Origin of the sequence: Exiguobacterium sp. E4787, from assembly GCF_018618375.1 — a bacterium.
GTDB classification, from domain to species: Bacteria; Bacillota; Bacilli; order Exiguobacteriales; family Exiguobacteriaceae; genus Exiguobacterium; species Exiguobacterium chiriqhucha.
On the sequence record NZ_JACSLY010000004.1, the window covers coordinates 115,344 to 171,124 of the forward strand.

61 protein-coding genes (2 of these 61 cut by a window edge) are annotated in these 55,781 nt (G+C 52.0%); 37 read left to right on the forward strand and 24 right to left on the reverse strand.

Going from position 1 to position 55,781, the window contains the following annotated elements; translation table 11 throughout:
* The 16 genes from KNP80_RS06615 to KNP80_RS06690 all read left to right on the forward strand — a co-directional run.
* Window positions 1-82: the end of a PQQ-dependent sugar dehydrogenase gene (locus KNP80_RS06615; protein WP_251132350.1), read on the forward strand. Its footprint begins 1,025 nt before the window's first position; only the last 82 of its 1,107 coding nucleotides appear in the window; its start codon lies off the left edge, out of view; the stop codon is at window positions 80-82.
* A 94-nt stretch (window positions 83-176) separates the two neighbouring features.
* The gene (locus KNP80_RS06620) at window positions 177-1,376 is read left to right on the forward strand and encodes a M48 family metallopeptidase (RefSeq protein WP_214834312.1); all 1,200 of its coding nucleotides are present in this window, start codon (window positions 177-179) and stop codon (window positions 1,374-1,376) included.
* Between the two features lie 107 nt (window positions 1,377-1,483).
* Window positions 1,484-3,232, forward strand: a complete 1,749-nt coding sequence (locus KNP80_RS06625) for a sensor histidine kinase (protein WP_214834315.1) — start codon at window positions 1,484-1,486, stop codon at window positions 3,230-3,232.
* Window positions 3,229-3,936, forward strand: a complete 708-nt coding sequence (locus KNP80_RS06630; protein WP_214833220.1) for a response regulator transcription factor — start codon at window positions 3,229-3,231, stop codon at window positions 3,934-3,936. The genes KNP80_RS06625 and KNP80_RS06630 overlap by 4 nt, the downstream gene beginning before the upstream one ends.
* 15 nt (window positions 3,937-3,951) lie before the next feature.
* Window positions 3,952-4,665, forward strand: a complete 714-nt coding sequence (gene deoD, locus KNP80_RS06635; protein ID WP_029596056.1) for a purine-nucleoside phosphorylase — start codon at window positions 3,952-3,954, stop codon at window positions 4,663-4,665.
* A 141-nt stretch (window positions 4,666-4,806) separates the two neighbouring features.
* Window positions 4,807-5,964, forward strand: coding sequence for an MFS transporter (locus KNP80_RS06640; protein WP_214834318.1), 1,158 nt, complete (start codon window positions 4,807-4,809; stop codon window positions 5,962-5,964).
* Window positions 5,965-6,054: 90 nt separating this feature from the next.
* Complete coding sequence (locus tag KNP80_RS06645) at window positions 6,055-7,440, forward strand: aldehyde dehydrogenase (RefSeq protein ID WP_214834321.1); 1,386 nt, start codon at window positions 6,055-6,057, stop codon at window positions 7,438-7,440.
* A 174-nt stretch (window positions 7,441-7,614) separates the two neighbouring features.
* Window positions 7,615-8,325 (forward strand): Crp/Fnr family transcriptional regulator, encoded by a 711-nt coding sequence (locus KNP80_RS06650; protein WP_214719859.1) that lies wholly within the window; start codon window positions 7,615-7,617, stop codon window positions 8,323-8,325.
* Window positions 8,326-8,567: 242 nt separating this feature from the next.
* Window positions 8,568-8,687, forward strand: coding sequence for a hypothetical protein (locus KNP80_RS06655; protein ID WP_021067817.1), 120 nt, complete (start codon window positions 8,568-8,570; stop codon window positions 8,685-8,687).
* Between the two features lie 21 nt (window positions 8,688-8,708).
* Window positions 8,709-9,179 carry a cytochrome c oxidase subunit II gene (locus tag KNP80_RS06660; RefSeq protein WP_021067816.1) on the forward strand — a complete coding sequence of 157 codons (471 nt, stop codon included), beginning with the start codon at window positions 8,709-8,711 and terminating at the stop codon, window positions 9,177-9,179.
* Complete coding sequence (locus KNP80_RS06665; RefSeq protein WP_214833222.1) at window positions 9,180-10,865, forward strand: b(o/a)3-type cytochrome-c oxidase subunit 1; 1,686 nt, start codon at window positions 9,180-9,182, stop codon at window positions 10,863-10,865.
* A gap of 54 nt (window positions 10,866-10,919) precedes the next feature.
* Window positions 10,920-11,525, forward strand: coding sequence for a kinase (locus tag KNP80_RS06670; protein ID WP_214834324.1), 606 nt, complete (start codon window positions 10,920-10,922; stop codon window positions 11,523-11,525).
* 123 nt (window positions 11,526-11,648) lie between these two features.
* Window positions 11,649-12,041, forward strand: a complete 393-nt coding sequence (locus tag KNP80_RS06675) for a GntR family transcriptional regulator (protein ID WP_034808399.1) — start codon at window positions 11,649-11,651, stop codon at window positions 12,039-12,041.
* Window positions 12,019-12,699 (forward strand): ABC transporter ATP-binding protein, encoded by a 681-nt coding sequence (locus tag KNP80_RS06680; protein ID WP_214834327.1) that lies wholly within the window; start codon window positions 12,019-12,021, stop codon window positions 12,697-12,699. The genes KNP80_RS06675 and KNP80_RS06680 overlap by 23 nt, the downstream gene beginning before the upstream one ends.
* The gene (locus tag KNP80_RS06685) at window positions 12,696-13,502 is read left to right on the forward strand and encodes a hypothetical protein (protein WP_214834330.1); all 807 of its coding nucleotides are present in this window, start codon (window positions 12,696-12,698) and stop codon (window positions 13,500-13,502) included. Before KNP80_RS06680 ends, KNP80_RS06685 begins: the two co-directional genes overlap by 4 nt.
* A 9-nt stretch (window positions 13,503-13,511) precedes the next feature.
* Entirely contained in the window at window positions 13,512-14,612 is a 1,101-nt protein-coding gene (locus tag KNP80_RS06690; protein WP_214834333.1) for a hypothetical protein, read from the forward strand.
* Between the two features lie 29 nt (window positions 14,613-14,641).
* On the opposite strand, the gene KNP80_RS06695 is transcribed toward KNP80_RS06690, so the two are convergent.
* Genes KNP80_RS06695 through KNP80_RS06705 form a run of 3 tightly spaced genes read right to left on the reverse strand, consistent with a single transcriptional unit; the run spans window position 14,642 to window position 16,923 of the window.
* Window positions 14,642-15,283 carry a hypothetical protein gene (locus KNP80_RS06695; RefSeq protein WP_214719865.1) on the reverse strand — a complete coding sequence of 214 codons (642 nt, stop codon included), beginning with the start codon at window positions 15,281-15,283 and terminating at the stop codon, window positions 14,642-14,644.
* Window positions 15,280-16,446: a DEAD/DEAH box helicase gene (locus KNP80_RS06700; RefSeq protein ID WP_021067808.1), complete on the reverse strand. Its 1,167-nt coding sequence runs from the start codon at window positions 16,444-16,446 to the stop codon at window positions 15,280-15,282. Before KNP80_RS06700 ends, KNP80_RS06695 begins: the two co-directional genes overlap by 4 nt.
* A 54-nt stretch (window positions 16,447-16,500) precedes the next feature.
* On the reverse strand, window positions 16,501-16,923 hold the full coding sequence (locus KNP80_RS06705; RefSeq protein WP_214719866.1) for a hypothetical protein: 423 nt from the start codon (window positions 16,921-16,923) through the stop codon (window positions 16,501-16,503).
* Between the two features lie 360 nt (window positions 16,924-17,283).
* On the opposite strand from KNP80_RS06705, the gene pflB reads away from it, so the two are divergent.
* Window positions 17,284-19,530, forward strand: a complete 2,247-nt coding sequence (pflB, locus tag KNP80_RS06710; RefSeq protein ID WP_214834335.1) for a formate C-acetyltransferase — start codon at window positions 17,284-17,286, stop codon at window positions 19,528-19,530.
* 56 nt (window positions 19,531-19,586) lie between these two features.
* Entirely contained in the window at window positions 19,587-20,303 is a 717-nt protein-coding gene (gene pflA / locus KNP80_RS06715; RefSeq protein WP_021067805.1) for a pyruvate formate-lyase-activating protein, read from the forward strand.
* Between the two features lie 39 nt (window positions 20,304-20,342).
* On the opposite strand, the gene KNP80_RS06720 is transcribed toward pflA, so the two are convergent.
* Both KNP80_RS06720 and rsgA read right to left on the reverse strand, forming a co-directional pair.
* Window positions 20,343-21,569, reverse strand: a complete 1,227-nt coding sequence (locus KNP80_RS06720) for an NAD(P)-dependent malic enzyme (protein WP_021067804.1) — start codon at window positions 21,567-21,569, stop codon at window positions 20,343-20,345.
* A gap of 208 nt (window positions 21,570-21,777) precedes the next feature.
* Window positions 21,778-22,752, reverse strand: a complete 975-nt coding sequence (rsgA, locus tag KNP80_RS06725) for a ribosome small subunit-dependent GTPase A (RefSeq protein WP_214719869.1) — start codon at window positions 22,750-22,752, stop codon at window positions 21,778-21,780.
* 244 nt (window positions 22,753-22,996) lie between these two features.
* Here rsgA and KNP80_RS06730 point away from each other — a divergent pair, with 244 nt between their 5' ends.
* The 6 genes from KNP80_RS06730 (at window position 22,997) to KNP80_RS06755 (ending at window position 27,047) form a co-directional block, all read left to right on the forward strand.
* The gene (locus tag KNP80_RS06730; protein ID WP_214719870.1) at window positions 22,997-23,380 is read left to right on the forward strand and encodes a lmo0954 family membrane protein; all 384 of its coding nucleotides are present in this window, start codon (window positions 22,997-22,999) and stop codon (window positions 23,378-23,380) included.
* Window positions 23,381-23,402: 22 nt separating this feature from the next.
* Complete coding sequence (locus tag KNP80_RS06735; RefSeq protein ID WP_021067801.1) at window positions 23,403-24,059, forward strand: PspA/IM30 family protein; 657 nt, start codon at window positions 23,403-23,405, stop codon at window positions 24,057-24,059.
* A gap of 87 nt (window positions 24,060-24,146) precedes the next feature.
* Window positions 24,147-24,839 (forward strand): cell wall-active antibiotics response protein LiaF, encoded by a 693-nt coding sequence (liaF, locus tag KNP80_RS06740; RefSeq protein WP_021067800.1) that lies wholly within the window; start codon window positions 24,147-24,149, stop codon window positions 24,837-24,839.
* On the forward strand, window positions 24,836-25,864 hold the full coding sequence (locus KNP80_RS06745) for a sensor histidine kinase (RefSeq protein ID WP_021067799.1): 1,029 nt from the start codon (window positions 24,836-24,838) through the stop codon (window positions 25,862-25,864). The genes liaF and KNP80_RS06745 overlap by 4 nt, the downstream gene beginning before the upstream one ends.
* Window positions 25,861-26,496: a response regulator gene (locus KNP80_RS06750; protein WP_214719871.1), complete on the forward strand. Its 636-nt coding sequence runs from the start codon at window positions 25,861-25,863 to the stop codon at window positions 26,494-26,496. Before KNP80_RS06745 ends, KNP80_RS06750 begins: the two co-directional genes overlap by 4 nt.
* Window positions 26,497-26,501: 5 nt before the next feature.
* On the forward strand, window positions 26,502-27,047 hold the full coding sequence (locus KNP80_RS06755; RefSeq protein WP_214834338.1) for a GNAT family N-acetyltransferase: 546 nt from the start codon (window positions 26,502-26,504) through the stop codon (window positions 27,045-27,047).
* Window positions 27,048-27,056: 9 nt separating this feature from the next.
* Here KNP80_RS06755 and KNP80_RS06760 read toward each other — a convergent pair whose 3' ends face one another.
* The 5 genes from KNP80_RS06760 to KNP80_RS06780 all read right to left on the reverse strand — a co-directional run bounded on the left by KNP80_RS06760 (window position 27,057) and on the right by KNP80_RS06780 (window position 30,606).
* Window positions 27,057-28,949 (reverse strand): ABC-F family ATP-binding cassette domain-containing protein, encoded by a 1,893-nt coding sequence (locus KNP80_RS06760; RefSeq protein WP_214833230.1) that lies wholly within the window; start codon window positions 28,947-28,949, stop codon window positions 27,057-27,059.
* Window positions 28,946-29,647, reverse strand: a complete 702-nt coding sequence (locus KNP80_RS06765) for a lysophospholipid acyltransferase family protein (protein ID WP_021067795.1) — start codon at window positions 29,645-29,647, stop codon at window positions 28,946-28,948. The genes KNP80_RS06760 and KNP80_RS06765 overlap by 4 nt, the downstream gene beginning before the upstream one ends.
* 94 nt (window positions 29,648-29,741) lie before the next feature.
* Window positions 29,742-29,951: a hypothetical protein gene (locus tag KNP80_RS06770; RefSeq protein ID WP_251132351.1), complete on the reverse strand. Its 210-nt coding sequence runs from the start codon at window positions 29,949-29,951 to the stop codon at window positions 29,742-29,744.
* 134 nt (window positions 29,952-30,085) lie between these two features.
* Window positions 30,086-30,328 carry a hypothetical protein gene (locus KNP80_RS06775; protein WP_021067793.1) on the reverse strand — a complete coding sequence of 81 codons (243 nt, stop codon included), beginning with the start codon at window positions 30,326-30,328 and terminating at the stop codon, window positions 30,086-30,088.
* Between the two features lie 128 nt (window positions 30,329-30,456).
* A complete protein-coding gene (locus KNP80_RS06780) occupies window positions 30,457-30,606 on the reverse strand; it encodes a hypothetical protein (RefSeq protein WP_021067792.1) in 150 nt (49 codons plus the stop codon).
* Window positions 30,607-30,894: 288 nt separating this feature from the next.
* On the opposite strand from KNP80_RS06780, the gene KNP80_RS06785 reads away from it, so the two are divergent.
* From KNP80_RS06785 to map, 5 genes are all read left to right on the forward strand, one after another.
* Complete coding sequence (locus tag KNP80_RS06785; RefSeq protein WP_029596042.1) at window positions 30,895-31,746, forward strand: CvfB family protein; 852 nt, start codon at window positions 30,895-30,897, stop codon at window positions 31,744-31,746.
* A 163-nt stretch (window positions 31,747-31,909) separates the two neighbouring features.
* Window positions 31,910-33,418, forward strand: coding sequence for a degradosome RNA helicase CshA (gene cshA, locus KNP80_RS06790; RefSeq protein WP_131485905.1), 1,509 nt, complete (start codon window positions 31,910-31,912; stop codon window positions 33,416-33,418).
* A 100-nt stretch (window positions 33,419-33,518) separates the two neighbouring features.
* A complete protein-coding gene (locus tag KNP80_RS06795) occupies window positions 33,519-33,770 on the forward strand; it encodes a hypothetical protein (RefSeq protein ID WP_021067789.1) in 252 nt (83 codons plus the stop codon).
* A gap of 53 nt (window positions 33,771-33,823) precedes the next feature.
* Window positions 33,824-34,999, forward strand: coding sequence for an EAL-associated domain-containing protein (locus tag KNP80_RS06800; protein ID WP_353047978.1), 1,176 nt, complete (start codon window positions 33,824-33,826; stop codon window positions 34,997-34,999).
* Window positions 35,000-35,011: 12 nt separating this feature from the next.
* The gene (map, locus tag KNP80_RS06805; protein ID WP_214834345.1) at window positions 35,012-35,761 is read left to right on the forward strand and encodes a type I methionyl aminopeptidase; all 750 of its coding nucleotides are present in this window, start codon (window positions 35,012-35,014) and stop codon (window positions 35,759-35,761) included.
* 49 nt (window positions 35,762-35,810) lie between these two features.
* On the opposite strand, the gene menC is transcribed toward map, so the two are convergent.
* From menC to KNP80_RS06835, 6 genes are read right to left on the reverse strand one after another with little or no spacing between them, the layout of a single operon-like run.
* Window positions 35,811-36,878, reverse strand: coding sequence for an o-succinylbenzoate synthase (menC, locus tag KNP80_RS06810; protein WP_214834348.1), 1,068 nt, complete (start codon window positions 36,876-36,878; stop codon window positions 35,811-35,813).
* Window positions 36,862-38,232 (reverse strand): o-succinylbenzoate--CoA ligase, encoded by a 1,371-nt coding sequence (gene menE, locus KNP80_RS06815; protein ID WP_214834351.1) that lies wholly within the window; start codon window positions 38,230-38,232, stop codon window positions 36,862-36,864. Before menE ends, menC begins: the two co-directional genes overlap by 17 nt.
* Window positions 38,233-38,281: 49 nt before the next feature.
* A complete protein-coding gene (menB, locus tag KNP80_RS06820; protein WP_021067784.1) occupies window positions 38,282-39,106 on the reverse strand; it encodes a 1,4-dihydroxy-2-naphthoyl-CoA synthase in 825 nt (274 codons plus the stop codon).
* Entirely contained in the window at window positions 39,107-39,883 is a 777-nt protein-coding gene (locus KNP80_RS06825) for an alpha/beta fold hydrolase (RefSeq protein ID WP_214712443.1), read from the reverse strand.
* Window positions 39,883-41,532, reverse strand: a complete 1,650-nt coding sequence (menD, locus tag KNP80_RS06830; protein WP_214834354.1) for a 2-succinyl-5-enolpyruvyl-6-hydroxy-3-cyclohexene-1-carboxylic-acid synthase — start codon at window positions 41,530-41,532, stop codon at window positions 39,883-39,885. Before menD ends, KNP80_RS06825 begins: the two co-directional genes overlap by 1 nt.
* Window positions 41,529-42,914, reverse strand: coding sequence for an isochorismate synthase (locus KNP80_RS06835; protein ID WP_214834357.1), 1,386 nt, complete (start codon window positions 42,912-42,914; stop codon window positions 41,529-41,531). Before KNP80_RS06835 ends, menD begins: the two co-directional genes overlap by 4 nt.
* 166 nt (window positions 42,915-43,080) lie before the next feature.
* Here KNP80_RS06835 and KNP80_RS06840 point away from each other — a divergent pair, with 166 nt between their 5' ends.
* Together KNP80_RS06840 and KNP80_RS06845 are read left to right on the forward strand one after the other, a co-directional pair.
* Entirely contained in the window at window positions 43,081-43,980 is a 900-nt protein-coding gene (locus KNP80_RS06840) for a 1,4-dihydroxy-2-naphthoate polyprenyltransferase (RefSeq protein ID WP_214719881.1), read from the forward strand.
* 18 nt (window positions 43,981-43,998) lie between these two features.
* Window positions 43,999-44,550 carry a beta-class carbonic anhydrase gene (locus KNP80_RS06845; RefSeq protein ID WP_021067779.1) on the forward strand — a complete coding sequence of 184 codons (552 nt, stop codon included), beginning with the start codon at window positions 43,999-44,001 and terminating at the stop codon, window positions 44,548-44,550.
* Between the two features lie 40 nt (window positions 44,551-44,590).
* On the opposite strand, the gene KNP80_RS06850 is transcribed toward KNP80_RS06845, so the two are convergent.
* The 4 genes from KNP80_RS06850 to KNP80_RS06865 all read right to left on the reverse strand — a co-directional run bounded on the left by KNP80_RS06850 (window position 44,591) and on the right by KNP80_RS06865 (window position 49,065).
* Window positions 44,591-45,538 (reverse strand): YihY/virulence factor BrkB family protein, encoded by a 948-nt coding sequence (locus KNP80_RS06850; protein ID WP_214719882.1) that lies wholly within the window; start codon window positions 45,536-45,538, stop codon window positions 44,591-44,593.
* Between the two features lie 68 nt (window positions 45,539-45,606).
* Window positions 45,607-46,044, reverse strand: coding sequence for an NUDIX domain-containing protein (locus KNP80_RS06855; RefSeq protein WP_214719883.1), 438 nt, complete (start codon window positions 46,042-46,044; stop codon window positions 45,607-45,609).
* A gap of 66 nt (window positions 46,045-46,110) precedes the next feature.
* On the reverse strand, window positions 46,111-47,037 hold the full coding sequence (locus KNP80_RS06860) for a carbohydrate kinase family protein (protein ID WP_021067776.1): 927 nt from the start codon (window positions 47,035-47,037) through the stop codon (window positions 46,111-46,113).
* A 120-nt stretch (window positions 47,038-47,157) separates the two neighbouring features.
* Window positions 47,158-49,065, reverse strand: coding sequence for a heavy metal translocating P-type ATPase (locus tag KNP80_RS06865; RefSeq protein WP_214833237.1), 1,908 nt, complete (start codon window positions 49,063-49,065; stop codon window positions 47,158-47,160).
* A gap of 199 nt (window positions 49,066-49,264) precedes the next feature.
* Between KNP80_RS06865 and KNP80_RS06870 the strand changes: the two genes are divergently transcribed.
* Both KNP80_RS06870 and KNP80_RS06875 read left to right on the forward strand, forming a co-directional pair.
* Complete coding sequence (locus tag KNP80_RS06870) at window positions 49,265-50,200, forward strand: DMT family transporter (protein WP_214834361.1); 936 nt, start codon at window positions 49,265-49,267, stop codon at window positions 50,198-50,200.
* Window positions 50,201-50,337: 137 nt separating this feature from the next.
* A complete protein-coding gene (locus KNP80_RS06875) occupies window positions 50,338-50,640 on the forward strand; it encodes a hypothetical protein (protein WP_214719886.1) in 303 nt (100 codons plus the stop codon).
* 37 nt (window positions 50,641-50,677) lie between these two features.
* Here KNP80_RS06875 and KNP80_RS06880 read toward each other — a convergent pair whose 3' ends face one another.
* Genes KNP80_RS06880 through yfkAB form a run of 3 tightly spaced genes read right to left on the reverse strand, consistent with a single transcriptional unit; the run spans window position 50,678 to window position 53,220 of the window.
* Window positions 50,678-51,820 (reverse strand): MFS transporter, encoded by a 1,143-nt coding sequence (locus KNP80_RS06880; RefSeq protein ID WP_214834364.1) that lies wholly within the window; start codon window positions 51,818-51,820, stop codon window positions 50,678-50,680.
* Window positions 51,821-51,865: 45 nt separating this feature from the next.
* Window positions 51,866-52,060: a hypothetical protein gene (locus KNP80_RS06885; protein ID WP_021067771.1), complete on the reverse strand. Its 195-nt coding sequence runs from the start codon at window positions 52,058-52,060 to the stop codon at window positions 51,866-51,868.
* Between the two features lie 53 nt (window positions 52,061-52,113).
* Window positions 52,114-53,220, reverse strand: coding sequence for a radical SAM/CxCxxxxC motif protein YfkAB (yfkAB, locus tag KNP80_RS06890; RefSeq protein ID WP_214834367.1), 1,107 nt, complete (start codon window positions 53,218-53,220; stop codon window positions 52,114-52,116).
* 85 nt (window positions 53,221-53,305) lie between these two features.
* Here yfkAB and KNP80_RS06895 point away from each other — a divergent pair, with 85 nt between their 5' ends.
* The 3 genes from KNP80_RS06895 (at window position 53,306) to KNP80_RS06905 (ending at window position 55,392) form a co-directional block, all read left to right on the forward strand.
* Window positions 53,306-53,515: a hypothetical protein gene (locus KNP80_RS06895; protein WP_016510454.1), complete on the forward strand. Its 210-nt coding sequence runs from the start codon at window positions 53,306-53,308 to the stop codon at window positions 53,513-53,515.
* Window positions 53,512-54,888: a 23S rRNA (uracil(1939)-C(5))-methyltransferase RlmD gene (rlmD, locus tag KNP80_RS06900; RefSeq protein ID WP_214834370.1), complete on the forward strand. Its 1,377-nt coding sequence runs from the start codon at window positions 53,512-53,514 to the stop codon at window positions 54,886-54,888. Before KNP80_RS06895 ends, rlmD begins: the two co-directional genes overlap by 4 nt.
* A 96-nt stretch (window positions 54,889-54,984) precedes the next feature.
* The gene (locus tag KNP80_RS06905) at window positions 54,985-55,392 is read left to right on the forward strand and encodes a cytidine deaminase (RefSeq protein WP_021067768.1); all 408 of its coding nucleotides are present in this window, start codon (window positions 54,985-54,987) and stop codon (window positions 55,390-55,392) included.
* Between the two features lie 31 nt (window positions 55,393-55,423).
* Here KNP80_RS06905 and KNP80_RS06910 read toward each other — a convergent pair whose 3' ends face one another.
* A complete protein-coding gene (locus tag KNP80_RS06910; RefSeq protein WP_031200364.1) occupies window positions 55,424-55,639 on the reverse strand; it encodes a hypothetical protein in 216 nt (71 codons plus the stop codon).
* A 121-nt stretch (window positions 55,640-55,760) separates the two neighbouring features.
* Here KNP80_RS06910 and KNP80_RS06915 point away from each other — a divergent pair, with 121 nt between their 5' ends.
* Window positions 55,761-55,781, forward strand: the start of a protein-coding gene (locus tag KNP80_RS06915) for a hypothetical protein (protein WP_214719892.1). It continues 267 nt past the right edge of the window; only the first 21 of its 288 coding nucleotides appear in the window; it begins with the start codon at window positions 55,761-55,763; its stop codon lies beyond the right edge, outside the window.

The following is a 55,781-nucleotide window of genomic DNA, read 5'->3' on the forward strand; positions in this document are numbered from 1 at the left end:
TTACTTTATCACGAACAATACGGACGGACGTGGCAACCCTGGAAGTGGGGACGATCAGCTGTATCGCCTCACGATCGAATAGAAACTGACGTACGTGTCAGTTTCTATTTTTTTGTTGAATACATCCATTTATCCGGTATAATGGACTTCATATGGAAAATGAAGGGGATTTTTACATGAAACAATCGCAATTGGTACATAAGAACGAAACATTGTATTTTGGACTGCTCGTCGCCGCCAGCATGTTGACGGTGGTGCTAGGAATCGTCTTCACGATTGCCTCGCTCGGCATCTTTTTATGGGTGATCGGATCAATTTTAGCACTGTCTTTATTCACACACTGGCTCCAAATCGGATATATTCGCACGAACGGCGTTAAAGTCACAGAGCGTCAATTCGCCGACCTGTATCAGACGTATCAGCGTGTCGGACAAGAAATGGGAATTCGCTTACTCCCGGATGTGTACATTCTTCAAGCCGGAGGCGTCTTGAACGCTTTCGCGACCCGTTTCTTCCAAAAGAATATGGTCATCCTGTATTCGGATGTCGTCGAGTTGTCACGTGAAGGGTACGCCAAAGAAGTCGAGTTTGTGATCGCGCACGAGTTGGCACATATTCGCCGCAACCATGTCCAAAAACAATGGGCGATGATGCTCGGCGGCTGGATCCCGTTTTTAGGATCGGCTTATTCGCGTGCGTGCGAGTTCACGTGTGACCGCATGGCGGCCCATCATATTCAAGACGAGACGGCATCAAAACGCGCCCTCACGATTCTTGCGATTGGTGGGAAATTGGCAAAAGAAGTGAGCGAGTTTGACTACTTATATGAAGCGAGCCGTGAGAACGGATTTATTGCCAAGTTGAGCGAGTTGTTATCGACACATCCGCCACTCCCGAAACGAATTGCGGCCATCGCGACGAACGCCGGTGAGACGAACGTTCCGGTCTTTAAGACGGCAGGGTATGTCAAAGGGTCGATTATCGGGACGATTGTATTGAGCGTCATTGTCAACGTGGCCATTGTCGCCTGGTTGTTCACGAACGACGGATTGACTGGCTTCTCAGAAGGGTTCGGCTCGCTTGATGCGATGGCAGAAGAGCCGATTCAAGAACTTGCCTACAACGCCGCAACGTACGAAGAGTTTGAGGCCTTATTGGCAGACGGGGCTGACGTCAACACGCAAGACTTGTACGGCGACACGCCGCTTCATAACTTACTCTATAATGAAGGCGTGGACATCGATACGGTTGGATTGTTGCTTGAGAGCGGAGCCGACGTCTCGCTCGAGAACGAGGATGGCATGACGCCGGCCGAACTCGCAGCTGACTCCGGGCAACCGAGAGGCATTATCGAATTGATTCAATCATACGAATAAATTAAGAGGTTTATGACCGGAACAAAGGTCATAGACCTTTTTATTTTCAAGTGTTGCAAACGCTTGCATAAGCCGTGATATAATGACAGCGAGGAGGCGATACATGGATGAGCATTCGGACGAAGCTGACGGGAATGATTGCATTGACGATTATCGTTCCTGTCATTTTGGCGACGGTCATTTCCTTTTGGTACGTCAAAGACCGGGAGCGGGAACGGGGGCTTCAGCTCACCGAATGGTCGCTTGAACGTGGGACCCTACAAATGGAGCGATATGTCTCAGACTTGAGCCGCTTGCCGACAAGTCTGTATGCGAATCGGGATGTGCTCGATATTCTCGAGTACGGGCCGGGACTGTCGCTTGAACAGACTGAACTCGAGGTACGACGGGCGCTGCTTGGGATGTACCTATCCCGTGAAGATGTGGCCCAAATCCAACTGCTCATGCTCGAAGATATGGATTCGTTCGCCGCTTATAAAATGAAAGTATCCCCGCGCTCGAAACGGCAGCCGAGTGAGATTCAGCAACAGTTATTAAAGTATGAAGAGAGCCGCGTCCTGCTCGAGGCCTCGCATCCGCTCGTGCCCTATCATGATTTCGGTCCGCTCGTCTCGGAAGAGCAGGTCGTCACGCTTCATTTCCGACTCGATAAAATCGAGACGGATCAGCCGCTCGCGATTTTGTCGATTGATATTCCAGAGGACATCTTCATCGGGCAACTCGCCTCGCTACAGAACAATCCGAGCGAGAGCCTCTGGTTCGTAGGGGGCGGTAATCAGGTGTTCGCACAACTCGGTGATGGTGAAATCCCGCAAAACGTGTCGACGAACTCGCTGTCGAGCGATGGGAAGCATCATCGCATCGTCAAATCGTTCGAATTTGAGAACCAGACGTTCTACGTCGGGAAATCGATACCGGATCGACTGTTGACCGAACCGGCGTCACGGACGTCGTTCATCATCTTTGTCGTCGGGATGGTGTCACTCGTATTGGCATTGATTGGGGCGACCTATGCCTCGATGCGTTTGACGACGCCAATCAAGACGCTCACCTCGAACATTTGGCGCATTGAACAAGGGGACATGACGGTCTCATTCGATTCCCTCGGAAATGATGAGTTCGGTGTGCTCGGACGGCAATTCAAGCGGATGATTGAACGAATCGATGATTTGATTCAACGGGAATATCGGTTGGCGCTCGAGAATCGGACGAATGAGCTGAGGGCACTCCAAGCTCAGACGAACCCACACTTCCTGTTCAACGCCTTGCAGTCGATTGGGACGCTCGCATTGAAAGGCGATGGCAAGACGGTGTACCGTCTCATCACGCAGCTCTCCTCGATGATGCGCTATACGATGCATCCCGATGAGTCGCTCGTGACGCTCAAGCGAGAAGTCGATCACCTCACGTCCTACATTCGCTTGCAACAAGTCCGGTTCACGGATCAATTTGAGATTGAGGTCGATGTGCCGGACCCGCTCCTCGATTTAATTGTGCCGAAGATGATTTTGCAGCCGCTCGCCGAGAACTTTTTCAAGCATGGGTTTGAGCGCGACGGTGCGACAGCGGCCAACCGTTTCTCAGTGCGAATTCATCAATCGGGATCAAATCTTGTGATTCATTGTGAGAATAGCGGACGCGATCTCTCGGATGAAGAGTTGACGCTATTGAAAGAACGGATCGAGGTATCGACCGAGCCATTGAATGGGGCGGAAGGTACCGGTTTAAAGAACATTCGAGATCGACTCATGTTAAACTATAATCGGGAGGCTCAGTTTATGTTGGCTACACCAGAGACAGGCGGATTTCGTATTGTCATGCGTTTCCCGGCCGTAACGGAGGCGGATGCGTCATGACGAAAGTGTTGATCGTTGATGATGAGTCGCCGGTACGGGAAGCGGTGAAACTGCTCGGGGAGTGGGAACGGCTCGGCGTCACGAAAGTGATTGAGGCACAAGACGGGGAAGAAGCGAAACGGATTATCGTCAAAGAACGGCCGGCGCTGATTTTATCGGACCTGCAAATGCCTCGATGTAACGGCATCGAGTTGATGGAGTGGGTCCATACGGAGGCGGAGACGGCCAAACTGATTGTCTTGACGGGCTATGACGAATATTCGTACATGCGGCGCGCGATTCAGCTCGGCAGTTTCGACTACTTGCTGAAACCGATTGACCCGGACGTCTTGAACGAGACGCTCGCACGTGCCCTCGCCGACGTCACTCCTGACGAAGACGATCCGATTCTACAGATTGGCGCGTTCATTGAACGCCATTATGCGGAAGAACTCAGCTTACAAGGGATGAGCGAGCGCTTTTACTTGAGCCGCGAATACATATCGCGTCGCTTCAAACAGCAGTACGGCGTCAACTTATCCGAATACTTGCTGTCGATCCGGATGCTCGAGGCGAAACGTCTCCTTGAGACGAGTAGACAACGTATTTATGAAGTCGCCCAAGCGGTCGGCTTTTCGGATGATAAGTATTTCCGGAAAGTCTTCAAAAAACAGATTGGCATCACCCCGAATGAATATCGGGAGCAGTGCCAACGACTATCTTGAAGGAGGAATTTAATCATGAGTGTACACATTGGGGCAGAAGCAGGACAAATCGCAGAAACGGTATTATTGCCAGGAGATCCGTTGCGTGCGAAATATATCGCGGAGACGTTCCTCGAGGATGTTGAGTTATACAACGAAGTCCGCGGCATGTATGGCTTCACAGGAACATATAAAGGAAAACGTATTTCCGTTCAAGGGACTGGGATGGGTGTTCCATCGATGTCGATTTACGTGAACGAATTGATTATGTCATACGGCGTAAAAAACTTGATTCGTGTCGGTACGGCCGGCGGAATTCAAGAAGACGTCAAAGTACGTGACGTCGTCATCGCGATGAGTGCATCGAGTGAGATGGCCCAAAACCGTGTTCGTTTCAACGGGATGGACTATGCACCGACAGCGACGTTCGACCTCCTACATCGCGCGTATATGAACGCTGAAAAAGCTGGTATTCCGGTCAAAGTCGGTCAAATTTTCACAGCCGACCAGTTCTACCAGGATGATTTCCACCATTTCAAGAAGTGGGCCGATTTCGGTTGCCTCGCCATCGAGATGGAAGCGGCAGGTCTCTATACACTCGCTGCGAAACACAAAGTGAACGCGTTGACGATCCTCACAATCTCAGACCACTTGTTGACAGGTGAAGAGACGACATCGGAAGAGCGTCAATCGACGTTTGACGAAATGATTCGTGTCGCACTCGATACAGCGGTCGAAGTCACAAACTAATGAACACGCCTTACAGACCACTGGTTTGTAAGGCGTTTTTGTGTCCGCGCGCCTTGTCTTGTATACAAAGTGAAACTGGCAGGCTAGACTGAAGCTGAAACGAACAGTTCCCGTATCGGGCTGGATCAAGGAGTTGTCATCATGAATAAAGCGTCCGCTTTTGTCATTTATAGTATCGTCTTTTTTGCCTTCTTTGATTTATTCGCCCAGCTTCCGGTCATGAGCACGTTTGCGACATCGGTTGGTGCGACACCGTTCATCGCAGGGCTCGTCATCGCCATCTACTCGTTGTCGAATACGTTCGGCAACATTTTATCCGGCATTTGGACCGACCGGATTGGTCCGATCGTCATCCTGCTCGTTGGTCTTGCGCTGTCGAGCCTCAGTCTCTTGTCGTATCATCTCGTCGACACAGCGACGACGCTATTGATTGTCCGGATCGTGCACGGCTTTGTAGCGGGTTTGATTGTCCCAGCCGCGTTCACGTTGTCCGCCAATCTGACCGCCGCGAACCGACAAGGTAAAAAAGTAGCATTGACCGGCAGTTTTGTTGGTTTGGCAGCCATCGTCGGTCCGGCGTTCAGCGGCATCGTGGCCAGCCAGACGACCGTGCCGATCGTCTTCACATACGTCGCGCTGTTCGGGGTAGCCGTCGCGCTCCTTGCACTCGTCTTTTTGCGCCCGTCGAAGTTAACGCTTGAACCTTCCCATCGTACAGATGAAGGGACGTCGCGCCTGGAACGAGACGTAGTGAAAGCGTATATCGGCGCCTTCCTCTTGATGTTCTCGCAAGGGGCAATCGCGTACTTGCTTCCCCTTTACGTGCAGGCGCTCGGGTATGACTCTCGTCTGAGCGGGACATTGCTCAGCACGTTCGGTATCATGGCGGTGCTCGTGTTTGTGTTGCCGACGAATCGCTTGTTCGACCAAATCGAACCAGCGAAGCTCGCGGCACTCGGTGTCGGCATTCTCGGTGTGAGCCAACTGTTGATTGGCCGATCTGAGACGTCGCTCCTCTTGTACGCTGTCCTCGCCTTGTATGGCGTCGGGTTCGCCATCTTATTCCCAGCCATCAATACGATGTTGATTAAAGCGACGAATCAGGCCAATCGTGGTAAGTCGTACGGCTATTTTTATGCGTTCTTCTCGCTCGGCACAGTGACGGGTTCGGCATTGTTAGGCTGGCTCTCGATTACGCTGACACAAAAATTCGCGCTGACAGGTGGCATCCTGCTGGTCGCCGGTTTGATATTTGTCGTCATGCAACAAACGAAGAAACGGGACGTGCCTGTCAGATAGGACGGACGCATATCGAAGGTTCAAAATGGTCGCTGACCGAGTGAAGATGATAAGATGAAGCTAGCGTTATCATCCAAGGGAGGCAGATTTATGCTCGCACCAATCGAACAGTTGACCATTGAAGAGCTCATTCGTAAACAGCGTCGCTTCTTTCGGACGCAAGCGACCAAGTCGCTCGCATTCCGTCTCAGCATGTTGACGTTTTTAAAAGAGTCAATCAAGCATCATGAAGCAGAGATTCTTCAAGCGTTGGAGCAGGATTTGAACAAATCGGAACTCGACGCGTTCACGACGGAGATCGGTTTCGTCTATGACGAAATCACACGGACGACACGTGAGTTGAAGCGTTGGATGCGCCCGAAACGTGTCCGTGGCGCCTCAATCCATCTGGGAACGCAAAGTGAGGTCATGTATGAACCTTACGGAACGGTACTCGTGATCGCTCCGTGGAACTATCCGTTTCAATTGGCGATGGCGCCGCTCATCGGAGCGATTGCCGCAGGCAACACGGCTGTCGTGAAACCTTCGGAATTGACACCGAACGTCGCCCAAATGATCACGAAAGTGCTCGAACGGGCGTTCACCGACCGCTACGTCGTCAGCGTCGAAGGGGATAAGGACGTTGCGACCGAGTTGCTTGCCCAGAAATGGGACCATATCTTCTTCACAGGGTCGACGCCAGTCGGGAAAATCGTCATGGAGGCGGCAGCGAAGCATTTGACGCCGGTCACGCTCGAGCTCGGTGGAAAATCACCGGCCATCGTCCATGAGGATGCTAATATCGAGATTGCGGCCAAGCGCATCGCCTGGGGCAAATGGATGAACGCCGGGCAGACATGCGTCGCACCGGACTATGTCCTCGTCCACGAATCCAAACGAGAGGCGTTCCTCGAGGCCATTAAACGGGAAGCGTTCATGATGTTCGGGAACGGCGTCGGGACGAAGCGGTTCACACGAATTGTCAATGAGACCCACTTCAATCGTTTGACCGGATATTTGACAGAAGGAGACGTTTTCTTCGGAGGCCAGACGGACCGGGACCAATTGAAGATTGCCCCGACCGTGTTGACGGACATCGAAGAAGACGCGAACGTCATGAAAGACGAGATTTTTGGACCGATTCTACCAGTCCTTACGTACCGTCAACTCGACGAAGTGATTGAGTTTGTGTCATCGCGTCCACATCCGCTCGCGCTCTATTTGTTCACTGAGACGAAAGCGGTGGAGCAGACCGTGATGAAACACCTTACGTTCGGCGGGGGTTGCGTCAATGACGTCCTCATGCATTTGACGAACCCGAACCTGCCGTTCGGTGGAGTCGGCGAGAGCGGGATGGGCTCATATCACGGACGTTACAGTTTTGAGACGTTCAGCCACGCCAAATCGATTTTGCGAAACACAACGAAGTTCGATTTACCGATTCGTTACCCAAACTTTAAAGCAGCCGAGAAGTTGATTCGACTCGTCTACCGCTGACCAGACTAGACTGCAGGGAGCCTGCAGTCTTTTTTTTGTGGACAAAGAATAAGAAGATTGTTTGAAATGTCACATACTTTTATAAAATGAGCTGCATACCTCTTGTATAATATAGCCATACACATGACGTACGAGACTTAATCAGATATACGATTAGTGGAGGGAGCAGACAACATGACTATGAAATGCGGAACGACCAAACCGAACAGCTTTGTCTTTTCGCAAGAGACGAAACAGCTCTTGCTCGAGATGATGACGTTTCAAGATCATTCGAAAGGGAGTATCGTTTGTTGGGAAGGCGAGAAGTGCAACAAGTTCTTTTATTTGAAGAGCGGTTCCGTCAAATTCACGAAGCTGACGAAAAAAGGGAGCGCACTCATCATGTTCATGTATGGGGCGGACGACTTCTTCGGGGAGTTCGATATCGACGAGGTGTTTCCGAGTTCGTATAGCATCGAGACGACATCGGACAGTGTCATCGGTTGGATCTCGAAGCAAGAGATGGATGAACTTGTTCGGCGCGATGCGCAGTTGGCCACTGAAGTATTGCGGTGGACGTCGATGATGCGCAAGCAGTCCGAGATGAAACTCCGTGACTTGCTGTTATACGGGAAACCAGGTGCCCTCGCCTCCACATTATTACGCATGGCGGCGATGGACGGCGTCGAGTCAGCAGAAGGGATTGTCGTGCCGAAACATCCGTCAGACGGGGAGCTCGGTCAGCTGATTGGTGCACCTCGCGAGACGGTGAATCGGATGATGAACCAGTGGCGGAAGGAAGGCATGTTGACGACGACGGGAACAGAGATGATTTTGCATGACATCGATTTCTTGAAAGAGCTCTGTTATTGTGAAGGCTGTCCCGCCGGCATCTGTCGGCTTTAATCTTTCAAGAGAGGTGCAGCATTTTGCCTTATCAAAGCGCGTGAAACCGAACAGGTGGTTGACTCGATTCGTGTCGGGACAATCACTTTTTTTGTATGCCTTTATACCAAATGTGAACTTTATGTGTGAAAACTACGCAAATTTGATGTGATTGTCACTTTTGGAGTGATAAATGTCACATATTAATCCTCATCCCATTTCATACAATAAAAGTGGAAATCACAGGGAAAGGGGTCCTTCACGTGGAGAAAAACGATGGACAAGAACCGAACTTAAAAGGCACGTTCACATCGGTCATGATTGTCGCGGGCGTCATCATTGCCATGTGGTCGTCAGTGTTTTACTTATTTATGACGCGATAACGAGCAGGAGGAGAGCAACATATGCATATTCATAAACTTGAGAAATATTGGCTTGTATTCGGCATCATTTTATTAGGCGTGTTTTTAACCGTTCTTGGCATCTCTGCCTTTGCGGCAGGAAATCAACCAGCATCGGACGCGGATTTGATCGATCCGGCGAAAGTACATCAAACCGCACCGTTCGACAAACCGGGACTTCATAAAATTGACGACAACGAATATGAACTTGTCATGGTCGCGCAAGCGTTCACGTTCACGCCGGGCAACGTCGAGATTCCAAAAGGAGCGAAAGTCACGTTTCTCGTCACCTCACCTGATGTCGTTCACGGTTTCCAGTTGACGGGCACACCGGTCAATATGATGGTCGTACCTGGTCATATCAACTCGCTCACGTATACGTTCGACGAGGCGGGCGAATTTTTAATCCTTTGTAACGAATATTGTGGTACCGGACATCACATGATGTCGACAAAAATTAAGGTGGTGGACTAAATGAATGACGTATCCTCAAAACTAAAGCAGTGGGAAATGGAACGCGGCGTACCAGTACCGAGTATCGGTGTCAAAGAAGCACGCCTCGCCTATGCCCACGTCGTCATCTCGGTCCTCGCCGTCTTAATCGGTGGACTAGCCGGCCTCATGCAGACGCTCATTCGGACTGGTGTCATCCCGGAAGTGTTCGGCTATTATCAACTGTTGACGGCGCACGGCATCATGCTCGGTCTCGTTTTCACGACAATGTTCATCATCGGTCTGCTTTACGCGCTGCTCGCTAAGTCGTTCGGACGCTTTGAGTCGTTCCCAACGCGAGTCGCTTGGCTCGGGTTTTGGATGATTATCGCCGGCGCCGTGCTCGTCACGATCATGGTGCTCGCCAATAAAGCGACTGTTCTGTATACGTTCTACGCACCACTCATGGCCGACCCAGTGTTTTATATCGGTCTCGTCTTGTTCGTCGTCGGTACGTGGTTATCGGCGTTCGCCATGTTCCGGATGTATGCGGACTACAAACGGGAGAACCCAGGTATTCATCCGCCGCTTCCGGCGTATATGAGTATCATGACGATGCTCTTGTGGGTCATCGCCACGCTCGGTGTCGCCGGGACGATTTTATTCCAACTGCTCCCGCTCTCGCTTGGTTGGAAAGACACGGTCGGAATCGAGTTGTCACGGACGCTCTTCTGGTATTTCGGTCATCCGCTCGTCTATTTCTGGCTCATGCCGGCCTATATTGTCTGGTATACGGTCGTGCCGAAAGTCATCGGCGGAAAGATTTTCTCCGATGCGCTCGCCCGGATGGCGTTCCTGTTGTTCCTGCTATTCTCGTTCCCGGTCGGCTTCCACCACCAGTTGACGGAACCAGGGATTGAACCGTTCTGGAAGTTCGTTCAAGTCATCTTGACGTTCCTCGTCGTCATCCCGTCGTTTATGACGGCGTTCTCGCTGTTTGCGACGTTCGAGCTGCGCGGCCGCGCACTCGGAGCTCGTGGTCTATTTGGTTGGGTCAAGAAGATGCCATATGGGGATGTCCGTTTCCTCGCTCCGTTCGTCGGCATGTTGTTCTTCATTCCGGCCGGAGCCGGCGGAATCATCAACGCATCGCACCAATTGAACGCGATGGTCCACAACACACTTTGGGTCACGGGCCACTTCCATATCACGGTCGGAACGGCCGTCGCCTTGACGTTCTTCGGAACGGCATATTGGCTCGTGCCGGTATTGCGCGGTCGTATTCTAACGAAAAAGATGAATCGAATCGGATTAATTCAAGCAGGCACGTGGGCGTTCGGAATGTCGATCATGTCTTACGCAATGCACATCTCAGGACTGCAAGGTAATCCGCGTCGGACCGGTCCGGCAACGTACTTCTCGGATGCGCTTACGCGCGAGTGGATTCCATACCACATCGCGATGGCGATTGGTGGGACGATCCTCTTGATTTCGGTCCTCATCTTCGTCTATTCAATGTTCAACTTGTCGTTCCTCGCTCCGAAGGGAGAAGAGGAGTTCCCGCTCGCCGAGACCGAAGAGGCGGCGATGGAGACACCGCGTTTCTTCGAGAATTGGAAGCTTTGGATTACGGTCACGTTCGTTTTAATTGCCTTCGCCTATACGATTCCGATTTGGCACTTGATTGAAAGTGCGCCGCCGGGAGCGAAAGGTTGGGTGCTCTGGTAAACTGAAGTCAGCCTCGCTAGCGGGGCTGACTTTTTCATGTGGGGAGATGGAAAGATGGAGCTACTTCGTGCAGATATTCACCGTGAATATGTTAGACGCGAGCCGGATCGGCCGTTCCTCGTCGCAATCGACGGGTTGAGCGGGGCAGGGAAGACGACGATGGTCGAACAACTACGCGGGATTGCAACGAATGAAGTGGTGTTACATATTGACGACTACATCGTCGAGCGGCACCGGCGTTACGAGACGGGACAGTCGGAGGCGATGGAATATTATGAACTCCAATGGGACATCGACTTGCTCGTGGAGACATTGTTCAAACCGCTTCGGGAAGGGCAGACGAATTTGACGTTGCCGTATTATGAGCGAGACCAGGACGCGGTCAACATGCGAACAATCGAGATTGATCCGAACGCACTTGTCTTAATCGAAGGGATATTCTTATTGCGGGACGAGTGGCGCACTTATTTTGACTACATCGTCTATCTCGACTGTCCGCGGGATGTCCGGTATGAACGGGTCTTGAATCGTGATACGTATATCGGCGACTTATCGGAGCGACTTGCTAAGTACGAACGCCGGTATTGGCCGGGAGAAGCGCATTACATCAAAACGATCAACCCGCAAGCCCAGGCCGATCGAATCGTTCCATCTAGTTGACGCATCCATTTATAGGGGATGCGTTTTTGTTTTGGAAAAAACTGTTGACTCCGTTAGTGTACTATGGTGATAATACAGTTGGGTAGTGTATTAGTCGCATCATACACTTAGAGAGGTGACAACATGATCATACAATTCAACACGAGAGCCCCGGTTTACATTCAAGTCGTCGATTACTTCAAAAAGAAGATGGCGCTTGGCGAACTGCAGGCGGGCGAAGAGATGCCGTCGCGACGCGAGCTCGCGACCGAACTGAAAATCAATCCGAACACCGTCCAAAAGGCGTTCAAGGAAATGGAGGAACAACAATTGATTACGACCGAACGGAACCGTCCGAGCCGCGTGACGACCGATGAACATGTCTTGAAACGCATCCGCACGGAACTTGTCGATGAGGCGGTCGCTGTCTTCGTCGAATCGATTCAAGAACTTGACGTCACGATGGATGAGCTTGTCGATAAAATCAAACGACAATACGGAGAGGGGAATCTCGATGATCGAAGTACTGGGAGTTAAGAAACGTTACCGCAAAAAACAAGTCATCGAAGACGTGTCGTTTACGGCCCAAAAAGGGGAAATCACGTGTTTGATCGGATTGAACGGTACTGGGAAATCGACGATTTTAAAAGGCATCATGGGACTGACGCCGTTCGACAAGGGAACGGTGCTCGTCGACGGCAAACCGATTGATTTGAATCGCGTTGCGTTCGTACCGGACCACTCGACATTCCCGATTCACTTCACGATTGAGCAGTGCGAGGCGTTCATGCGAGACTTTTATCCAAAGTTCGACCCGAAATTGTTCGCCCGTCTCGTCGACGAGTTCAAGCTGTTCCCAGAGGACAAGTTGAATGAGCTGTCGAAAGGGACGCTCGCTAAAGTGAATTTGGCGCTCGGGATTGCCCAAGATCCGGACTATCTATTGCTCGACGAACCGTTCTCGGGCATCGACGTGTTCTCGAAAGAACAAATTGTCGAGTTGTTCTCGAGTGACATTATGGAAGACCGCGGCGTCTTGATTACGACGCACGAGATTGAAGATATCGAATACTTGGTCGACAAGGCCGTCATGTTGAACAGCGGCCGGATCGTTCGTGAGTTCGACGTCGAGGACGTCCGCTTCATTCATGGGAAGTCTATTGTCGATGTCATGAGAGAGGAGTATGGCGCATGAATTTGTTGAAACTACTCGGATGGGAAGTCGAGCGGTTGACGAAACCGTATCTCATCTTAATCACCTTACTCGTCGTCACCCAGTTCGCCTGGCTCGGCGTCTTCCTATGGAGCGAAACGAATATGTATGAAGAAATGCGTCGTGCTGGAACGCCGGATTACACTTTGACGTTCGGGAATTATCTTGGTGGCACACCGTTCATCTTGTCGATTGGGGTGGCTGTCACGGCGATGGTATTCTTCAGTTTTTGGATTTGGTACCGTGACTTCCAAGGCCGTGGGACGTTCATGATGCGCCTATTGCTCATGCCGCAACAACGGATGCTCGTCTTCAGTGCGAAGCTAGTGACGATGACGTTGATGATCCTTGGCTTGTTCTCCGTCCAGTGGATTGCGCTCAAACTCCAGTACATAGCGTTTTCGAGTTGGTTGGACTCGCAAATGATTCCGATGAGTGGCTCCTTCGAACAGGCCATCGGCTACGATGGGGCGCTCTCGGTCATGTTCCCGGCGTCACTGTTCAACTTCTTTGTCCATCAAGTATTAATTGCCATCGCCGTCTTATTCATCTTCGAATTTGTGTTGATTGAACGGAGCCTGTGGCAACGGACGGTGTGGGCGCCGTTCCTCGCCTTATTGATGATTGGGGTTGTCGTAGTTGTGCCGATGATTGGGTTCTTTATCATTGAGAACTATCTGTTCATGGAAGAGACGCTGGCCGTCTTCACTCTTATTTTAGTGATTTGGTTTATTGGGGTCGTTTGGATTGGCCATCGTCAGTTGACGAAGAAATTAAGTGTGTGAGGTGAGCAGATGAAACGAATGTGGAATGTGGCCGCGCTCGGTGCGGTCGTCATCATCGGGCTCGGTACGTTCGCCATTGATTCGAAAGCATCAACGGCGGAGTGGGTGCTCGATGTCAAAACGAATGAAAGTGTATGGGAAAATCAAAAAATACAAGCCTTTTATGAAACCGAGGATGAGGTCCAGGAACGGTTTGAAATCACCCGGTCTGGTAGTGAAGTGACGACCCATTTAAATTACGTCGAAGAAGCGCTTAAACAACGCGAACGGGTCAATCCTACGATGCGAAAGTTCTATCGTCAAATGACAAACCTTAGTTTCACCCAATCGTTACGCACGAAAGAGGAGTATGTCGGCATCGGACAAAAAGGAAACGATGAAATCATTCTTTTCCGAACCGAAGGCAACGACATTGCCACGACGACGTTCCCGTCAAATGTTAGCGGTGCAGTGGAAGTCATGGAAGGGAACTGGCACGGCATATTCGTTCAAGATGGTCGTGTTCATTTGATTTATAGTGACGGTTATGATAGACAAGCAGCAACAAAAATCGCCGTGTTTGATGAAGGGGCGGTTGAAATCACCCTTGAAGAAATCTCAATAGAAGACGGCTTTATTTCTAGTGTTGTCGGAACATCCAGGTTTTACGATGAGAACCGGATGACCATCGCAGCCGATAATCGTTTCCTCCCGGTACGTCTTGGGACATACGAAACGATAACCGAAGATGGTCAGACGTACACGAACGAGACGGAACGTCCAGGCGTGTATGCCTATGACACCGAAGAGAAGCGTGTCGTCGAGTTAAAAGCTGAAGGGGATATGTGGGGCGCAACCGTCTATGAGGATCAATTAATCGTCTTGCAGGAAGATGGGACCGAATTCGTTGTCGACTTGAAGACTGGAAAGCAATCGACGCGACAAGTCATCGATGGTTCGGTCGGCACGACTTGGTATGTCGATAACCAACTGTATCATATTCGCCCGACGAAAGAAGGGGCCGTCATTGACGTCTATCAAGATGGAAAAGCCATCTCGAGCGCTGTCGTGAAGGCGACGAACGATGCGGCGAAAGCGTTGGTGTCCAACACGAAATATTATCTACAATAACAAATAACCGAGAGGCGACCGCCTCTCGGTTATTTTGATGGTTTCGGGACGATGACCCCGTCTTCTAAATCGAGCAACATGTCAATTAGTTCCGCGCAGAACTCTGGGAACTGATCGAGGAACGCACCCGGACCGACCTCATCGGTGAAGTCGATATACAGGTCCGATACGTTACCGGCCATTTTCGCCGGAAGAGCGAGGAACGCCGACCCGAAACGCCAGCTGCCTCGGATATCGAGCAGCTTGCCGAGCATGATGTCACCGACCTCACGTTTTTCCGGGAGATTGACGCGATACGTCTCTTTCGTCTCCCAGTCGCGCAGTCCTTCCTCGGTCACTTCAAACACCGAGCAACGCGGGACCGCCAAGCCACGGAGCGCGTGATACAAGGCAGGGGACATGTCGGCTTTTTGATCTGCCAAGTAGCGGCCGTGCGGTGTCATCCCGTCCTCGTCCGTCTCGAAGAAGACGGCCCAGTCGATGAACAGGTCGCGGAATAGCTCGGCGTCTTTCAACTGCCATGTGCCTTCCGAGGCGATCTCTTGAATATAGTTCGTCCAATGTGTGCTGCGCGCGAGAGCGGCTTGCTCATACAACTTTTTCAGCTCGGCCAGCAATTCGGACTCTTCTACAAGCAAAGGGAATGGAATTACTTTCCGCTCTTTTTTCATCGGCGCGGTCCTCGTTTGTTCGCAGGACGCTTCACGACCGGCGGTTTATCCTCGATCCGTTTCTCGATGACGTCGCCACGATAAATCTCGAGTTCTTTCAATTCGACGCCGAGTTGGCGGGCGAACGATTTCAAGTGCGTCAAGTCTTCATCCGTCACGAGCGAGAGCACGGTCCCGGCCGCATTCCCGCGTGCCGTCCGGCCCGAGCGGTGAATGAAGTCGTCAATCGATTCTGGCAAATCGAAGTGGACGACGTGCGTCACTTCTTCGATGTCGAGACCACGGGCCGCGAGACCTGTCGTGATGAGGAGCGGATAGTCGCCTTTACGGAATTCGCGAAGCGTTTCGACACGTTCACGTTTCCCTTTTAGGCTGTCGAGCATCCGGTAGTTCACTTTCATTTTATCGAGTTCGCCTCTGAGTGGTGGCAAGAATGAGCGGTTGTTGATGAAAGCGAGCGCTTTGACACCGTTGACGTGTGACAAACGACGAAGCAATTCCGGCTTGTAGCGGCGTGTCGTCAACATGTAGCCGTACGTCACTTGACTGCTCACGGCTCGTTCGATTTTCACGTGTGCCGGCTCCTTTAAGAACGGGGCCGCCCATGCTTGAAGCGTGTCTGTGAGCGTTGCCGATACGAGGGCGATTTGATGTTCGTGCGCCGTGTGCTTGATGATGCGTTCGGCGGCTTCTGTCAATCCGCTGTCGATGATTTGGTCGGCTTCATCGAGGACGATCGTGTGCGTCTCATGAAGCTTCAATTTTTTCTTGTCGATCAGTTCGACGAGTCGGCCTGGTGTCCCGACGATCAAATGCGGCTTTTTCTTTAAGCGATCGATTTGACGTTTCAATTCGACACCGCCAATAAATGAAGCTATGCGGACATCACCTTTCTCGGTAAATCGTTGCGCGACTGTTTGAATCTGCATGACGAGCTCACGCGTCGGCGCGACGATGACGACTTGAATTCGGTCGTTCGATGCGTCGATTTTTTCAATGGCGGGTAACAAATAAGCAAGCGTCTTCCCGGTACCTGTCGGCGCTTCAATCGTGACGTCTTTACCGTCCAACAGAAGCGGGAACGCTTCTGCTTGGACCGGCATTGGTTCAGTGAAGCCAAGGCGATCCCAGGCTTCGTTAATAAATGGTTTTGTAAAGTTCATATCATTTCTCCTTATCGTGGGGCAAAAACAAAGGAAGCATAAGTGCTCCCTGTTTTAAATATAGCGAACATGTTCCGTGTCTTGGTCGAATGAAGAGCGAAGTGTCTGTGTGAACGTCTGTCCGTCCTCGATGAGTTTGATATGCACATCGATTTGGTCAGCCGACGCCTCAACGCCTTCAACGGTGAAGCCTTGATAGACACGATACTGCAATTCTTTCGTCAACCGTTCGTATGAGGCGAGCTCTGGATATGTCGCTGCCACGTCAATCGGGCGCGAGATGAGCGCAGCGAGCAAGTTATCGCGGTAATCGATAAAATCCTCGTTTTCGATGTCGTCGTCAAACCGAATCCAAAAACCTGCGTCTTCAAATTCTGTGATAAATCCATCACGTTGTTCACCGTTCGCTTCTACTTTAAGGGAGATGCGGTCACCGGCTTTCAAGTCGTGATCAGCTGTCAATAATTCGTACGTCATGGGAAGAACCCCTTCCTCTTCTACAATGTTCTGCCTTCATTGTGTCCGATGTAAGGCAAAAATTCAAGTTCTATCCCTGAGTCGTGATATACATCACACTAAAAACTGTACAAATCGTCACATCCGAATTCAGATGATACAGAATCGACTTGAATCGCGTCGTGACGTGATTTATCTGTTTCATAGTTAATGAGAAATACGTTATAACAGAATTTAAAGCGCTTACAAAAATGGCTTCACGCCAACGTTCATGAGATTGTTACAACTTTCACAAGGATGTAAAACATAATGTTCACGTTTTCACGTACACTCAACTTATAGAAAGCACGCAGTTATCTCAACTATGAGGAGTGACCCACAATGGCAACCGAAATTAAATCAGCCTGGTCAGGATTTGTACCTGGGCAGTGGACGAATGAAGTGAACGTCGGTGAGTTTATCCGTTTGAACCGACATGAGTACACAGGAGACGACCGTTTCCTCGTCGGACCGACCGAAGCGACGAATCGTCTTTGGGCACAAGTGATGGAATTGACGAAAGAAGAGCGCGAACGCGGTGGTGTTTGGGCAGTCGATCAAAACAACCCATCGACAATCGTCTCGCACGGACCAGGATACTTAAACAAAGAGCTGGAGAAAGTGGTCGGCGTTCAAACGGACGAGCCGTTCAAACGTTCGATTCATCCGAACGGCGGCATCCGGATGGTCGACGCTGCACTTGAATCGTATGGCTTCGAGCCGAATCCTGAAATCACAAAGATTTATTCGGAAATCCGCAAAACGCATAACCAAGGTGTCTTCGATGCGTATACACCTGAGATGCGAGCAGCACGGAAGTCAGGGATTATCACAGGACTTCCTGATGCCTATGGCCGTGGACGGATTATCGGCGACTACCGTCGCGTTGCCTTGTACGGGTTAGACTTCTTGATTGCCGCACGTAAAAAAGACTTGGCGAACCGTGGCGGTTTCTTATCAGAGTCTGACATTCGGACACGGGAAGAAATGTCTGAACAGCTCCGGGCCCTCCAAGAGTTGAAACAGCTCGGTGCGGCGTACGGGTTTGATCTCGGCCGGCCGGCGGAAAATACACAAGAGGCATATCAATGGGTTTACCTCGCTTATCTCGCAGCCGTCAAAGAACAGAACGGTGCCGCCATGTCACTCGGACGTGTCTCGACATTCCTTGATGTATACGCAGAGCGTGACATCGAAGCGGGTCGTTTGACCGAGTCGGATGTCCAAGAAATCGTCGACCACTTCATTATGAAGCTCCGGATCGTCAAATTCTTACGCACACCAGACTATAACGAATTGTTCTCAGGTGACCCAACATGGGTGACCGAGTCAATCGGTGGGATGAGCGAAGACGGACGCTCGAACGTGACGAAGAGCTCGTTCCGCTTCTTGCATTCACTTTCGAACCTCGGACCAGCACCAGAACCGAACTTGACGGTGCTTTGGTCGACGAAATTGCCAGAAGGCTTCAAACAATATTGTGCGAAGATGTCGATTGAGACGTCCGCTATCCAATATGAGAACGACGACCTCATGCTTCCAGAGTTCGGCGACGATTATGGCATCGCCTGCTGTGTGTCACCGATGAAAATCGGGAAACAGATGCAATTCTTCGGAGCCCGCGCCAACATGGCGAAAGCACTGCTTTACAGCATGAACGGAGGCCGCGATGAGAAGAGCGGTGACCAAATCGCTCCGGTTTGGGAGATGAACACCGAAGACGTGCTCACGTACGACAAGGTATATGCTGACTTCGACCGGACGCTCGATTGGCTCGCCGAGCTCTACGTCAACACGCTCAACGTCATCCACTTCATGCATGATAAATATGCGTACGAACGAATCGAGATGGCGCTCCACGACCCTGAGATTTTACGGACGATGGCATGTGGCATCGCCGGCCTCTCGGTTACGGCGGATAGTCTTTCAGCCATCAAATATGCGACCGTGAAACCGGTCCGCAACGAGCAAGGCATTGCCGTCGACTTCGAGACAGAAGGCGATTTCCCTAAATTCGGCAACAACGACGACCGTGTCGATGCAATCGCCGTTGAACTTACGAGATCGTTCATGCAAAAAGTACGCAAGCATAAAACATATCGCGACGCGCTCCATACGCAATCGGTCTTGACGATCACATCAAACGTCGTCTACGGCAAAAAGACAGGGAACACACCGGACGGACGTCGCGCCGGCGAACCGTTCGCACCAGGTGCGAACCCGATGCATGGCCGCGATACAAAAGGGGCAGCTGCGTCGCTCTCATCAGTCGCGAAACTCCCGTTCGAACACGCGCAAGACGGAATTTCATACACGTTCTCAATCGTACCGAAAGCGCTCGGTAAAGAAGAAGTGGCCCGTGAACTCAACTTGGCGGCGCTCCTTGACGGTTATATGGGCGGCGAGCATAAAGGACATCACTTGAACGTCAACGTCTTCAACCGTGAAACGTTGCTCGATGCGATGGAGCATCCGGAAGAATATCCACAGCTCACCATCCGCGTCTCTGGCTATGCGGTCAACTTCATCAAGTTGACGCGCGAACAACAAATCGACGTCATCAACCGGACGTTCCACGGTTCATTGTAAACAAAGGCTTGGCAGCCTTCACTCGAGGGCCGCTCATTCGTTAGGAGGTCATTTCGATGACAATGGGATATGTACACTCGGTCGAATCGTTTGGAACCGTTGACGGCCCGGGAATTCGTTTTATCGTCTTTTTACAAGGTTGTGCGCTTCGTTGCTTGTATTGCCACAATGCTGACACGTGGGATTTCAAAAAGAATAACCATCGTTCGGCCGAGGACGTCATTCAAGAAGCGCTCAGCTATCGTCCGTTCATGGAAGCGTCAAAAGGCGGCATCACGATTTCTGGGGGCGACCCGCTCGCGCAGCCAGAGTTTTTAGAGGCGCTCTTGCGTGAAGCGAAGAAACACGGGCTTCATACGACACTCGACACGTCCGGTGCACTTCGTCCCCCTAACTTGGATGCAATTTTAGACCATACGGATCTCGTGTTGCTTGATATCAAACATATCGACGATGACATGTGTAAGAAACTGACAGGACGGAGCAACGTCAACACGCTCGCGCTCGCTGAACATTTATCCGAGCGCGGAACGAAAATGTGGATTCGCCACGTCCTCGTCCCGGAATGGACACTTGATGAAGGAGCGCTCCGCCGCACGGCAGCGTTCATTCAAAAGCTCGACCACGTCGAGAAAGTCGAAATTTTGCCGTACCATGAGATGGGCGTCTATAAATGGGAGGCGCTCGGTCTCGACTATCCGCTCAAAGGAATTAAACCCCCGACGACGGAAGAAGTCGAATGGGCGGAAGGGATTTTACAAGGAACCGTTTAAAAAACTGCGCAGACCGTCATGGTCTGCGCAGTTTTTGGATTACAAATGTTTTTGACTGACGTGCTGACGGATGGCGGCCTCATCGAGCGGACGTTTGGCGACGCCGGTCTCGACGGCAGCTTTGGCAACCGCGACCGCCACGGCCGGTGCGATTCGTTCATCGAATGGGCTTGGGATGACGACCCCGTTCGCCAAATCTTCTTCGGTCAATAAATCGGCAATCGCGTGGACGGCCGCTTCCTTCATCTCCTCATTGATTTCGCTGGCGCGAACGTCAAGTGCGCCCCGGAAAATACCTGGGAAGGCGAGGACGTTGTTCACTTGGTTGGCGAAATCGGAACGGCCGGTCGCGACGACACGCGCCCCGGCTTTTGTCGCGAGGTCTGGCATAATCTCCGGAATCGGGTTCGCCAGAGCGAAGATGATTGGATCGACGGCCATCGAGCGGACCATGTCTTCCGTGACGGCCCCGGCCGCCGAGACACCGATAAAGACGTCGGCACCTTGAAGCACGTCGGCGAGCAATCCTTCGTGTTGCTTCCGATTCGTCGCTTTGGCGATTTGATCTTTGAACGGGTTCATCCCCTCGACGCGTCCTTCGTAAATCGCGCCTTTCGTATCACAGATGACGAGGTCCTCGACACCGAAACGCTTCAACAGTTTGGCGATGGCGATGCCCGCGGCTCCGGCACCGTTCATGACGACACGGAGTTCAGGCATCGTTTTATCGACGAGGCGCAACGCGTTGACGAGACCGGCCAAGACGACGATGGCCGTCCCGTGCTGGTCGTCATGGAAGACAGGAATCGGGAGCGATTGTTTCAACCGGGCCTCGATTTCAAAGCACTCGGGTGCTTTAATGTCTTCTAAGTTGACGGCACCAAACGTCGGTGCGAGCAGTTCGACCGTCCGGACGATTTCATCGACGTTATGCGTATCGAGACAGATGGGAAACGCATCGACGCCGGCGAAGCTTTTGAACAAGACGGCTTTTCCTTCCATGACCGGCAGTGCGGCTTCTGGACCGATATTGCCGAGACCGAGCACGGCGCTCCCGTCCGAGACGACGGCGACCGTGTTGGCGCGGAGTGTGTAGTCATACGAGAGCTCTTTATCTTCAGCGATGCGACGGCACGGTTCGGCGACGCCAGGCGAGTAGGCGAGGCTGAGCGCTTCTTTCGTGTCGACATCGACTTTCGGTGTCGTTTCCAATTTTCCGTGATGGAAGGCATGCATCTCGAGTGCGCGTTCGTTCAATGTTTTCATAAGTCTCTCCCTATAATTAGCGATTTTAATCTGTGACAATACGAGTCCATTGTAACGGAGAAACCGCTTACTTTCGAGGGTTTTACCTGCATTCGGACAAACTATTTCTGAACGATTGTTCACAAATGTCGGATTGCTGATAGGAGTTGATGCTAAATTTCGGGAAATGACAAAGGAGCCACAATATTTCTGTGACTCCCTTTGTAGATTAAGCTTTCGTTTTTCGCTTCTTCTTCTCGGCGAGACGAGCCGCTTCCGCTTGTCGTTTTTCGGCGTAGCGGAGTTCGCGCTCGAGTTTGACGAAGCTTTGATAGCGTTTCGCATCGAGCGTTCCGGATGTGATGGCGGCTCGGACGGCACAACCCGGTTCGTTGCCGTGCGAACAGTCCCGGAACCGACACGTCTCGGCGAGCGCCTCGATATCCCGAAACGTATCGTCGAGATGATCGGCACCGTCCCAAAGGCCAAATTCACGCATCCCGGGTGTATCGATGACGAACAAATCGTCAATCCGGAAAAGTTCGCGATGCGTCGTCGTATGCTTGCCGCGTTCATCGCTCTCGCGGACGGCCTGTGTCTCGGCGACGGTCGTCCCGGCGAGCGCGTTCGTCAGCGTTGATTTCCCGACACCAGATGAGCCGACGAGCACGATGGTGCTTCCGCTCGGCAGTGCGGATCGCAACGCCTCGACGCCGTCACCAGTGACTGAACTGACAGGGAAGACGTCGACCCCAGGCACTGTCAACGTAAGTTCGTCGACAAGTGCATCTGCGTTGTCGACTTGGTCCGATTTCGTCAAGACGATGAACGGCGTGGCGCCGGTTTCCCACGCGGCGAGCGAGTAACGCTCGAGCCGACGCAGATTGAAATCGTGTCCGCACGCCATCGTGATTAAGATGAAGTCGACGTTCGCACAGATCAGCTGTTCGCGCGTCTCGTTGCCGGCGGCTGCCCGTGATAGGACAGTACGCCGTTCAAGGAGACGTCGAATTACGCCTTGACCGTGTTCGCGAACGGTGAACTCGACGAAGTCACCGATGACCGGGTAGTCGCGCTCGCTTTCGGCCTCATGTCGAAATTTCCCGGTGACGCTGCACGTGTAAGCTGCATTTTCGGTCGTGACCGTGTACATATGTTGGAACTGTGCCGTGACACGCCCCGTTGTGATTGTTGTTTGATTCAAATAGAATCCTCCTCTTAGTGATGGAGGACAGTCGCCCTCCGATTAGCTGACAAGGTATATACTGCGTTGAATACGGTACTCATAAAACATCATCCTTTCATTGTTCGATGCCTCTAGTATAGCACAGGATTTGAGAACGCTATCATCTCAGTCTACAGACCGAGGGAAAACGGGCCTTGCGCTCGTCGCGCTATAAAAAATAACGTATTATGATAAGAGTGTACTTAACGAGGAGGGATGATAGATGAATCGCCAGGTGAAACAAGTGTTGTTCATCGTGGCCGCGATCTCTTTAGTTCTCGTTCTAATCGGCTTTTTACCGAATATGATCATGTTCGGTTTGGGGGCGCTCTTAGCACTGTGGGCTGGAGTCAGATTCATGGCCGTGACACATGTCGGCGCAAAAATCGGTTACGGCGCGCTTGCCTTGATCGGGATCATCACAATTTTATCGAATATTTGGGCGTTAATCGGGATTGTGGTGGCATGGGTATTGTTTAAAGGGTATATGATGTATGCCAACCAAAAACAAGACGTCGAGATTTTGAATGCGGACGGCTCGCGTGCGAACCGGAGCAGCTTTCAATCGTTTGATCAAGTGTGGCAGAAGTTTGTAAACCGTCGCTAAGCTTCACAAGGAGGATATTATGATGAAAACACCATTTGACCAGTTTCGTGATTTAGCTAACGAGTTGACGAAAGAATTGTCGAAAGAGATGAAGAAGTTCCAAGATAAAGAGGGTCCACGTTCGGCACCGCGTTCAAGCGGGGAGGCCGAGTTGAACCGTCACATCCGTGGTGCTGAAAAAGAAGCGATGTCTGTCGAACGTCTCGTCGAACGTCAAAAAGCGCTCCTCGATGAGCTGGCGACAAAACGTGATGACGCTAAACTGATGGCGGATAAGCGTTACGAGCAGACCGAGCTCGCCAAACAAGCGGGCGAAGAAAAACTCGCGGAGCGGGCCGCACTCGAGTCGAAGCATTACGGTGAGCAGTATCGTTACTTTGAAGGGTTGCTCGACGAAGGAGCGCGTGAACTCGACGCCCTCGAGCGCCGTGCCCTCGAGATGCGACTGAAACTCGATGAGATGCAAAACAAACGCTATGAGTTCGCGATGCGAGAAAACCTGGATTTATTGAAAGGTGCGCTCGATCAAATCTTCGGAGCGGAGACGTCGAAGACTCATCCGTTCACGGAAGAAGAGAAGAAGCAAGAACCGGCCGCTGAAGAGAAAATCGATGCAGCGGATGAAGATGATTTCGAAGCAAAACTAAAAGAACTTGAGCGTCGTTTCAAACAAGACTGACGCAACGGTTCAGCGATGGTCCGGCGAATGAGTTGGCCCATCGCTTCTTTGCTTCATTGTACATACTGTCAGAGAGGGGGAAGCAACGTGGAACGTTGGAACACACGCCAAATCATCGGATTCATGATTATTTTGTTTGCCATTGGACTATTTATCGATATCGTGACGGGTGGAAACAGCGTCCTCTTCAGCATGGTCGTCCCGTTATTGTTGCTTTATATCGGACGGCGCTTCAGCCGCAAAGGCAATCAGCCGGTCAGCTATATCTTTTACGGGATTGGCGGCATCATGCTCGTCGGACTCATCTTTTCGTCGGCGGCATTTGGTTTTGTGTTGTCGGGCTTACTGCTCATGTTCGGCTATCGGTTGTATAAGAACCGTCCGCTCGAATCGAGCCGATTTAAGTCACATATTCGGCAAGAACAGGCGTTTACGTTCGGGACGAAAGAAAGTGGTCACTACGTGCTCCAAGACACGAATGAATTTTTCTTGTTGCGTGACGTCGAACTCGACTTGTCACGCGCGATTATCCCGGAAGGAGAGACGTTCTTACTATTGAATGGACTCGCTGGAGACATCCGGATTCTCATTCCGGCCGGTTACGACTACTCGATTGACGCCTCAATCGGGTTCGGTAAGATTCAAGTCGACGAATCGAATTATTCGCCTGTGTTCAACCGTCGCTTCTATACGGCATCGGACGATTACGCATCGGCGACACGAAAAGTCCGGATTCATATCGTGCTCATGAGCGGAAGTGTCGAGGTGATGACCGTATGAAGAAGGATTCGTATCCACGGACCGTCGTCTGGCATCAATTGTTCAGCAGCCTCTTGACGGCACTGTTCGTCACGATTGCATTTTTAATAGGTGACTCGACTTCACTCCGAGATTTGTTCACACGTGAAGAAGGGTTGCCTTTCGGTGTGTCTATCCTCGTCATCGCCGTCTTGATCGGCAGCGTGTTCGGGGTCGGTTCGTACTTTTATTTGCGCCGTGACTTCCGGGAAGTGGCGATTGCCTTATGGAAGCTCGAGAATCAAAAAGAAATCACGTTCCGTCCGCTGTCGCCTTATCGCGACACACTCGAACGGATTGCACGCATCTCGAAACAGCGCGCAGAAATGGTCGAGATGGCGAAACGGGTCGGTGACCGGCCTGTCAGTGTCGAGGAAGCGCGCAGTGAAGCCGTCGTTGAGGAGCGGCGCCGTGTCGCCCGAGAGTTACATGATTCGGTCAGCCAGCAACTGTACGCCATTTCGATGATGACGACGGCAGCCAAGCAGACGATCGAGGCGAAGCCGGACGTGGCTGCCAAACAAATCGAACAAGTCGAAGTGATGGCGCAAACGGCTCAGGCCGAAATGCGCTCGCTCTTATTGCAACTTCGTCCGGTCGAGCTTGAAGGGATGACGCTCAAGACGGGCATCGAGCGACTGTTAGAAGAGCTGTCGCGCAAACAGTCGACCGAACTCATCTGGCGTCTCGAAGAAGTCGAGTTGTCGCGTCACACCGAAAATGAACTGTTCCGTATCGTTCAAGAAGCGATCAGCAATACGCTTCGACATGCGAAAGCGAAGCGACTCGAAATTGAAATGCGGACCGTACAACAAACGGTCATCTTAAAAATAAACGACGATGGCATCGGCTTTAATGTCGATGATACACAAGTCGCCTCATATGGCTTACAATCGATAAGAGAGAGGACGGCTGAGGTCGGCGGGACGTTACGACTCGTCAGTGTGCCCGGCGTCGGTACTCAGATTGAAGTGCGTGTGAAACAACAAGTGGAGGGGTTACAATGATTCGAGTCGTATTGATTGATGACCATGAGATGGTGCGGGCCGGTGTCTCGGCGTTCTTGTCGACGCAGCCTGACATCGAAGTCGTCGGAGAGGCATCGGACGGCGCGACTGGAGCGGAACTCGCGATCCAAGAAAAGCCGGATGTGGTCTTGATGGATTTAGTAATGGAACCTGTCGATGGGGTCGAGTCGACAAAACGGATCAAGTCGAGTTGGAAAGACGCTAAAATCTTGGTCGTGACGAGCTTCTTAGATGATGAGAAAGTGTATCCCGTCATCGAGGCCGGGGCGATGAGTTACGTCTTAAAAACGGCAAACGCCAATGAGATCGCTGATGCGATTCGTCAAACGGCAGCGGGCAATCCCGTCATGGCCGCCCAAGTGACGGGCAAGATGCTCGAGCGGCTCCGTCATCCGGAAAAGACGTTGCACGAGAGTCTGACGGCCCGGGAACGTGAGATTTTGCAGTTGATGGCAGAAGGAAAGTCGAACCAAGTCATCGCCGATGAACTATACATCTCGTTGAAGACGGTAAAGACGCACGTCTCCAACATTTTGACGAAGCTCGACGTCTATGACCGGACGCAAGCTGTCGTCTATGCATTTCAACATAATATCGTCAGTAAAGGGTGAACGGGATGCTTCCAACGATTGAAACGGAACGACTCCGGTTAAGACAGATCGATTTGAAAGACAGCGAGCGGCTGTTCACCATCTTTTCAGACCCAAACGTCTTGCGCTACTACGGAATGGAGCCTCATGCATCGCTTTCCGAGACGGAACAAATGCTTACTGGGATGCTCGAAGGGATTGAATCCGGTGCGGTGATGCGTTGGGGCATCGTGACGAAAGAGTCGTCCAACTTGATTGGGACGATTGGATTCCATAACCGAGCGCCGCGGCATCGACGTGCCGAAGTCGGTTACGAAATTCACCCTAACTATTGGCGTCACGGATATGCGACCGAAGCGCTCCACGCTGCGTTAAGCTATGCCGGGCAGACAGGCGAAATCGAACGGGTCGGGGCCGTCGTCTTCACCGAGAACGTCGCGTCGCAACAAATGCTTGAAAAGAACGGATTCTCGCGGGAAGGGACGCTCCGTCACTATGTGCGACAAGGCGAACGCGCGCACGATGTGCATGTATATGGTTATACGACAAACAAGGATCACGCCGACGCGTGATCCTTGTTTTTATTTCTTCTGTGCTTGAATTTGTTCATCAATCTCCGATAAATATTCCCAACGCTCCATCTTCGCATCGAGTGCTTCTTTCAACGCGGCAATATCGGCGTACAGTTCATTCACTTTGCCGAGGTCGCTTCCGGCTATAGCGAGCCGAGCCTCCGCTGCTTCAATCTCGGACTCGAGAGAAGCGATATCTTCCTCAATCGTCTCCCATTCCTTCTGCTCTTTGAAAGTGAATTTGACGACGTCGACTTTGACGCGCTCTTTCTTCTCTTTCGATTCTTTCTTCACTTGTTGCTTCGTCTGTTCTTGGAGTGTGGCCAAATAATCACTGTACTCGGCGTGATAGACGTTTATCGTCCCATCTTCAAAGGCGATGAGCTGCTCAGCAATCCGATCTAAGAAATAGCGATCGTGACTGACGGCGATGACCGTACCTGGGAACGACTCCAAATAGTCTTCAAGAACAGACAGCGTCTCCGTATCTAGATCGTTCGTCGGTTCATCCAAAAACAGTACGTTCGGCTCGTCCATTAAAATCCGGAGCAAGACGAGGCGACGTTTCTCGCCACCGGATAGTTTGGCAATCGGTTTGTATTGCGCGTCCGGGGTGAACAGGAACCGTTCGAGCATCTGACTAGCCGTGATCGTCTCGCCGTCCGGTGTATAGATGACTTGGGCAATCCGTTCAATCTCGTCAATGACGCGGCGCGATGTGTCCTCAAACTCGACTTGTTGCCCGTAATACCCGAGATGGACCGTCTCGCCATGGACGACCGTCCCTTGCGTCGGTTGAAGGCGATGGGCGAGCAAGTTCATGAGCGTCGATTTCCCGCTACCGTTTGGTCCGACAATGCCGTATCGCTCACGTCGTCCGAACAACCACGTGAAGTCTTGGATGAGCAACTTGTCGTCGTAGCCGAATGATAAGTTCTCCACTTCAATCACTTTCTTCCCGAGACGACGTGACCCGACAGACACTTCGAGCGCCTCATCCTCGGCGAGTGTCTCTTGATGTTTCAACTCTTCGACGCGTTGGATGCGCGCCTTCTGTTTCGTCGTCCGGGCTTTGGCGCCGCGGCGCAACCAAGCGAGCTCGCGGCGCAAAATGTTTTGGCGCTTCTGCTCCATCGAATGCGACCGGGCCTTACGCTCGGCCCGTTTCTCGAGGAAGAGTTCATAGTTGCCGTCATAAAAATAACTCGTCCCGTCGGCGATTTCAAGAATGTGGTTCGTGACCCGATTCAAGAAATAGCGATCGTGGGTGATGAGTAAGATGGCACCTCGATAATCGGCCAGGACCGTCTCGAGCCAAGCAATCGTATCGGCGTCGAGTTCGTTCGTCGGTTCATCGAGTAATAACAGGTCGGCTTCGTCGAGTAAGGCGGCGGCCAAGGCGACCCGTTTTTGTTGTCCCCCGGAGAGCGAGCTGATTTCTGCCGTCACATCCGGAAGGCCGAGCCGGTTCAAAATCGATTTCAACTTGGCTTCGGTCTCCCATGCATCGGCGGCATCAACCGCTTGTTGGGCTTTCATAAAGCGTTCCAACCACTGTTCACTTGTCGGGTTCGCCTCGAGTGCTTGGCGGGCCAGTTCATATTGCTTCAACGCTTGAACGGATGGGGTGTCACTTGTGAACAAGGCGTCCAAAATTGTTTGACCCGAGTCGAAATCGACCGTTTGCGTCAAATAGCGAATCCGATAGTCGTTCGGGTGTTGCATCGAACCGCGGTCTGCCGTCTCGACGCCAGCGACGATTTTTAAAAACGTCGATTTTCCAGAGCCGTTGACTCCAATCACACCGATGCGATTGCCTGGATGAATCGTCATCGTGACGTCATCGAATAACACTTTATCTGCAAATTCTTTATGGATACCTTCAATCGTTAATAAGCTCATGACTCTTCTCCTTCAACAACGCGGCGAATCATCGTCTCCGCAAGCGCGGCGATTTCTTTGTTCGGGACGTCGGCAGGATCGATGACCGGTAAAAAGGTGACGTCGACCGTCCCAGGGGTGATGCGGTTTTTCGTCTCGAGCAAATGATGGCTGCCTTTAATGGCAACCGGGACAATCTTGGCGCCACTTGATGTGGCGAGCGTCAAACTGCCGGCTTTAAACTCTTTAATCGGCCCGCCTTTCGAACGAGTGCCTTCCGGGAAGACGATAATCGATTGGCCGGATTGAATCGTCTCAACGCCGGAGCGGATCGCTTTAATCGACTGGCGGCGGTCGCTGCGGTCGATGAAGATACAACCCATCAGTTCCATCCAACGTGGGATGATTGGGAACTTTTGAACTTCGATTTTTGAGATGAACGCTTTCGGATGTTTCGTCGCCGTGATCATGATCGGGACATCAAAGTTCCCTTGGTGGTTCGCGACGTAGACGACCGGTTCATTCGGAATGTTCTCTTGCCCGTGAACGCGGACGCGAGCGCCGGCAATCCGGAGTAGAAAGCTTGCCCATGTATAGGCGACGGTTTGAACGTATGCGTAACGTTCGGGCGGCGTCAGCCGTTTCGCTTTCGGATAGAACGGAAGCGTCAGCGGTAAGACGGCAAAAAAGGTGATAAACCAGATGGCGGTGCGGATCATGAGTCATTCTCCTTTCAATCGTACAACTGTTGGTTTGGACACGAAGAAAGAGTCTTCTTCTCTAAGCGAGAATCCGACTCTTCGGCATGAATCCTTATTCCCAGAAGCGAGATTCGCTTTCCTCTTCTTCTTCCTCGAGTTCGAACGTGATTCGTTTACTCACCGGGTCCACGGCAAAGTAAGCCCCGTCTTGATCGATGCTCTTGAACTGCATGACGTGGTCAGTGCCGATTTCGAGGGTGAGTCGAATCCGGTTGTCATCGTCGACGAGCAAGATGCCGTCTTCTTTCAGCCATAGCTCCATGACAGGTGAATAACGTAATAGCCATTCGTTCGATAAAGGGATTTCATTCATACGTGTTTGTGCCTCCTACGGGTTGAGTCCGTTTTGCTCTCTGTCTACAATAGAATAACAAAAGTGGAGGGTGAAGACGAGTGTTATGTAGAACGTTTACGTGTACTTGAATGCATACGTGCCACGATGCGTTTGATTTTTTTCTGGTTGCGGCGTTCAATCAATAAGACGTTCGTTTGTGCGACTAACTGTTTAAATGAAGATAAGCCCATGGCGAGCAATACGGCGAACAGGAATGTACCGATCGGGTCTTTGAAAAAACCGGTTTGGAGCGAGACGGACAAACCGACGACCGAAAGAATCGTGGTGAGAAAATAAAATAGCATGAGTGGCTCTCCCTTCCCAGATGATTCAATAGTAAAAGCCGAACGTTATGTTCGTTCGACAGCTGCACAAAAAATCCCTTTTTTTGTCGGAACAAAACAAAAAAACGCCTTCTGTCAGGAGAGGGCGTTTACTCTTGGACCATCGTGACGGATGAAGATACGTTTGTATCGACTCCGTTTGAGAAAATGAAGCTAAGTGAAGCGAGTAGCGCGAAGAAAGCAATCAATAAGCCTTTCATAAAGCGCTTCGCAAATGATCGAGATTGAACATCAAACATTTATTATCCCCCGTTCGGCCATGGCTGAAACCTAATTCGTTAAACAACGCTTCCTTAATAATAACGTTTTCAAAATGTGGATACTAGATGGAAATTGCAAGTTCACAAAATTGTCACAATATTTGAAATGAAGACGTTAAAAAGCTCGCCAATTGGTCAGATGCGTCTTCGACCCTCGTTCACAATTTAGACACAAATGAACGGAGCAATGAAATCGAACATGATATGATTAGGAACGTGTGTAGGTAGGTATACTGACAGTAATAGATGAAAAAGGATGTGGATTGTATGGCATTACGTGCAGGAGAAGTAGTAGACTTGGTCGCGGAACGTTCAGCTGATTTTGGAGTGTTTATCGGAAACGGTCGCGAAGAGGTACTCCTTCATCGAAAAGAACAAACAGAAGAAGTTGCGGTCGGACAGACGGTACGCGTCTTCCTTTATCACGACTCGGAAGGACGTCTCGCTTCGACGATGACGATTCCTAGTGTCACGTTCGATGACTATGAATGGTATGAAGTGACAGGGGTCCGGTATAACACGGGTGTGTTCGTCAATATCGGGATTCAAAAAGATGTACTCGTCTCATTAGATGATCTTCCTGAGAACCGGTCGTATTGGCCGAAAGAAGGAGACAAGTTGTGCATTCGTCTCAAGTACGATCAAAAGAGCCGCCTCCTCGGCGAACCGGCTCATTATGCGTACTTGAACTTATTGGCGCGTCCCGCCAAAGAAGAGTGGGGCAACCAAGATGTGCAGGCAATCGTCGTCAATCGACGCGACGTCGGTGTGAACGTCTGGGTCGAAAATGAATCACTCGGTTTCTTACATGAAGCAGAGATGACACGTTGGCCACGTCTCGGTGAGCAATTGACCGTGCGTGTGACGCAAGTGAAACAAGACGGGACGGTACTCGTCTCGATGAAACCACGGGCATATGAAGCGATCGACCCGGACGCGGAAAGTATCCGTGCTTATATTGAAGAACGCGGCGGCCAAATGCCTTATGGCGACAAGACGGCGCCGGACGTGATCGATCGTGAGTTCGGGATGAGTAAAGCGGCGTTCAAACGCGCACTCGGGAAACTGCTGAAAGAAAAGCAAGTTGAAAAACTCGACAACGGCTATAAATTGAAATAAGATAACTCATGTCCAGGTGGCTATGAAAAGTTTTAGAATGTATTTCTTTCATTTTAGAAACAAATACGTTATAGTTAGTAAAGTTGACTACGAGGAAACATTGGAAAAACGTCTGTAGAACAAAACCTCAGACGTTTTTTGTATGAAAAAAGGAGAATATAATTTGACAAAATTCCAAGATTTACAGTTAAGTGAAGCATTAGTAAAAGGTGTACTCAAAATGGGCTTCGAAGAAGCTACACCGATCCAAGCTGAGACAATTCCTGTCGCACTCACAGGAGTGGACGTATTAGGTCAAGCGCAAACAGGTACAGGGAAAACAGCAGCTTTCGGTATTCCGACAATTGAGCGAATCGACACAAAGGCACGTCAAGTCCAAGCACTTGTTCTTGCACCGACACGTGAACTTGCGATTCAAGTTGCAGAAGAATTGAACAAAATCGGTGAAGCGAAGCGCGTTTACGCACTTCCAGTATACGGTGGCCAACAAATCGACCGCCAAATCCGTGGTTTGAAAAAGAACCCACAAATCGTCGTTGCCACACCGGGCCGCCTCATGGACCACATGAAGCGTAAGACGATCAAACTCGACGAGATCCAAACTGTGATCTTGGACGAGGCAGATGAAATGCTCAACATGGGCTTCGTTGAAGATATCGAGATGATTTTGAAAGGCCTTCCGGCTGAACGTCAAACGCTTCTCTTCTCTGCAACAATGCCACCACAAATCAAGAAGATTGCTGAGCGCTTCATGAAGTCGCCGACGATCATCAAAGTAAAAGCGAAGGAAATGACAGTTGAGAATATCAACCAACAATTCCTTGAATTGCGCGAAGGTCAAAAATTCGATACGCTTTGCCGTTTGATCGACATCGACTCGCCAGAACTCAGCATCATCTTCGCTCGTACGAAGAAACGTGTTGACGAAGTGACAGAAGCACTCATCAAACGTGGTTACACGGCTGATGGTCTTCACGGTGACTTAACGCAATCAAAACGTGACCAAGTCATCCGTCGTTTCAAAAACGGCACGATCGACATCTTGGTCGCGACAGACGTTGCAGCCCGTGGTCTTGATATCTCAGGTGTTACTCACGTTTACAACTTTGACGTCCCACAAGATCCGGAAAGCTACGTGCACCGCATCGGACGTACAGGCCGCGCTGGTAAAACAGGTACAGCCCTTACGTTCATCACGCCACGTGAATTCGGTCAAGTCAAAGCAATCGAACGCGTAACGAACAAGAAAATGAACCGTCGTCACGTACCGACAATCGCAGAAGTGCTCGAGGGCAACCAAAAGCAATCAGCTGAAGAATTGATCGAACGTGTTCAAGCGGGCGACTTCAAAGCTTACACGCAACTTGCGACTGAGCTTCTTGAAGAATACGAAGCAGTCGAGCTTCTTGCAGCGGCACTTCGTGGATTGACGAAAGAGCCAGATTCAACTCCGGTTGAAATCTCGTATGCAGAACCAGTACGCGTCAAACGTCAAGGTGGACGTAACGACCGTGGTGGATACCGTGGAAATCGCAGCGGCGGCGGCGAACGTCGTGGCGGCGGTGACCGTGGTGGACGCAGCGGTGGCGGCGGTGGATACCGTGGCAAACGCACGGGTGGAGACGACCGTCGTCGTTCAGACGACCGTGGCCCACGCCGTCCGCGTGACTAATCAATAACTAAAACCGCATCTCCTTAAGTGGATTTGCGGTTTTTTTTTTGGTGTCATGCTACACTAAACGAGTAGAGACAGAAAAATGAGGTGTCAACGGATGATTGAACTAGGTTTTGGTCTCGTCATACTATTGGCGTGCGTCCTGGCTTTGAAACCGATTATAACGCGGACCGAGCGTCCGAATTTCCGATATATCCCGGTCGCCACGCTCCTGTTCGGCGCGATGATTTGGCTTGTGATGGCCATCGGCGTGGGCGGGAAGATGGGAATCGGCTACGGTGTGATGAGTATCGTATATTTCATTGCTTGTTTCGGTGCCTATATGTATGTGCATACACGAGCGAGCTGAACCCAGCTCGCTTTCGTGTTTAGAAAAAAGACGAGGTGATCAAGTTGGACGCAGTGGATGTGATGATGAATCCAGAAGAAGTCGAAGTGACATTTGAACCAATCCTGGGAGCCGCCACCTTCCAAGTAGAAGGTTATATGGTCCATGGACAGTTCAGGGGCGAGTCGCTCACCCCATTCTTTTACGACGATGACGTTCCGCTCGAGTATCAGCTCGATATCGCCAAACGGATGGAGCGTTTAGCGGCCGAACAGTTAAGGGATGCGACGCAATTCGTCACGTTCCGATGTCGGTCAGAGTGGATTCTCGAACAAGGAGGCGAGGCGTTTTTGGCCCCGCTTCGAGAATTGAACTTCCCGCTCCATCGCATTTATGTGACGCTTCAAGGGACGGATCTCGTTGACGTGTCACGCTTGTCACGAGTCGTCCAATATTATCGTTCATCTGGTGTTAAAGTCGCACTCGACTTCGCAGAATCAACGAGTATCGAAGACATCATGACGGTGGCGCCTGAGATGTTGCTCGTCGATTTGGCGACGATGGTCGAGAAGAAGACGTTATCGGTCACGTATCCGCAAATGCTTCAGACGATGGAATATATCGCTTCCCGTCTCGGGGCTCCGCTCCTCTATAAATCGATCGACCATCTCGGACAGCTGCGCTATGCGTGGCGTCATGGCGGACGTTATTATATGGGAAGTCTCCTCGGGCAAAGCGATGCGATGCCGCCGCGCGAAGCGAAAGGCATGAGCGTCTTGACGCAAGAAGTGCCGTCATTCTTCTTGCACGACCAAGAGCGATTGAAGCGATTGTATGAGCTCGAGTTCGAACTCCATAAACGAATTCACGACCTCGTCCAAAGCGGGAAGTGGTCGCGCGATAAAAAAGATGAGTGGCTGCTCCATATCGCACCGAAACTCGAAGGAACGTTCGTCCGTTACTATTTGACGGACCAAACCGGGTTCCAGACGAGCGCGAACGTCTATCAGGCGCAGTCGAATTGGACGGTCGACAATACGTATCGCGGCTATAACTGGAGTTTCCGGCCGTACTTCATTCGAACGATGGCAGCGATGGACGTGCGCGGACGGGGCTACTTGTCCGAGGATTATCGCGACTTCAGTTCGAACGAAGTGACGCGGACGTTCAGTTATCCGTTACCGGACGGCATGTTCTTGTTTGCGGACTTATCAGAAGAGTTCTTATATCAAAATCGATTATTAGATTGAGAGGGAAAACGAATGTTAGATTATGATTACGATGCATTGCGTGAGATTGGGCGAATCGTCGCCTTGGCGCGCGATGAGATGGCGAAAGCGGTCAAACCGGGCATGACGATGAAACAGTTGGATGAGATTGGACAGCGTATTTTGGAAGCGGAAGGGGCCGCCTCGGCCCCGATCACGATGTATGAGTTCCCGGGTTATACGTGTATTTCCATCAATGACGTCGCAGCCCATGGGATTCCAGGTGACCTCGTCATCCAAGACGGCGACGTGGTCAACGTCGACGTATCCGCCGTGAAGGACGGCTACTATGCGGACACAGGACGTACGGTCATCGCGGGCACACCGAAATCGGCTAAACACGAGCGTTTGGTCGAAGTGTCATTGACATCGCTCGAAGCGGGTCTCAGCAAAGTGAAGGCCGGCGTCAAGGTCAACCAAATCGGGAAAGCGATTTATGCCGATGCCCGTAAGAACGGCTTCACGGTCATCCGCAACTTGGCGGGCCATGGCCTCGGTCGCACGCTTCACGGTGAGCCGGAGACGATTTCGAACTACTATAGCCGTGAAGAGAACGACATCTTGAAAGAAGGACAAGTCATTGCCGTCGAGACGTTCATCTCGACGAAAGATGAAATCGTCTATCAATCAGAAGAGGACGGTTGGTCGTTGTTCACCCCGAACAACAGCCTCGTCTCCCAGTTCGAGCACACGGTCGTCGTCACGAAAGACGGCTATGAAGTATTGACGGGCACATTCCGTTAACGATGAAAAGGCGGCAGACGCGAAGTCTGCCGCCTTTTTTGCGGAGTTTTTACAGGAGTCGAATCGTCTGTTCGCTCAGTTGCTCGATCATCTTCCAATCCGGTGCGACTTGATCGGAAAGCATCAATTGTCCGTTCTCGACCTCGAGCGGGGTATCGAGCAAATCGGTCTCGAAGTAAGCGCTCGTCCCGGCCATATCGGCCGGGTAGGCGGCTCCCCTCAATGAGGCGAATAAGAGCGTGTGATAACGGCCGATGGAGGACTCATACATCCCACCGACCCAGTAGGGGGTGCCGCTATCGCGAATCGCGAGCGCCTCGCTCCAGCCGCCGACGCGGGCCGGTTTGATATTGACGATGCGACCGGCTTGAAGTCGATGCATCGTCGCCACGTCTTGAGCCGCACTGATCGATTCGTCGAGACAAATCGGTGTGGTGAGCCGTGCCTGCAAGTCCGCTGTCTCGACCCAATGTGTGCTCGGATAAGGCTGTTCGATCATCAAGAGACGGTAGGTATCTAACGCCTCGAACCAGTCAAGCGGTTGCTCGGAGCCACTTCCATTCAAATCAATCATGAGCGGGGCGTCCGGAAAATTGCTTCGAATCTCGCCGAGTGCAGGAAGCAGTTCATGCGGGGACGCTTTTAACTTGATCCGGTCGAATCCGGACGCGAGCGCAGCCTCGATGGCGTTCAACGTCTGACTGAGCAGACCGATGCCAATCGTCCGACCGCATGCCACGACATCGCCGGCTTGGACGTATTGTTTTAATGTCTGATTCGCGCGGGCCGCTTCCACTTCCCATAGAGCGCTCTCCCACATCGCTTTCGCCATCGGTTGGCCGATGATCGAGCTGACATGGGTACCGAACGAGGCGGCAGACAACGTCATCCCTTTCAGGAGTTGGACAATCAAAGCGGACGTATCGATGACGGAGCGGACGGTCTCAGCCGTATACCATGGCGTCTCGAACGCGACACCTTCCCCGTAGCCGACAACACCGTCGACCGTCTCCAGCCGGAGAATGACCGTCCGTCTCGTCGTCAACACGGCGTGGGCGGTGACAATCGGATGTTTGAACGTGAGGGGGACAATATACAGTTCAGCGCGACGAATCATGGTCAGCCTCCTTTAAGCGATGACGCATCAATTTACCGTTGGGGTTACGAGGCAGCTTGTCGACGGCAATCCATGCTTTCGGATGTTTATAAGATGCCAGATGGTCGTGCAGCAGCTGAATCGCCTCATCGAAATCGAACGTACCGACCGTGAAGGCGACGGGTACCGCTCCCCAAGTCGGGTCGGGACGACCGACGACCCCGACGTCTTGAATGCCCGGGCAACGCAATAACACGCTCTCGATTTCGGCCGGATAAATGTTCTCACCGCCGGAGATGATCAAATCACTGCGGCGGTCATGGACGTACAAGTAACCGTCTTTCATCGTGCCGAGGTCGCCCGTTTGCCAATAGCCGTCGGGCGTCCAAGCATCGGCCTCTGGCTGTTTATAGTAACCAGGGGTCACCGTCGGTCCGTTCACTTCAATCTCCCCATCCGCATTGATACGGAGGTGGGTCGGCGCGATTGCTTGACCGCTCGAACCGATGTGGGCGAGTGCCTCGGCTGGCAACAGCGTCGCGACTTGCGAACACGTCTCCGTCATCCCGTACGTCTGGGCGACCGGTAACTGCCGCCGCTCGGCTTCTTCGAGCAACGGACGCGGTACGGGACCGCCGCCGACGAGCAGAAGTTGCAACTGATGGCGGGAGAGACCTGCGTCGAGGAGCCGCTTAAGCATGACCGCAACGAGCGAGATGTGGGTGATTCTCGCCGTCTCAATCAACTCGAGTGTACGAGCGACATCGAACTTCGGTTCGACGTATAGTAGCGAACCGAAACGAGCGCTCCGATACACTTGCGCGAGTCCGCTCATATGGAAGAGCGGCGTCACGACGAGCATCCGGTCACTTGTCCCGTAACCGAGGCGCGTCTTGGCCGCCTCGGCGCTCGCGACGTGATTGCCGAACGTCTGCTTTACGGCCTTGGCCCGTCCAGTCGTGCCTGAGGTGAACATGAGCGACATGACTTCATCGTCTGCCCACTCGTGCGGTGTAGCGAGTGACGCCTCATCTCGTGACGTCAACGCGAATTGGGTGATCGACAGTTCAATCGGTTCATCGACGAGCAATACATCGATATCGGCCGTCTCGATTTGTCCTGCCAGTTCGCTCATCGTCAACCGTGTGTTGAGCGGAACGAGTACTTTTCCGAGTAACTTGATGGCGTGGACAGCGATGACATAATCAGCGCTGTTCACAGCGCGTAATCCGATATGCCGGGCTTCGGGCGCGACCCGTTCCAGGAAGTGGGCCAAACGGGAGCTTTCCGTGCTTAACTCGGCCCAAGTCAAACTGACGGACGCGGTGACGAGTGCCATGGCGTCGCGTCGATGTTGTGTCACATAACGATTCATCATCAGAACCTCCAAAAAAAGAGTAGCGAAGTCGCTACTCTTTGTCGATTTACGGGAAACGCGGGAACTGACCGAAGTCTGGATCGCGTTTTTCTTTGAAGGCGTCGCGGCCTTCTTTTGCTTCGTCTGTCGTGTAGTAGAGAAGCGTCGCGTCGCCGGCAAGCTGTTGAAGTCCTGCGAGTCCGTCCGTGTCGGCGTTCATCGCTGCTTTCAAGAAGCGAAGGGCCGTCGGAGAGTGTTGCAAGATCTCTTGGCACCATTGGATCGTCTCGGCTTCAAGTTGCTCGAGTGGAACGACCGTGTTGACGAGTCCCATGTCAAGCGCTTGCTGTGCGTCGTATTGACGGCAGAGGTACCAGATTTCGCGTGCTTTCTTGTGGCCGATGATGCGGGCCAAGTAACCTGAACCGTAACCGGCATCGAACGAGCCCACTTTTGGTCCAGTTTGACCGAAACGGGCGTTGTCGGCTGCAATCGTCAAGTCACAGACGACGTGCAAGACGTGTCCGCCACCGATCGCATAACCGGCTACCATGGCGATGACTGGTTTCGGGATGACGCGAATCAAACGTTGAAGGTCGAGGACGTTCAAGCGTGGAATCTCGTCGTCACCGACGTAGCCGCCGTGGCCGCGGACTTTTTGGTCGCCGCCTGAGCAGAAGGCTTGATCGCCTTCACCAGTCAAGATGATGGCACCGACTTCTTTATCGTCACGGGCGCGTGCGAACGCGTCGATGAGCTCGTTGACCGTGAGTGGACGGAATGCGTTCCGTACTTCCGGGCGGTTGATGGTAATTTTGGCGATGCCGTTCCACTTCTCGTACTTGATATCTTCGTACGTGCGGACCGATGTCCAGTTTGCTACTGATTCCATTTAAATTCCCCCTAAAATCAATTTCTCTATCATTGTACCAAATTGTTGGGCATTCTCGACATGTGGAGCATGAGATGCGTCCGAAATTTCATGAATTTCAATATCGGGACGAATCAACTGCATATTCCGAGCAATCTGTTGAAACTTCACATCGTGTTCCCCGACGATCAAATCGGTGCGAGGTAAACGGTCGAGTAGCGGCCAGAGCGACGGCATGCTACCCGTCCCGATGGCGCGGAGGCTGTCCGCGAGTGCGGCTGGACGTTGGGCCAACCGCTCGGGACGGAGGGCGGCGCGCATCTCATCGGTTTGATGCCAGAGCGGAAGACGTTCCCAACGGTCAACGAACGCCTCAAGTCCTGCTCGCTCGATGAATTCGGCGAGCTTTTCGTCTTGAAGCCGGCGTTGTCGACGTTCAGCCGCTATGTTGAGCCCGGGCGTCGTGCTAATGCCGATGAAGTGGTTGACCCGATCATCATAGGCGGCGAGTGTCATCCCGATACGTCCGCCGAGCGAGTAACCGACGACCGTCCACGGACCTTCGTCCGTATCGAGTAGCGCCGACAAGTCTTTAATCTGTTGACTCATCTTGGCACGCCCGACCGCTTGCTGTCCGGTGCCGCCGTGTTGCAATAGCGACGGGGCGACGAGCCGGACGGGGAGCTCAGGGAACTGGGAGATCCAAGTCGCACTCCCGGTGAACCCATGAAGAAGCAAAACGGGACGGCCGCTCCCACGTTCGAGCAACTCATAAGAGACGCCACGCACGGAACGCATCACGATTCGTTCTCCGTCGTCAAACGGTCCGTGAGCGAAGCGGTCCAACGACGATGCTCGGCCACGTTTCTAGCGCGATCAGACGGAAATTCAATCAGCTGAACGCCTGCTTCAATCGCCGTCATGACATCTTCAGGCTGCTCGAGCAAGCGATAGCTGAGTCCGTATGTCTCGGCAAATCCGCGCAAGTTCAAGTGGAGCGGCGTCCCGAACAAGTCCTCGAACATTTGCGGTGCGATCGAAGCTTGTGGCAAGAAGGAGAAGATGCCGCCGCCATCATTGTTGACGACGACGATGGAGAACGTACCTGGGTGCGATTTGACGAGTTGCAGGGCGTTGCTGTCATGATAAAACGCCAAGTCGCCAATTAACAGGGCGGCCTTGTCCGTATCGTGACAGGCACCGAGCGCGCTCGAGATGATGCCGTCAATCCCGTTCGCCCCGCGATTGGCGAGGACGTCGATTGACTGACCGGCTGAAAGTGTTGTATCGATATCACGGATCGGCATGCTATTGCTGACGAAGATGCGATCAAGACGAGACGCTAGCAAATGACGCGTCAATGCGCTTTCTCCGCTCAAAGCAGGTTTTGCGGATTCGGCGACGCGTTCGAACAATGCGAAACGATCGAATAAGTCGGCGTCATAGTCTTTGTTGATGTTGGCGACATAATCAATCGCATCGCCGTACACGACCGTGGCGCTGTTCGACGGGTCGCGGAACGATCCCGGTTGCTCGATCAAGACGTATGGCACGTCGTGAAGCCACTGATTCAGCCGTTTCGAGACGGGGGCAGCCCCGAACCGGACGACCGCGTCAGGTGTCCATTCCGTGCGATGCTCGCTCGCGAGCCACGCGTCATAGTTCGTCAAGACATGGTCAAACCGGCGCATCCCGCTCAATGGGTCGGCGAAGACCGGAATACGATGGGCCAGCGCCGACGTGTAGAGAGGCTCAAGCCATGATGTCGGAGTACCTGGTCCGACGATGAAGGCGAGACGATTGACGTCAATCTCTTGTTTGAACCGTTTCAAGTCGAGACTTGTCGGTTTAAGATAGGTCGGCTCAGAGGATTCGGCTTCACCGCCCAGGAGTGACGTCAAGCGCTCGATATCCGGCAACAACGGTTCACGGAACGGGATGTTCACATGGACCGGACCGAACGGCGCATGCATACTCGTCCGGACGAGCCGGGCGACTGTCTGTTCCATGTAGCGCTGGCTCGCTGCTTCAGGAACGGGGAGATCGACGCTCGCTTTCACGTGTTCGCCGTACAGTCGGACTTGGTCGATCGCTTGAGGCGCCCCGACGTTCCGAAGTTCGTGCGGCCGATCGGTCGTCAATACGATGAGCGGCAACTGCGAGATGTTCGCCTCGGCCACCGCGGAAAAGTAGTTGGTCGCGGCGGTGCCACTCGTGCAGATGAGCGCGACCGGTCGTAACGATGAGGTGGAGCGGGTCAAGCCGAGAGCGAAGAAGGCGGCCGAACGTTCATCGACGATGATATGATGACGGACGCTCGGATGAAGATAAGCGGCCATGGCCAGCGGGGTCGAGCGCGAACCGGGACTGATGACGATATCCTCGACGCCTTGTTCGACGAGCCGGTTCATCATCTGGGCGACCCAATCCGTTAACGTTTCATTCATGCTTGATTGCCTCCTGCGCTTACTTTGTCCAATCCGAGTGCTTGCTTGATTGGACTGAGCTTGATTTCCGTCTCGGCGAGTTCCGCTTCGAGTTCAGACTCTTGGACGATTCCACAGCCTGCGTATAGCGCCACGAATTGGTGATGCACGAGGGCGGACCGGATCGAGACGACGAACTCGCCTTCTCCTTCTGTATTCAACCAACCGAACGGCGAACCGTACCATCCGCGGTCGAACCGCTCAATCTCACGCAATAAGCGGACAGACGTCCGTTTCGGTGAACCGCCGAGCGCAGGGGTCGGGTGAAGCGACTCGATGATGGACAGCAAGGACGCGTTCGTATCGAGTGTCGCTTGAATCGGTGTATGCAGATGGAACACCGAGCGATTTTCTAATATACGCGGCGTTTCGGGTGCCTTGATAGTAGCCGCGTATGGAGTGAGGGCGTTTTTAATGTCCTTCACGACGATTTGATGCTCATCTAAATTCTTGGCATCGTGCAACAGCGTCTGTTTGGCTACATCCGCCTCGATTTCTGTGTCCGGTCGTTTAATCGTTCCGGCGATGGCTGCCGTTTCGATGTACGGCCCTTGTTTTTTGACGAGGCGCTCCGGGGTCGCCCCGAAAAAGCCGATTTCTCGCTTCGGTTGATATAAGAAGATGTAACTGCCCGTTTGATGTTCTGACAAATGGCGTAACGTCGTCGCGAACGGGAACGGCTCTTCTGATGTTTGATAAATCTCTTCACGGGCGATGACGATTTTCTCGACGCGTTCTTCCGAGATGTTCAGTTTGGCTTGTTGGAAGCTCGACTTGAAGTGGTCGACGCCATCTTTCACTTGAGAGTAGGTCGGTGCCTGCTCGTCGGGAGCGTGCAACGCGTTGAACTGGGCGAGCTGATCGGCCAATTGAATCAAATATTGTTCGACCGAACGTTTCGCGGAGACGAGCGTCGAGACGGTCAACGTATGTTTGTCACCCGAACGGCGATATAAAAATTTAGGCACGACCAATGACGCTTCACCGAACGCTTCCCACATATTTTTCTGGGGGCGGATGAACGTGTCGAACGAGAAGCCTGAGAACGCATAAATGACCGCATCGACGTCCCGGCGGTGCAGGCTCCAATCATATTGCAACCGTTGGAACCGTTCCGGGCCAGAAGCCGTCAACACGAGCGCATCGGCACATCCGAGCATCTCGAGGGAGCGGTCGGGTGTCGAAAAATAATAATGGGACGTTTCCGTGTTTTGAATGATATGAAACGCATCGAACGAAGGGATCTCCCACGTGTAAGAGGCCAAGACCGGCCGTTGCCAAGCACGTGCCCGTTTATGGGCTTGCTCGATTCGTTGTTTAATGTGTGTTTGAGTATCTGGCATGTAAGAAAAGCCTCCTCAATCCAATGGAATTCTCATTCTTTAGTGTATCATGACTTCACGGCAGAACTGGCCGTCAAATGCTCGGGAAAGTGAAGGGAACCGTTCGAGCGACGGGCATTGACAGATTTTTTTAAAGAGACGTAAACTAACGAAGGGAGGGAAGTGCATGAAGAAGAGAGAGAAAGGTGCCTATTGGCGCATGATTCGTCCGCACACATTGACGGCGAGCTTCATACCGGTGCTGTTAGGGACGTTCATCGTCCTCGGGCAAGTCGAATTGAAATGGGGACTGTTCCTGGCGATGCTCATCGCCTCGGTCTTGATTCAAATCGCGACGAATTTATTCAATGAGTATTACGATTATAAGCGCGGGCTCGACCATGAAGGGTCGATTGGAATCGGCGGTTCAATCGTACGCGATGGATTCACATCGGGCCAAGTGCTCGGGATTGCCCTTGGGATGTACGGGGTAGCGGCCGTGCTCGGTCTTTATATCGCCGCTTCGACGAGCTGGCACTTGATTTGGATCGGTGTGTTGTCGATGGTCGTCGGGTTCCTCTATACAGGAGGTCCGCTTCCCATCGCCTATACGCCGTTCGGTGAACTCGTCGCCGGTCTGTTCATGGGGTATGTCATTATCGGGATTTCAGGATACCTCCAAATCGGAACGGTGACGACGGAGCTGTTGCTCGTGTCGTTCCCGATGGCGATTTTAATCGGGGCCATCTTGCTCGCGAACAATATTCGCGACTTAGATAACGACAAAGTGAACGGGCGTAAAACGATTGCCTGTCTCGTCGGACATCGACGTGCGGTTCTCGTCTTAGCCGGATTCTTTATCGCGGCGTTGATTGGCATTATCGTCGCTGTCGTCGGGTTTGGCGTGACGCCTTGGGTGCTGTTGTCACTCTTGACCATTCCGATTATGATTCGGGCGGTGAAACGCTTTTGGGTCAAACAGGAACCGGCTCAATTGATGCCAGCGATGGCGATGACCGCAAAAGTGAACACGTTGTTCGGTGCTTGGATGGTCATCGGTTTGATGGTCGCGCGATTCATCGCGTAAATAAAAGGAGGGAACCATATGTCAGTCGTTCAAGAAATGTTAGCGTTCAATGAAAAATTCGTCTCGGAGAAACAATACGAAGAGTTCGTCTCGGACAAGTTCCCCGATAAGAAAATTGTCATTTTAACATGTATGGATACACGTCTGACGGCGTTACTGCCGAAAGCTCTCGGTTTGAAAAACGGGGATGCTAAAATCATAAAAAATGCGGGTGCTGTCCTATCGCATCCGTTCGGTTCGGTCATGCGTTCCATTCTTGTCGCGCTGTATGCGCTCGGAGCGGAAGAAGTCATCGTCATCGGGCACTATGATTGCGGGATGGCGGCCATCGACCCGAACGCGGTCATCGGCGAAATGGAGCGTCGCGGAATCGAACCGCAAACGCTCCAGACGCTCAAATCGTCGGGTATGGATTTGGAGAAGTGGTTACACGGGTTTGACTCGGTCGAAGCGAACGTCGTCAACTCGGTCAGTCTCATCAAAAACCATCCACTCCTGCCACCGGGCACGAACGTCCACGGATTCGTTATCGATCCGGCGACGGGACGTCTCGATGTCGTCGAAGCATAACGCAAAAGGCGGTCTCTTCTGCAGAGACCGCCTTTTTTGGTTACCCGTATGTGTTGACGGGAATGTCTTTATACTCGTCCTCGTCCGAATCTTTCGATTTGGACTTTTTGTTTTTCTTAAAGTTTTTCTCGTACTCACGCTCGCTCGGCGTTTTGAAGAAACGTTGCCATGTGGCGTTGATTTCTGACCCAATCAAAATGATCATGCCGGTCAATTGTAACCAGAGCAACGTGACGATAATCCCCCCGAGTGAACCGTACGTCGAATCGTAGTTGCCGAAGTTCGAGACGTACAAGCTGAATCCGAGCGAGACGAGCTGCCAGGCGATGACGCCGAAGATCGCGCCTGGAATCGTGCTCTTCCAAAACACGTGTTGTTGAGGAGCAATCTTATAAAAGATCGAGAGCGTCAAAATCAAGATGAGTGTCGTCAACACATAGCGGAACACGTTAATCAAGATGACGTCAGCCCCTGAGATGGGGATGAAGCGCATCAAAAAGTCGATGATTTGTGAACCGAACACGTTCGAGACGATGAGCAACAGTACGCCGACACCGAGCAAGAGCGTCATGCCGAGCGCGATGCCTTTGCTGACGAAGAAGTTTCGTTCGTTGTCTTCCCCGTATGCGTGAATCGCCATGTTAATCAAACGTTCGACCCCTTTAGCGGCTGACCAAATCGCCAAAATCGCACCGATTGAGAGGAGTCCGCCGCGCGGTTCGCCAATCGCGTCAAAAATCCCGGTCAAAAATTCAGTCGCAGCCGCCCCAGGCGCCAAGTTGTTCAACTGTTCTTGGAACGACGCCTGCGAGATGTCGAAGAACGACAGCAACGCGAGAATGAAGATGATGCCCGGGAAAATCGATAAGAACCAAAAAAAAGCGAGCGTCGCGCCGTAATCTTGAACATCATGTTCTTTGAAGCGACGAAGCAGTTCCTTCCCGAAGGCGAACCAATTCTTTTTTTCTTTCACTTCTGTAGTATCCATGTATGAGCCTCCTGAACGTTATCGTTAGAAACTTTCTTTCCCGAAATGTCAGGAGGCTACACATAAAATCAGTCTTCGGCCAGCGTTTTATTGAAAAAGCGCTCGGTCTCGTTCGCGAGCAAGTCGGCGAGTGACGGCGGTCGTACCGGCAAATGGCTGAGCGCGCTGCGTTTCACCCACATCGGTGTGTATGAACCGTTCGTCTGTTCGGCTTGAAACTCTTCGCCTGTGCCGGTCCCGAATTCGCCACCGGTCACGCGGGCCCAATAATACGGGTTCAACTCACCGTTAAAAGCGACGTGAGCGGCGACCCCTTCGAGTTCGACGTGGACGCCGAGCTCTTCGAACGCCTCACGGACGGCCGTCTCTTCCGCGGTATGGCCGAATTCGACTCCGCCACCTGGGAAGACATAATACAAGAGGTTCTCTTTTTCTCGGCGAATGAGCGCGACTTCGTCATGTTCATTCACGAGGATGATGGCACTGCGTAATTTCGTTCTGACCAATGGAATCGTTCCTTTCGATTTCGAATCGTGAACAAAACGCATCGACTCGCGGCCGATGCGTTTTGGTTAATCTGCTGCTGGTTGTTCGAGTGATGCATACATATCAGGCGTCAGGCCATTATCGTGTGAGGCGATGACTTTCCCGGCGACGCGCATTCCGAGTCGGAGCGCATCCTCAATCGGATGACGTTTCATCAATTCGGAAATGACAGCGGAGAAGAACGAGTCACCGGCACCGGTCGAGTCGGCGACTTTCACTTTCGTCGTCGGGACGTGTCCTTGTTCGTTCGTGCGCAAATCGACATAGACCGCACCGAGTTCACTCATCGTGACGATTGTGAGCGGGGCACCTTTCATGGCGAGCACTTCAGCGACGCGTAACGCATCGTCCACCGTGACGATCGACATATCAGACAAAATCTCCGCCTCTTCACGGCTGCAGATGAAGCCGGTGAAGCCTTGAAGCAAGTGGCGGTTCCGTTCGATGACAGACAAATGGCCGCACACGCCGTAAAGCGGGAGTTTCATCTCGCGGCACAGTTCAATCGTCTCGTTCAGCACGTTGACCGACAAGTCGAGGTCTATGGCGACCGCCTGACTTTCGGCGAACACCGTATCGATGCGACGAAGGATACATTCTTCCATCATCGCCTCGTCCGGTTGCTTCGAGATTGACGTTTGAAGATCGCCGTTGTTATCCATGACGGCCAGCCACATGCCCATGCCGTTGTCGTCGAGCAAATCGACGTGATCGACGTTCACATTCAAACCGCGGAGTTCCTCGAGGACACCCATCCCGATTTGATCGTTCGTCACGGTCGACACGAAACGGACATCATTGCCGAGGACACCTAAATTTTGAGCGACGTTACGGCCGGTTCCGCCGTTTGAGAACGCGATGTCACCGACGTTCTTGGCATCTTTATGGAGCGGGGCGAACGAGGTTCCTTTAATATCGACAAACACTTTGCCGATTACTGCTATCGTATTCATACACTGTACCACCTTTAGCCAATCTTCCTAATCAGTTCCAGTCTAATTAGACACATTGTTTCAATTATAGCGAAATCGCCAACGGCTTTCAATGACGGTTTCGGAAAGTGTCGAATTTTGTCAGTCCCATGATGTGCTGAGCAAGCGCAGGCCGTTCAAAATGACGAGGATGGTCGATCCTTCGTGCCCGACGACGGCGAATGGCATGACGAGCAATTCGAAGATGTTCGTCGCAATCAATATGAGGATGACCCCTAATGCGAACACGACGTTTTGGAGGACGACCCGATTCAACTTACGCGACTGTTTGATGGCCGAGCTTAGGCGGTTCAAGTCGTTCTTCATCAAGACGACGTCGGCCGTCTCGAGAGCGGCGTCCGTCCCTTCTCCCATCGCAATCCCGACATCGGCAGTCGCGAGGGCAGGGGCGTCGTTAATCCCGTCACCAATCATGCCGATGCTGCCATACTCTTGTTTCAATCGTTTAATGTGCTCGACTTTCTCTTCCGGAAGACACTCGGCGATATAGCGGGTCAAGCCGGCCTCGGAGGCGATGGCGCGTGCTGTTGCCTCGTTGTCACCCGTGATCATGATGGTGGCGATGCCGAGGTGGTTGAGTCGCTCGATCGCTTGCTTGGCCTCGGGACGCAACGTGTCTCGAAGCGCGAACGCCCCAATTGTCTTCTCTTCGTCACTGATGAATACGAGTGTATGGCCGGCCGCTTTCAAACGTTCGACTTCGTCGCTGAAAAAGTCGTGGCTGCGATCGGCGAATTTCTGTTTACCGACCCGGTAAGCGACACCGTCGATGGTCGCTTCAATCCCAGACCCGGTCACGTCTTTAAAGTGTTCCATCGCCCCCGTATAACTGCCCGTGTACTGAACGAGCGCCTCGGCGAGCGGATGCATCGAATGTTCTTCAATCAAGCTGACAATGCGATACACGTGTTCTTGTGTCGTATTGGGATGAATCAACGCCGCTTGGACTTCTGGTTTACCGATTGTGAGCGTACCGGTCTTATCGAACGCGACGGCTTTCAAACGTCCCATATTTTCGATATGGACGCCGCCTTTGAATAAAATCCCGTGTTTAGCAGACGAGGCAATGGCTGCGAGTGCGGCCGGCGTGATGGCGGCAACGAGGGCACACGGCGAAGCGACAACGAGAAGGATCATCCCGCGGTAAATGCTCGTCTCGAGCGACCATGACGTCAATACCGGGCCGAGCAAGATGATTGCCGTGACGGAAGCGAGCACGACTTGAACGTAGCGTCCCTCGTACCGGTCGATGAACTGGGCGGACGGTGATTTTTCTTCTTGCGCTTGCTGGACCATTTGAATGATTTTTTGGAACAATGTCTCTGTGGCGAGCTTTGTCACTTCAAGCGTCAAGACACCGTTCAAGTTTACACTTGATCCATATACCTCATCGCCGACGTTTCGGTCGACTGGAATCGATTCACCGGTGATGGCGGCTTCCTCAATCGAGGCGCTACCTTTCAAAATCCGACCGTCGACCGGGATGCGCTCGCCGGGTCTTACGTAGATGTGGTCACCGACGCGCAGTTCGTCGATATGGACGACCTCGAGGCCGCCCGAGCTGTTCAATCGGGTCGCTTGCTCAGGTTGGAGTTCCATGAGCGATTCAAGGGCACGCTCATTTTTATTCATCGTATACGTCTCAAGAGCGCCTGATAACGCGAAGATGAAGATAAGGATGGCGCCTTCCATCCAGTACCCGATTGAAGCGGCACCGATGGCGGCGATAATCATGAGTAGCTCGACGTTCAAGGAGCGCGTCTCCCATGTATCGGTCAAGCCTTCCTTGGCTTTGGCATATCCGCCGATTAAAAAGGCAGTCAAATACAGAGTGACGTAGAGCGCAGGAGCTCCGTCTTGTCTTTCCGCGATATATGCGAGTACAATCAATACACCACTGATGAGCGCCATGATGAGCTCGATATGTTCGACCCAGCTGGCCCGTTTGAAGACGTGGCTTTTTTCGTGTGTGACGGTTGATGTGTTCATGTGAGCACCTCTTTCTAATTGAGAATATATATCGTTTAAATGATAATGAATGAGGATGATTATCATTATCCATTGTTGATATTATTAGGTTTAACGTGATTTAAAGGTGAATACTTTATTTATAATGATTATCGTGTAAGTCTATTTTAGCACCAAACGTAAGCACTCACAAACTAAAAGATTAAGGAGTTTTTGTGTCATGCCGAATGTATTTCAACGTCCTTGGACGGTCACGTTCTTAGCCCTGTTCAACACGTTTTTATGGGGGAGCGCCTTTCCGTTCATCAAACTGAGCTACGAAGCGCTCGATATCCAGGAACACGAATACGGCCAACAGCTGTTCTTTGCCGGGGAGCGCTTTTTATTGGCCGGTCTGCTCTTACTCGTCATCAGTCGACTCGTCTTCAAGCGCCCGATTCGCTTAACTGTTGAAAAGCTAAAGGCGTATGCGCATTTAGGGGCATTTCTGACGTTCTTACAATATTTGTTCTTCTATGTCGGACTTTCCATCTCGACGGGGGTGCAGGGCTCGATTATCGCGGGATCGACGTCATTTTTCCAGATGGCACTCGCTCATTTTCGTTATGAGGATGATCGCTTGAATCGCTTGAAAGGGATTGCCCTTACGCTCGGATTCTCCGGAATCGTCATCGCCAACTGGCCGACGGCAAGCACGGAAGTCGGGTTTGGGATTGGAGAGATTCTGCTGATTCTGGCGATGATCTCAGGTGCGTTCGGGAATTTGGTTGCAAAAGATTATTCGCGCTTGCATGACGTCGCTCCGATGACGGCTTGGGCGATGGTGATTGGCTCGCTCGGACTACTCATCGTCGGTTACGTGCTTGCGCCAGGGGATGTGTTCCTGCCTTACACCGTGACGACCCTCTTCTTCTTGTTGTATCTCGCCCTCTTGTCGGCGGTCGGGTTCACATTATGGAATACGCTGATGAAATATAATCCGGTCAGCCGGGTATCGCTCTATATGTTCTTTGTTCCCTTATTCGGTGTCGTCCTATCGAACGTGTTACTCGGGGAGACGATTCCATGGAACGCGCTCGTCGGGTTGTTGTTCGTCATCGCTGGGATTTATCTCTCCACATATTTTCAAGGACGAGCGAATCGGGGAGTGCGATGACAAAGTGAGGGAGAGGCACGGTTGACGGAATCTTGTTCCCATGGCAAAATATATTAAAAATTCTGAATTCTTTCAGTTGAAATCGGTCTTCGTTGTAAAGACTTGCGTGCGAATCGAAAAGAAAGGAGGGTGCTACCGTGGCAAGAAATCCAATCGTCCGAAACATACTCATCTCTCGCCAACCGCGAGACGAGTATGTCAAATACGTGATGAAGTGCGTAAGTCGCGGGTTGAAGGAACATCATGAGCAAGTGGACGCGCGTGCTATGAGGCATGGCGAAGACATTCAGACGAAATGGCAAATCAATGACCGAGTCATTGAAGTCACAATCAAGTCCGACGTGTTGGCCTCGCTCGAGACGGAACCGTTCGCGCTCGATGAGGTGTTCATGCGGGCGTTCGAACGAAACGATGTCAGGCTCGGTCCGGTGAAAGAATAACGTGAAAAAGGGAGGGTCTCCGCCGAGACCCTCCCTTTTAGACGTCAATTGGCTTGGCTTTCGCCGTGAACAAACTGACGGCCAAAATTCCAAGAATGAGCGCGTACATCAAGAAATACACTTCTTTTGGTAATGCGATCCAAAACGCGCCAATCATCGGTCCGCTAATCGAACCGACGCTGAAGGAGATGCTATAGAGCATATTGCCGGTCGGTAACAACGAACGTGGCAATACTTCCGTCATATGGGCCAGTCCGAGTGAATACGTCGAGCCGAGCCCGGCGCCGGCGAGTGCGAACAAGACGAGGAGCCAGATATAATGGTCGACAGCCAGGTTGGCGATCGCGAAGACGAGTGTACCGAGTGTTAAAACGATTTGAAGGATTCGCTTTTTCCCGAAGTGATCGGCGAGCCGACCGAGTGGTAATTGCACGATAATCGAGGCGACGATGAACGTCGTGATGAGCGTACTCGTCTGCGTGAGCCCGATGTCGTTCCGGACCGTGAAAATCGGTAAGTTGGCATTCAAGCTCGCTTCAAGGAACCCATATGTAAAAGCAGGTAAGAGCGTATACCCGCCGCCGATGAGGACGAGCCGGATGCGTCCTTTCGAGTCGGTCTTCACTTTTTCGGACTCAGGATACTCATTGTCAACCTTGAAAATCAAGAACAAGGATGCGAGACAAAAGATGATTAAGACGAGGAACGGCAGCCAAAAGTGAAGGTCGACGAGCGGCGCGATAAGCGGACCGACCGCGAAACCGAGGCTGAACGCCATCCCGTAATACGCCATTGCCCGACCCAGGCTCCGCTTGTCGCTCGCGGATGTGACCCACACTTGGGATCCGTAATGGAGCGCTGAATCACCGAAGCCGATGACGAAACGCATGAGCGCCCACATGAGCAGTGACGGCCAGAGCGGCAAGAAGAACGTAGCGAGCGCCGTCAAGATGATGCCAAGGACGATGGTCGGACGAAACCCGTACTTGCGGACGAACCGTTCGAGTAGCGGGGCGGAGACGATGACCCCGAGATAGAGCATGGTCGCGTTCAACCCGTTCAACCAGGCCGGGTTGCCATCCCGTTCGATAAGTGTCGACAAAAGCGGGATGAGCGCACCTTGAATCAAGCCGGAGATAAAGACGACAAGTAATAAAATCGAAAATCGAAAGCGTTGCATAGTTCACCTCATCATTGATTGCATAGTAAAAAGCTGAGAAGAGTCTCAGCTTTTTGGCTCGTCAATCGGTTGGGGTACATGGTTCAAGTGTAAGAGTTCATCGTCCCAACTGCCTTGACTGAATACTTCATCACGGTCTACTTTGTCTGAAACGAATGCGGCTGTCAATAAGATGCTGAGCACACCACCGAAAATGATGATGGCCATGACGGTGATCATGAATACATAGATGGCTGTCATCTTCAAACACCTCGATTCAGTTTATATACTGAATATTTCCCGAATCGAAGCAGTTAAAACGGTTCGGCCACACGTTCCCGGAAGTTCACGTCAGGATAGTACGCTTGTTTGACGAGAGCGTTCGGACCGAGGCATTTGACGGCCGGGCAGTGGCAGGACAGTGTGGCGTTCAAACTGCTGTTCGTCCACGACTCATACGCGTCTTGGAACGAGGTGTCATACAACGTCCCAAGCGTGCCGAGCTCGTCGCCGAAGTCGGTGACGATGATTTGGCCGTCGAAGATGTTCGTGTTGAGGCGCGAGCGGCCATCCGGGTCGTTTCGCACGGTCACGTTTTTCGCCTCGTGGAGCCGTTTCAATAAAGCACGGTCTTCCGGTAACTCGGAACAAGCATAAAAAGGCAAAGTCCCGAATAGCATCCAAACGTTCTCGTCCCGGACATCGAGCAGGTCGTGAATCGCCTGGCGGGTGTCAGGGAGCGACGCCGATTCGAGCGCACTTGCAAAATCGGCGGGGTACATGGGGTGCACTTCATGACGTTGACAGCCGAGTGCGACAATCTCTTCATGGATTTCCTTCAAGTGCGGAATCGTCCGTTTGTTGAGCATCGTCTCGGCCGATACGATTACACCCTCGGCCGTAAGCGCACGGGCGTTTTCTTTCATCGTCTGAAGCATCTTCAAACGTGCCTCCGCGCTCGGTTTTCGGTCCATCATCGCGAAACCGCCCTCTAAGAAGTCGGCGTCCGTTCCCCAGTTATGCGAAATGTGCAAAACGTCAAGGTAAGGGGTAATAAGATGGTAGCGAGAGAGCGGGAGGGTCAAGTTCGAGTTGATTTGTGTGCGGGCACCGCGCTCCTTGGCGTAACGTAAGAGCGGGACGACGTAATTGCGCACCGATTTCATCGACAGCATCGGCTCGCCGCCCGTAATCGAGAATGCGCGCAAGTGCTCAATCTCGTCGAGGCGTGAAATCAATAAGTCGAGCGGGACTTCAGGCTCTTCCGTCTGGTCGAGCATATAGCCGACTGCGCAATGCTCGCAGCGCATGTTGCATAGCTTGGTCGTCGTCACTTCGACGTTTGAAAGGACGAGGCGACCGAACTCGGTTTGATCGAGATATGCTTCCCACGGATCAAACGTTGTCGAGATGTTTTTCATATCAATTCCACCTTTTCATCAAGTCACACGAAATAGTATGCTATAATAACAACTCTTTGTCACGAACCAAAGGAGCGATCACGAGATGGGTAAATCACGAACAGATACGGCAGGGAAAATGAACGTGTTAAAATCGAGAACGGAATTACTGTGCTTATCAGTCAATACGTTGGACGAATTCACGACGCCAGAGGATTTGCATCGATTGTTAGCTGATATTGATTCCTTACGTGCGAAAGTCGTACGTTACGCCAAAGATTTAGAACAAGTATCTCGAAAGGATGAAACACATTGAAACTGATCGTAGGAGAATACACAAGCGCCCAAGCCGAGCGGCTAGGCATTAACGGAGAGGGCATCGCGACAATTGATCGCATGGTCATCTTCATCCCGAACTTATTGCCAGGAGAGAAGGCGAAAGTTGAAATCACGCGCGTCGAGCGGAACTACGCCGAGGCACGTGTCATCAAACGCGACAACGATTCACCGGACCGGGTCAAACCACCGTGTCCGATTTATGACGAGTGTGGCGGTTGCCAGATTCAACATATGAGTCCGCGCCTGCAGATGGACTATAAAGAGGAAATCGTCCGCAACGCGTTCCGTCAAAAGACGAAATTGAACGTCGACAAGTCGGATATCCGTAGTACGAAAGGGATGGACAACCCTTGGTATTACCGCAACAAATCGCAATTCCCGCTCTCGACGCGCCGCGGTGAAATCGTGTCAGGGCTCTACAAGCCGAACACGAATGAGCTCGTGCCAATCGAACACTGCATGGTGCAGCAACGCGACACGACGAACATCAACAACGCCATCGTCCGTATTTTAAATGAACTTGATATCCCAGTATACGATGCGCGCCGTGACGTCGGTTTTGCCCGTACCGTCATCGTCCGCTCGGGCTATAAGACGGATGACGTTCAAGTCGTACTCGTCGTCGGGAATGAAGATGTCCCGCGTTTGGACGAACTGAGTGACCGCATCATGGCGTTGCCGAACGTCGTGTCGTTCCACTTGAATATTAACTCGAACCGTTCAGGCGTCATCTTCGGGTACCGCACGGTTCATATCGCCGGGCAAGACAAGATGGACGAACAGCTTGACGACGTCCATTACCACTTGTCACCGCGTGCGTTCTTCCAACTCAATCCGGCCCAGACGGAAGTCATGTATCGGGAAGTCGTCGAGGCGGCTGGACTGACGGGTGAAGAACGGGTCATCGATGCGTACGCTGGTGTCGGTTCAATCGGGCTATGGCTAGCGCCACATGCAAAAGAGATTCGCGGGATGGAAGTCGTCCCAGAAGCAGTCGAAGATGCGAATGCGCACATGCGCGAGAACGGGTTCAGCCATGCAACCTATGTTGAAGGCCGGGCCGAGCACTGGATTCCGCGCTGGGTCAAGGACGGTTGGATTCCAGATGTTATCGTCGTCGATCCGCCGCGCACAGGTGTGGATCATCAGCTCCTTAACGCAATGATCTCATCGAAAGCGAAACGCATCGTCTACGTGTCATGTAACCCGCAGACACTCGCACGGGATGCGGACCAACTCATGAAAGCCGACTATAAAATCAACTATATCCAGCCGTACGATATGTTCCCACAGACGGCGCACGTCGAGTCAATCGTCGTCTTCGAGAAGAAGAAAAAGAAAAAGTATTGACGGGGTTTTGAAAACGCTTGCAAAAACAGTGTTTTCACGCTATAGTTCAGATGTCAGACTTCTTTTGATAAACGTTAAGAAGCGGAGGAACATCAGATGATCCCACAAGAAAAAGTGAACGAGCTTGTCCATAAAGCAATTGATGCACGCTCGCGTGCCTATACACCGTATTCGAAATTCAATGTCGGGGCCGTCGTCATTGATGAGACCGGCAAAGAAATTTTAGGTTGCAACGTCGAAAACGCTTCGTACGGGTTGTCGATGTGTGCAGAACGGACCGCCATCTTTAAAGCGGTATCGGAAGGCAGCAAGGCAATCGAGACGGTCGTTGTCGTTGGAGACACAGCGGGCCCAATCTCGCCGTGTGGCGCTTGCCGTCAAGTCATTGCCGAGTTTGCGAGTGACGACTTTACGTTGATTCTCGCGAACATGGCCGGAGAGACGAAAGTGATGACAAAAGAAGAGATGCTACCATACGGCTTCTCGCCAAAAGATTTAACGTGAAATAAAGATGCGGACGAATTCGTCCGCATCTTTATTTGTTGCCGTCATATTTTTTCTCGCTGGCCGAGTCGTCCTTCGAGTGTCGTTTCTGTTTTTCATCCTTCACTTTTTGGTTCAGCTCTTCCACCGGAATCGGGTCGACGGTCTCCATGCCCTCCTGGTCGAAGATGCTCTCCTTGTCGGTATCGACAGCATCCGGATTATCGAACGGTCGCTTTGACGGGTTCTGTGATTTCTTCATCCTCATCGCCTCCTTGTGTTGATTGTTATTCCACTCTGTTAAATTGTGTAAACGCTTTAGAAAATGGGTTTCGATTTTGCGGAACAGTGGAATTATCGGTACATAGTGACTAAGGAGGGGTATTCGGATGGATAAGAAAGTATTGATG

What these genes read in the sequence shown, in the direction of transcription:
- KNP80_RS06625 (WP_214834315.1), top strand. Translation starts at nt 1,484, where the DNA reads ATGAGCATTCGGACGAAGCTGACGGGAATGATTGCATTGACGATTATC.
- map (WP_214834345.1), top strand. Translation starts at nt 35,012, where the DNA reads ATGTTAGATTATGATTACGATGCATTGCGTGAGATTGGGCGAATCGTC.
- KNP80_RS06620 (WP_214834312.1), top strand. Translation starts at nt 177, where the DNA reads ATGAAACAATCGCAATTGGTACATAAGAACGAAACATTGTATTTTGGA.
- KNP80_RS06720 (WP_021067804.1), bottom strand. Translation starts at nt 21,569, where the DNA reads ATGAAAACATTGAACGAACGCGCACTCGAGATGCATGCCTTCCATCAC.
- KNP80_RS06780 (WP_021067792.1), bottom strand. Translation starts at nt 30,606, where the DNA reads ATGTTTGATGTTCAATCTCGATCATTTGCGAAGCGCTTTATGAAAGGC.
- pflB (WP_214834335.1), top strand. Translation starts at nt 17,284, where the DNA reads ATGGCAACCGAAATTAAATCAGCCTGGTCAGGATTTGTACCTGGGCAG.
- KNP80_RS06665 (WP_214833222.1), top strand. Translation starts at nt 9,180, where the DNA reads ATGAATGACGTATCCTCAAAACTAAAGCAGTGGGAAATGGAACGCGGC.
- menC (WP_214834348.1), bottom strand. Translation starts at nt 36,878, where the DNA reads ATGATTCGTCGCGCTGAACTGTATATTGTCCCCCTCACGTTCAAACAT.
- KNP80_RS06885 (WP_021067771.1), bottom strand. Translation starts at nt 52,060, where the DNA reads ATGACAGCCATCTATGTATTCATGATCACCGTCATGGCCATCATCATT.
- KNP80_RS06735 (WP_021067801.1), top strand. Translation starts at nt 23,403, where the DNA reads ATGAAAACACCATTTGACCAGTTTCGTGATTTAGCTAACGAGTTGACG.
- KNP80_RS06825 (WP_214712443.1), bottom strand. Translation starts at nt 39,883, where the DNA reads ATGCGTTCCGTGCGTGGCGTCTCTTATGAGTTGCTCGAACGTGGGAGC.
- KNP80_RS06795 (WP_021067789.1), top strand. Translation starts at nt 33,519, where the DNA reads ATGATTGAACTAGGTTTTGGTCTCGTCATACTATTGGCGTGCGTCCTG.
- KNP80_RS06880 (WP_214834364.1), bottom strand. Translation starts at nt 51,820, where the DNA reads ATGCAACGCTTTCGATTTTCGATTTTATTACTTGTCGTCTTTATCTCC.
- KNP80_RS06650 (WP_214719859.1), top strand. Translation starts at nt 7,615, where the DNA reads ATGACTATGAAATGCGGAACGACCAAACCGAACAGCTTTGTCTTTTCG.
- KNP80_RS06700 (WP_021067808.1), bottom strand. Translation starts at nt 16,446, where the DNA reads ATGAACTTTACAAAACCATTTATTAACGAAGCCTGGGATCGCCTTGGC.
- pflA (WP_021067805.1), top strand. Translation starts at nt 19,587, where the DNA reads ATGACAATGGGATATGTACACTCGGTCGAATCGTTTGGAACCGTTGAC.
- KNP80_RS06670 (WP_214834324.1), top strand. Translation starts at nt 10,920, where the DNA reads ATGGAGCTACTTCGTGCAGATATTCACCGTGAATATGTTAGACGCGAG.
- KNP80_RS06845 (WP_021067779.1), top strand. Translation starts at nt 43,999, where the DNA reads ATGTCAGTCGTTCAAGAAATGTTAGCGTTCAATGAAAAATTCGTCTCG.
- menD (WP_214834354.1), bottom strand. Translation starts at nt 41,532, where the DNA reads ATGAATGAAACGTTAACGGATTGGGTCGCCCAGATGATGAACCGGCTC.
- KNP80_RS06690 (WP_214834333.1), top strand. Translation starts at nt 13,512, where the DNA reads ATGAAACGAATGTGGAATGTGGCCGCGCTCGGTGCGGTCGTCATCATC.
- KNP80_RS06630 (WP_214833220.1), top strand. Translation starts at nt 3,229, where the DNA reads ATGACGAAAGTGTTGATCGTTGATGATGAGTCGCCGGTACGGGAAGCG.
- KNP80_RS06895 (WP_016510454.1), top strand. Translation starts at nt 53,306, where the DNA reads ATGGGTAAATCACGAACAGATACGGCAGGGAAAATGAACGTGTTAAAA.
- menE (WP_214834351.1), bottom strand. Translation starts at nt 38,232, where the DNA reads ATGAATCGTTATGTGACACAACATCGACGCGACGCCATGGCACTCGTC.
- KNP80_RS06860 (WP_021067776.1), bottom strand. Translation starts at nt 47,037, where the DNA reads ATGAATACGATAGCAGTAATCGGCAAAGTGTTTGTCGATATTAAAGGA.
- KNP80_RS06755 (WP_214834338.1), top strand. Translation starts at nt 26,502, where the DNA reads ATGCTTCCAACGATTGAAACGGAACGACTCCGGTTAAGACAGATCGAT.
- KNP80_RS06680 (WP_214834327.1), top strand. Translation starts at nt 12,019, where the DNA reads ATGATCGAAGTACTGGGAGTTAAGAAACGTTACCGCAAAAAACAAGTC.
- KNP80_RS06675 (WP_034808399.1), top strand. Translation starts at nt 11,649, where the DNA reads ATGATCATACAATTCAACACGAGAGCCCCGGTTTACATTCAAGTCGTC.
- KNP80_RS06705 (WP_214719866.1), bottom strand. Translation starts at nt 16,923, where the DNA reads ATGACGTACGAATTATTGACAGCTGATCACGACTTGAAAGCCGGTGAC.
- KNP80_RS06760 (WP_214833230.1), bottom strand. Translation starts at nt 28,949, where the DNA reads ATGAGCTTATTAACGATTGAAGGTATCCATAAAGAATTTGCAGATAAA.
- KNP80_RS06770 (WP_251132351.1), bottom strand. Translation starts at nt 29,951, where the DNA reads ATGGAGCTATGGCTGAAAGAAGACGGCATCTTGCTCGTCGACGATGAC.
- KNP80_RS06840 (WP_214719881.1), top strand. Translation starts at nt 43,081, where the DNA reads ATGAAGAAGAGAGAGAAAGGTGCCTATTGGCGCATGATTCGTCCGCAC.
- KNP80_RS06640 (WP_214834318.1), top strand. Translation starts at nt 4,807, where the DNA reads ATGAATAAAGCGTCCGCTTTTGTCATTTATAGTATCGTCTTTTTTGCC.
- KNP80_RS06835 (WP_214834357.1), bottom strand. Translation starts at nt 42,914, where the DNA reads ATGCCAGATACTCAAACACACATTAAACAACGAATCGAGCAAGCCCAT.
- KNP80_RS06905 (WP_021067768.1), top strand. Translation starts at nt 54,985, where the DNA reads ATGATCCCACAAGAAAAAGTGAACGAGCTTGTCCATAAAGCAATTGAT.
- KNP80_RS06695 (WP_214719865.1), bottom strand. Translation starts at nt 15,283, where the DNA reads ATGAAAAAAGAGCGGAAAGTAATTCCATTCCCTTTGCTTGTAGAAGAG.
- KNP80_RS06910 (WP_031200364.1), bottom strand. Translation starts at nt 55,639, where the DNA reads ATGAGGATGAAGAAATCACAGAACCCGTCAAAGCGACCGTTCGATAAT.
- KNP80_RS06660 (WP_021067816.1), top strand. Translation starts at nt 8,709, where the DNA reads ATGCATATTCATAAACTTGAGAAATATTGGCTTGTATTCGGCATCATT.
- deoD (WP_029596056.1), top strand. Translation starts at nt 3,952, where the DNA reads ATGAGTGTACACATTGGGGCAGAAGCAGGACAAATCGCAGAAACGGTA.
- KNP80_RS06865 (WP_214833237.1), bottom strand. Translation starts at nt 49,065, where the DNA reads ATGAACACATCAACCGTCACACACGAAAAAAGCCACGTCTTCAAACGG.
- KNP80_RS06765 (WP_021067795.1), bottom strand. Translation starts at nt 29,647, where the DNA reads ATGATCCGCACCGCCATCTGGTTTATCACCTTTTTTGCCGTCTTACCG.
- KNP80_RS06870 (WP_214834361.1), top strand. Translation starts at nt 49,265, where the DNA reads ATGCCGAATGTATTTCAACGTCCTTGGACGGTCACGTTCTTAGCCCTG.
- KNP80_RS06785 (WP_029596042.1), top strand. Translation starts at nt 30,895, where the DNA reads ATGGCATTACGTGCAGGAGAAGTAGTAGACTTGGTCGCGGAACGTTCA.
- KNP80_RS06730 (WP_214719870.1), top strand. Translation starts at nt 22,997, where the DNA reads ATGAATCGCCAGGTGAAACAAGTGTTGTTCATCGTGGCCGCGATCTCT.
- menB (WP_021067784.1), bottom strand. Translation starts at nt 39,106, where the DNA reads ATGGAATCAGTAGCAAACTGGACATCGGTCCGCACGTACGAAGATATC.
- KNP80_RS06685 (WP_214834330.1), top strand. Translation starts at nt 12,696, where the DNA reads ATGAATTTGTTGAAACTACTCGGATGGGAAGTCGAGCGGTTGACGAAA.
- KNP80_RS06850 (WP_214719882.1), bottom strand. Translation starts at nt 45,538, where the DNA reads ATGGATACTACAGAAGTGAAAGAAAAAAAGAATTGGTTCGCCTTCGGG.
- KNP80_RS06750 (WP_214719871.1), top strand. Translation starts at nt 25,861, where the DNA reads ATGATTCGAGTCGTATTGATTGATGACCATGAGATGGTGCGGGCCGGT.
- yfkAB (WP_214834367.1), bottom strand. Translation starts at nt 53,220, where the DNA reads ATGAAAAACATCTCGACAACGTTTGATCCGTGGGAAGCATATCTCGAT.
- KNP80_RS06645 (WP_214834321.1), top strand. Translation starts at nt 6,055, where the DNA reads ATGCTCGCACCAATCGAACAGTTGACCATTGAAGAGCTCATTCGTAAA.
- KNP80_RS06745 (WP_021067799.1), top strand. Translation starts at nt 24,836, where the DNA reads ATGAAGAAGGATTCGTATCCACGGACCGTCGTCTGGCATCAATTGTTC.
- KNP80_RS06775 (WP_021067793.1), bottom strand. Translation starts at nt 30,328, where the DNA reads ATGCTATTTTATTTTCTCACCACGATTCTTTCGGTCGTCGGTTTGTCC.